54 protein-coding genes and 1 pseudogene (1 of these 55 running past the window's edge) are annotated in these 55,262 nt (G+C 74.6%); 21 read left to right on the top strand and 34 right to left on the bottom strand.

Going from position 1 to position 55,262, the window contains the following annotated elements; all coding sequences use genetic code 11:
• Positions 1-437: the final stretch of a M14 family metallopeptidase gene (locus ACFVUH_RS35065; RefSeq protein ID WP_387917583.1), read on the top strand. Its footprint begins 922 nt before the window's first position; 437 of the gene's 1,359 nt are visible here — the last part of the coding sequence; its start codon lies off the left edge, out of view; its stop codon occupies positions 435-437.
• Positions 438-566: 129 nt separating this feature from the next.
• A complete protein-coding gene (locus tag ACFVUH_RS35060; protein ID WP_387917581.1) occupies positions 567-1,301 on the top strand; it encodes a hypothetical protein in 735 nt (244 codons plus the stop codon).
• On the opposite strand, the gene ACFVUH_RS35055 is transcribed toward ACFVUH_RS35060, so the two are convergent.
• A complete protein-coding gene (locus ACFVUH_RS35055) occupies positions 1,298-1,954 on the bottom strand; it encodes a TetR/AcrR family transcriptional regulator (RefSeq protein ID WP_387917580.1) in 657 nt (218 codons plus the stop codon). The two genes, ACFVUH_RS35060 and ACFVUH_RS35055, sit on opposite strands and share 4 nt — an antisense overlap.
• A gap of 101 nt (positions 1,955-2,055) precedes the next feature.
• Between ACFVUH_RS35055 and ACFVUH_RS35050 the strand changes: the two genes are divergently transcribed.
• Positions 2,056-2,799, top strand: a complete 744-nt coding sequence (locus ACFVUH_RS35050) for an SDR family oxidoreductase (RefSeq protein ID WP_355374847.1) — start codon at positions 2,056-2,058, stop codon at positions 2,797-2,799.
• Between the two features lie 307 nt (positions 2,800-3,106).
• Here ACFVUH_RS35050 and ACFVUH_RS35045 read toward each other — a convergent pair whose 3' ends face one another.
• From ACFVUH_RS35045 to ACFVUH_RS35035, 3 genes are all read right to left on the bottom strand, one after another.
• Entirely contained in the window at positions 3,107-4,015 is a 909-nt protein-coding gene (locus ACFVUH_RS35045; protein WP_387917588.1) for a Gfo/Idh/MocA family protein, read from the bottom strand.
• Between the two features lie 140 nt (positions 4,016-4,155).
• Positions 4,156-4,713 carry a hypothetical protein gene (locus ACFVUH_RS35040; RefSeq protein ID WP_387917578.1) on the bottom strand — a complete coding sequence of 186 codons (558 nt, stop codon included), beginning with the start codon at positions 4,711-4,713 and terminating at the stop codon, positions 4,156-4,158.
• Between the two features lie 143 nt (positions 4,714-4,856).
• Complete coding sequence (locus ACFVUH_RS35035; protein WP_387917586.1) at positions 4,857-5,984, bottom strand: MFS transporter; 1,128 nt, start codon at positions 5,982-5,984, stop codon at positions 4,857-4,859.
• A gap of 132 nt (positions 5,985-6,116) precedes the next feature.
• Between ACFVUH_RS35035 and ACFVUH_RS35030 the strand changes: the two are divergent.
• Positions 6,117-6,317 (top strand): annotated as a pseudogene (locus tag ACFVUH_RS35030) (hypothetical protein); the annotation flags it as partial.
• 167 nt (positions 6,318-6,484) lie between these two features.
• Here the strand turns inward: ACFVUH_RS35030 and ACFVUH_RS35025 are convergent.
• The 12 genes from ACFVUH_RS35025 to ACFVUH_RS34970 form a co-directional block, all read right to left on the bottom strand.
• The gene (locus ACFVUH_RS35025) at positions 6,485-7,522 is read right to left on the bottom strand and encodes a RimK family alpha-L-glutamate ligase (RefSeq protein WP_387917576.1); all 1,038 of its coding nucleotides are present in this window, start codon (positions 7,520-7,522) and stop codon (positions 6,485-6,487) included.
• On the bottom strand, positions 7,515-8,162 hold the full coding sequence (locus ACFVUH_RS35020; RefSeq protein WP_355374839.1) for a GAF domain-containing protein: 648 nt from the start codon (positions 8,160-8,162) through the stop codon (positions 7,515-7,517). Before ACFVUH_RS35020 ends, ACFVUH_RS35025 begins: the two co-directional genes overlap by 8 nt.
• Complete coding sequence (locus ACFVUH_RS35015) at positions 8,152-9,036, bottom strand: S8 family serine peptidase (RefSeq protein WP_387917574.1); 885 nt, start codon at positions 9,034-9,036, stop codon at positions 8,152-8,154. Before ACFVUH_RS35015 ends, ACFVUH_RS35020 begins: the two co-directional genes overlap by 11 nt.
• Positions 9,033-12,362, bottom strand: coding sequence for an AAA family ATPase (locus ACFVUH_RS35010; RefSeq protein ID WP_387917573.1), 3,330 nt, complete (start codon positions 12,360-12,362; stop codon positions 9,033-9,035). Before ACFVUH_RS35010 ends, ACFVUH_RS35015 begins: the two co-directional genes overlap by 4 nt.
• On the bottom strand, positions 12,359-13,735 hold the full coding sequence (locus ACFVUH_RS35005; RefSeq protein ID WP_387917571.1) for an MFS transporter: 1,377 nt from the start codon (positions 13,733-13,735) through the stop codon (positions 12,359-12,361). Before ACFVUH_RS35005 ends, ACFVUH_RS35010 begins: the two co-directional genes overlap by 4 nt.
• Positions 13,732-14,751 (bottom strand): DUF6895 family protein, encoded by a 1,020-nt coding sequence (locus ACFVUH_RS35000; RefSeq protein WP_387917570.1) that lies wholly within the window; start codon positions 14,749-14,751, stop codon positions 13,732-13,734. Before ACFVUH_RS35000 ends, ACFVUH_RS35005 begins: the two co-directional genes overlap by 4 nt.
• Entirely contained in the window at positions 14,748-15,962 is a 1,215-nt protein-coding gene (locus ACFVUH_RS34995) for a radical SAM protein (protein ID WP_387917569.1), read from the bottom strand. The genes ACFVUH_RS35000 and ACFVUH_RS34995 overlap by 4 nt, the downstream gene beginning before the upstream one ends.
• A complete protein-coding gene (locus ACFVUH_RS34990; protein ID WP_387917568.1) occupies positions 15,959-16,912 on the bottom strand; it encodes a DUF6895 family protein in 954 nt (317 codons plus the stop codon). Before ACFVUH_RS34990 ends, ACFVUH_RS34995 begins: the two co-directional genes overlap by 4 nt.
• Complete coding sequence (locus tag ACFVUH_RS34985; RefSeq protein WP_387917566.1) at positions 16,818-18,098, bottom strand: glycosyltransferase; 1,281 nt, start codon at positions 18,096-18,098, stop codon at positions 16,818-16,820. The genes ACFVUH_RS34990 and ACFVUH_RS34985 overlap by 95 nt, the downstream gene beginning before the upstream one ends.
• A 147-nt stretch (positions 18,099-18,245) precedes the next feature.
• Complete coding sequence (locus ACFVUH_RS34980) at positions 18,246-18,377, bottom strand: hypothetical protein (RefSeq protein ID WP_355374817.1); 132 nt, start codon at positions 18,375-18,377, stop codon at positions 18,246-18,248.
• Positions 18,378-18,497: 120 nt separating this feature from the next.
• Complete coding sequence (locus tag ACFVUH_RS34975; RefSeq protein WP_387917564.1) at positions 18,498-20,381, bottom strand: BTAD domain-containing putative transcriptional regulator; 1,884 nt, start codon at positions 20,379-20,381, stop codon at positions 18,498-18,500.
• A gap of 1 nt (position 20,382) precedes the next feature.
• Entirely contained in the window at positions 20,383-20,913 is a 531-nt protein-coding gene (locus ACFVUH_RS34970) for a helix-turn-helix transcriptional regulator (protein WP_387917562.1), read from the bottom strand.
• 211 nt (positions 20,914-21,124) lie between these two features.
• Here ACFVUH_RS34970 and ACFVUH_RS34965 point away from each other — a divergent pair, with 211 nt between their 5' ends.
• A complete protein-coding gene (locus ACFVUH_RS34965; RefSeq protein ID WP_387917560.1) occupies positions 21,125-21,661 on the top strand; it encodes a hypothetical protein in 537 nt (178 codons plus the stop codon).
• Positions 21,662-21,724: 63 nt separating this feature from the next.
• Here ACFVUH_RS34965 and ACFVUH_RS34960 read toward each other — a convergent pair whose 3' ends face one another.
• The 5 genes from ACFVUH_RS34960 to ACFVUH_RS34940 all read right to left on the bottom strand — a co-directional run bounded on the left by ACFVUH_RS34960 (position 21,725) and on the right by ACFVUH_RS34940 (position 27,161).
• The gene (locus tag ACFVUH_RS34960) at positions 21,725-22,642 is read right to left on the bottom strand and encodes a LysR family transcriptional regulator (protein WP_355374807.1); all 918 of its coding nucleotides are present in this window, start codon (positions 22,640-22,642) and stop codon (positions 21,725-21,727) included.
• Between the two features lie 274 nt (positions 22,643-22,916).
• Positions 22,917-24,110: a glycine C-acetyltransferase gene (locus ACFVUH_RS34955; protein ID WP_355374804.1), complete on the bottom strand. Its 1,194-nt coding sequence runs from the start codon at positions 24,108-24,110 to the stop codon at positions 22,917-22,919.
• A 79-nt stretch (positions 24,111-24,189) separates the two neighbouring features.
• Positions 24,190-25,218 (bottom strand): L-threonine 3-dehydrogenase, encoded by a 1,029-nt coding sequence (tdh, locus tag ACFVUH_RS34950; RefSeq protein WP_355374801.1) that lies wholly within the window; start codon positions 25,216-25,218, stop codon positions 24,190-24,192.
• A 342-nt stretch (positions 25,219-25,560) separates the two neighbouring features.
• Positions 25,561-26,217: a hypothetical protein gene (locus tag ACFVUH_RS34945; protein ID WP_387917559.1), complete on the bottom strand. Its 657-nt coding sequence runs from the start codon at positions 26,215-26,217 to the stop codon at positions 25,561-25,563.
• Positions 26,214-27,161, bottom strand: a complete 948-nt coding sequence (locus ACFVUH_RS34940; protein ID WP_387917557.1) for an ATP-binding cassette domain-containing protein — start codon at positions 27,159-27,161, stop codon at positions 26,214-26,216. Before ACFVUH_RS34940 ends, ACFVUH_RS34945 begins: the two co-directional genes overlap by 4 nt.
• A gap of 264 nt (positions 27,162-27,425) precedes the next feature.
• Here ACFVUH_RS34940 and ACFVUH_RS34935 point away from each other — a divergent pair, with 264 nt between their 5' ends.
• The gene (locus ACFVUH_RS34935) at positions 27,426-28,853 is read left to right on the top strand and encodes a serine hydrolase domain-containing protein (protein ID WP_387917555.1); all 1,428 of its coding nucleotides are present in this window, start codon (positions 27,426-27,428) and stop codon (positions 28,851-28,853) included.
• A gap of 20 nt (positions 28,854-28,873) precedes the next feature.
• On the opposite strand, the gene ACFVUH_RS34930 is transcribed toward ACFVUH_RS34935, so the two are convergent.
• Entirely contained in the window at positions 28,874-29,935 is a 1,062-nt protein-coding gene (locus ACFVUH_RS34930) for an ATP-dependent DNA ligase (protein ID WP_355374868.1), read from the bottom strand.
• A gap of 123 nt (positions 29,936-30,058) precedes the next feature.
• Between ACFVUH_RS34930 and ligD the strand changes: the two genes are divergently transcribed.
• From ligD to ACFVUH_RS34915, 3 genes are all read left to right on the top strand, one after another.
• Positions 30,059-31,057 carry a non-homologous end-joining DNA ligase gene (gene ligD, locus ACFVUH_RS34925; RefSeq protein WP_355374865.1) on the top strand — a complete coding sequence of 333 codons (999 nt, stop codon included), beginning with the start codon at positions 30,059-30,061 and terminating at the stop codon, positions 31,055-31,057.
• A 130-nt stretch (positions 31,058-31,187) separates the two neighbouring features.
• A complete protein-coding gene (locus tag ACFVUH_RS34920; protein WP_355374862.1) occupies positions 31,188-31,814 on the top strand; it encodes a GNAT family N-acetyltransferase in 627 nt (208 codons plus the stop codon).
• Entirely contained in the window at positions 31,811-32,677 is an 867-nt protein-coding gene (locus ACFVUH_RS34915; protein ID WP_387917554.1) for an aminoglycoside phosphotransferase family protein, read from the top strand. The genes ACFVUH_RS34920 and ACFVUH_RS34915 overlap by 4 nt, the downstream gene beginning before the upstream one ends.
• On the opposite strand, the gene ACFVUH_RS34910 is transcribed toward ACFVUH_RS34915, so the two are convergent.
• Together ACFVUH_RS34910 and ACFVUH_RS34905 are read right to left on the bottom strand one after the other, a co-directional pair.
• On the bottom strand, positions 32,674-33,213 hold the full coding sequence (locus ACFVUH_RS34910; protein WP_387917553.1) for a hypothetical protein: 540 nt from the start codon (positions 33,211-33,213) through the stop codon (positions 32,674-32,676). The genes ACFVUH_RS34915 and ACFVUH_RS34910 overlap by 4 nt on opposite strands.
• Positions 33,210-34,424, bottom strand: coding sequence for an 8-amino-7-oxononanoate synthase (locus ACFVUH_RS34905; protein WP_387917551.1), 1,215 nt, complete (start codon positions 34,422-34,424; stop codon positions 33,210-33,212). The genes ACFVUH_RS34910 and ACFVUH_RS34905 overlap by 4 nt, the downstream gene beginning before the upstream one ends.
• 401 nt (positions 34,425-34,825) lie before the next feature.
• Here ACFVUH_RS34905 and ACFVUH_RS34900 point away from each other — a divergent pair, with 401 nt between their 5' ends.
• The 5 genes from ACFVUH_RS34900 (at position 34,826) to ACFVUH_RS34880 (ending at position 39,845) form a co-directional block, all read left to right on the top strand.
• Positions 34,826-35,014, top strand: coding sequence for a hypothetical protein (locus ACFVUH_RS34900; protein ID WP_387917550.1), 189 nt, complete (start codon positions 34,826-34,828; stop codon positions 35,012-35,014).
• Positions 35,015-35,317: 303 nt separating this feature from the next.
• The gene (locus ACFVUH_RS34895) at positions 35,318-36,439 is read left to right on the top strand and encodes a hypothetical protein (protein ID WP_387917549.1); all 1,122 of its coding nucleotides are present in this window, start codon (positions 35,318-35,320) and stop codon (positions 36,437-36,439) included.
• Positions 36,409-36,666 carry a hypothetical protein gene (locus tag ACFVUH_RS34890; RefSeq protein WP_387917548.1) on the top strand — a complete coding sequence of 86 codons (258 nt, stop codon included), beginning with the start codon at positions 36,409-36,411 and terminating at the stop codon, positions 36,664-36,666. The genes ACFVUH_RS34895 and ACFVUH_RS34890 overlap by 31 nt, the downstream gene beginning before the upstream one ends.
• 4 nt (positions 36,667-36,670) lie before the next feature.
• Complete coding sequence (locus ACFVUH_RS34885) at positions 36,671-37,285, top strand: hypothetical protein (protein WP_387917546.1); 615 nt, start codon at positions 36,671-36,673, stop codon at positions 37,283-37,285.
• 67 nt (positions 37,286-37,352) lie between these two features.
• Entirely contained in the window at positions 37,353-39,845 is a 2,493-nt protein-coding gene (locus ACFVUH_RS34880; RefSeq protein ID WP_355372691.1) for a DUF3516 domain-containing protein, read from the top strand.
• 62 nt (positions 39,846-39,907) lie between these two features.
• Here the strand turns inward: ACFVUH_RS34880 and ACFVUH_RS34875 are convergent, their stop codons facing one another.
• Positions 39,908-40,672, bottom strand: coding sequence for a hypothetical protein (locus tag ACFVUH_RS34875; RefSeq protein WP_387917544.1), 765 nt, complete (start codon positions 40,670-40,672; stop codon positions 39,908-39,910).
• Between the two features lie 320 nt (positions 40,673-40,992).
• Between ACFVUH_RS34875 and bioB the strand changes: the two genes are divergently transcribed.
• The 5 genes from bioB (at position 40,993) to ACFVUH_RS34850 (ending at position 45,737) form a co-directional block, all read left to right on the top strand.
• Positions 40,993-42,258, top strand: a complete 1,266-nt coding sequence (bioB, locus tag ACFVUH_RS34870; protein WP_387917542.1) for a biotin synthase BioB — start codon at positions 40,993-40,995, stop codon at positions 42,256-42,258.
• A gap of 123 nt (positions 42,259-42,381) precedes the next feature.
• Positions 42,382-43,686: an adenosylmethionine--8-amino-7-oxononanoate transaminase gene (locus tag ACFVUH_RS34865; protein WP_387917541.1), complete on the top strand. Its 1,305-nt coding sequence runs from the start codon at positions 42,382-42,384 to the stop codon at positions 43,684-43,686.
• Positions 43,683-44,474: a dethiobiotin synthase gene (bioD, locus tag ACFVUH_RS34860; RefSeq protein ID WP_387917539.1), complete on the top strand. Its 792-nt coding sequence runs from the start codon at positions 43,683-43,685 to the stop codon at positions 44,472-44,474. The genes ACFVUH_RS34865 and bioD overlap by 4 nt, the downstream gene beginning before the upstream one ends.
• Positions 44,475-44,603: 129 nt before the next feature.
• On the top strand, positions 44,604-45,050 hold the full coding sequence (locus ACFVUH_RS34855; RefSeq protein WP_355372554.1) for a hypothetical protein: 447 nt from the start codon (positions 44,604-44,606) through the stop codon (positions 45,048-45,050).
• 36 nt (positions 45,051-45,086) lie between these two features.
• On the top strand, positions 45,087-45,737 hold the full coding sequence (locus ACFVUH_RS34850) for a hypothetical protein (RefSeq protein ID WP_387917537.1): 651 nt from the start codon (positions 45,087-45,089) through the stop codon (positions 45,735-45,737).
• Positions 45,738-45,759: 22 nt separating this feature from the next.
• Here the strand turns inward: ACFVUH_RS34850 and ACFVUH_RS34845 are convergent, their stop codons facing one another.
• The 4 genes from ACFVUH_RS34845 to ACFVUH_RS34830 all read right to left on the bottom strand — a co-directional run bounded on the left by ACFVUH_RS34845 (position 45,760) and on the right by ACFVUH_RS34830 (position 49,507).
• Positions 45,760-46,698, bottom strand: coding sequence for an aldo/keto reductase (locus tag ACFVUH_RS34845; RefSeq protein WP_387917536.1), 939 nt, complete (start codon positions 46,696-46,698; stop codon positions 45,760-45,762).
• A 73-nt stretch (positions 46,699-46,771) separates the two neighbouring features.
• The gene (locus ACFVUH_RS34840) at positions 46,772-46,963 is read right to left on the bottom strand and encodes a hypothetical protein (protein ID WP_387917534.1); all 192 of its coding nucleotides are present in this window, start codon (positions 46,961-46,963) and stop codon (positions 46,772-46,774) included.
• Positions 46,960-48,006, bottom strand: coding sequence for a hypothetical protein (locus ACFVUH_RS34835; protein ID WP_387917532.1), 1,047 nt, complete (start codon positions 48,004-48,006; stop codon positions 46,960-46,962). The genes ACFVUH_RS34840 and ACFVUH_RS34835 overlap by 4 nt, the downstream gene beginning before the upstream one ends.
• Positions 48,007-48,202: 196 nt before the next feature.
• Complete coding sequence (locus tag ACFVUH_RS34830) at positions 48,203-49,507, bottom strand: MFS transporter (RefSeq protein WP_387917530.1); 1,305 nt, start codon at positions 49,505-49,507, stop codon at positions 48,203-48,205.
• Positions 49,508-49,566: 59 nt separating this feature from the next.
• Between ACFVUH_RS34830 and ACFVUH_RS34825 the strand changes: the two genes are divergently transcribed.
• Positions 49,567-49,959, top strand: a complete 393-nt coding sequence (locus ACFVUH_RS34825) for a MerR family transcriptional regulator (RefSeq protein ID WP_387917528.1) — start codon at positions 49,567-49,569, stop codon at positions 49,957-49,959.
• Positions 49,960-50,007: 48 nt separating this feature from the next.
• Here ACFVUH_RS34825 and ACFVUH_RS34820 read toward each other — a convergent pair whose 3' ends face one another.
• Entirely contained in the window at positions 50,008-50,913 is a 906-nt protein-coding gene (locus tag ACFVUH_RS34820) for a helix-turn-helix domain-containing protein (protein WP_387917526.1), read from the bottom strand.
• Positions 50,914-51,368: 455 nt separating this feature from the next.
• On the opposite strand from ACFVUH_RS34820, the gene ACFVUH_RS34815 reads away from it, so the two are divergent.
• Complete coding sequence (locus tag ACFVUH_RS34815) at positions 51,369-52,178, top strand: thioesterase family protein (RefSeq protein WP_387917525.1); 810 nt, start codon at positions 51,369-51,371, stop codon at positions 52,176-52,178.
• Positions 52,179-52,262: 84 nt separating this feature from the next.
• Here ACFVUH_RS34815 and ACFVUH_RS34810 read toward each other — a convergent pair whose 3' ends face one another.
• The 4 genes from ACFVUH_RS34810 to ACFVUH_RS34795 form a co-directional block, all read right to left on the bottom strand.
• Entirely contained in the window at positions 52,263-53,036 is a 774-nt protein-coding gene (locus ACFVUH_RS34810; RefSeq protein WP_387917523.1) for a maleylpyruvate isomerase N-terminal domain-containing protein, read from the bottom strand.
• A 90-nt stretch (positions 53,037-53,126) separates the two neighbouring features.
• Positions 53,127-53,675 carry a histidine phosphatase family protein gene (locus tag ACFVUH_RS34805; RefSeq protein ID WP_355372580.1) on the bottom strand — a complete coding sequence of 183 codons (549 nt, stop codon included), beginning with the start codon at positions 53,673-53,675 and terminating at the stop codon, positions 53,127-53,129.
• Between the two features lie 125 nt (positions 53,676-53,800).
• Positions 53,801-54,580 (bottom strand): class I SAM-dependent methyltransferase, encoded by a 780-nt coding sequence (locus tag ACFVUH_RS34800; RefSeq protein ID WP_387917521.1) that lies wholly within the window; start codon positions 54,578-54,580, stop codon positions 53,801-53,803.
• 22 nt (positions 54,581-54,602) lie between these two features.
• A complete protein-coding gene (locus ACFVUH_RS34795) occupies positions 54,603-55,124 on the bottom strand; it encodes a hypothetical protein (protein ID WP_387917519.1) in 522 nt (173 codons plus the stop codon).
• Between the last annotated feature and the right edge of the window lie 138 nt (positions 55,125-55,262).

The raw sequence follows: 55,262 nt of genomic DNA, 5'->3' as shown, positions 1-55,262 counted from the left end.
GCAGCCGGGTGGTGGGCGGCAAGCAGCAGATCACCGCGGCCATCGACTTCCACACCTACAGCGAGCTGGTGCTCTGGCCGTTCGGCTGGACCACCGCCGACACCGCCACCGGCATGAGCGCCGACGAGTACAACACCTTCGCCACCCTCGGCCGGTCGATGGCCGCCACCAACGGCTACACGCCCGAGCAGTCGAGCGACCTCTACATCACGGACGGGTCGATCGACGACTGGCTGTGGGGCGCGCAGCGGGTGTTCGCCTACACCTTCGAGATGTACCCCGGACCGAACGGCGCCAGCGGCTTCTACCCGCCCGACGAGGTGATCGGACGCGAGACCTCCCGCAACCGGGAGGCCGTGCTGCGGCTGGTGGAGACGGCCGACTGCGTCTACCGCGCGATCGGCAAGCAGCAGCAGTACTGCGGCATCGCCGACTGACCGCGGGAGGAACGGCCCGCCCGGACCCCGAGGTCCGGGCGGGCCGTTCCCCTGTCGGCGAACGTGCCCACCGGAAGCGTCTGTTTGGGTTAGGAAGGTGGTCCGGGGCGAGTGGAACGAGGGGAATCCATGACCGGTACCGCGAAGATCGGAAGGCTCTACCGGCGGTCGTTCCCGGTGCGGTTCACCACCGTCACCCTCGCCTACCTGTTGGCGATCGTCGCGCTCGCCTGGCTGCTGTCCAGCCGCGACCGCCACTTCCCGTGGTTCCCACCGGGGTTGCTCTACGTCGCGGCGATCCTCGGCTACCCCGTGCTGCTGCTCGTCCCGTGGCAGTGGACGCAGGCGGTCTGCCGCGAGCACCGCACCGGGCCGCTGGCCAGGGCCGGTCTGGTGGCCCTGCTGCTCGGCGGCGGAGCCTTCGCCGCCCTGTCGCTCGGCCGCGCGGAGCAGCAGGCCCTGCACGAGCGGGGCACGGCGGTGGCGGCGGTGGTGGTGCGCCACGAGGAGGATCCGGGCGACCCGGAGCTCGGCGCCTCCGCGTCCTACCGGTACGTGGTGCGGCTGCCGGGCGGCGAGGAGGAGTCCTTCTCCGCCGACAAGGACGAACTGCCGCTGACCGAGCAGCCGGTGACCGTCACGATCGACCCGCTCGGCAAGGTCGACAGCATCGCGGGCACGCCCCCGTCCGCACCCGCCACCGCGCCGTGGGCGGCCTCCTTCGCGCTCGCGTTCGCGGGGGCGCTGGCGGTCGCCGCCGCCACCCGTTTCCGCCCGACGAACGCGGCCACGTCCACCTCGGCACCGTCACGACCGCGGCCCTCGTCGTCCGGCTCCGCACATGATCGACCGGACAAGTCCTAGCCCGCGGCGTTCCCCCTGGTCAGTGAGGAGGCGAGCCGCTCCGCCGTGTCCGCGTCCAGGGCTGCGTGCCCGAGCAGGAAGCGGTACCAGAACACCCCGTAGACCTGGTCCGCGATGAGGTCCAGATCGGCCTCCCCGGCCAGTTCGCCGCGCTCACACCCCCTGGCGAGGAGCTCGCGCAGCGCGCCGCGGCGGGCGGCGGTGAAGCTGCGCATCAGCTCGGCGAGGTGCGGGTCGCGGGCGGCCTCGCGGGCGACGGTGCGCAGGGCGGAGGCGGTGGTGTCGCGCTGGGCGGCCTCGAAGGTGGTGGCGATGAAGGCCTGCAGGTCGGAGCCGAGACTGCCGGTGTCGGGGCCGTGGACGTCCTGGTCGGCGCGGTCGGTGAGGGCGTCCAGCAGCACGGCGCCCTTGGAGGGCCACCACCGATAGACGGTCTGCTTGCCGACGCCGGCCGTGCGGGCGATGGCGTCGATCGTGACGGGCGTGCCGTCGGACTCCGCGAGCAGGCGCAGCGCGGCGTCGAGGATCGCCCGGTGGGCCGCTTCGTTGCGGCGGCGGCCGGTGTGCGGGCGCACGGCCGGGGCGGTCCCGGCCGTGGCGGCCGCGGCGGGCGCCGCGTCGGCCGCGGCTTCGGTGTCCTGGACCTCGCTCATGGTGTTCCTCTTCCTCTCGCCCCCGCTTGACAAGACTAACAGTCTCGGCAAACATCATTGCCAGAACCAACGGTCTCGACAAGTCGGAAGGTCCCACCACCATGAGCACTGCGTCAAACCTCTTCGCCGGACAGCGCGTCGTCGTGATGGGCGGCAGCTCGGGCATCGGAGAGGCGGCGGCCACGGCCTTCGCCGCGGACGGCGCCGAGGTCGTGGTCACCGGCCGCGACCGCGACCGGCTGGACGCCGCCGTCGCCCGGATCGGCGGCAAGAGCACCGGGCAGCGGCTGGACGCCGCCGATCCGGTCGCCCTGGCCGAGTTCTTCGCCGGGGCCGGCACCGTGGACCACCTGGTCGTCGCGGTCAGCGGCGCGGCCGGATCCGGCCCGTTCGCCCACCTCGACCTGGCGGAGCTCGCGACCGGCTTCGACGCCAAGTTCTGGCCGCAGGTGCGCGTCCTCCAGGCGGCGCTGCCGCACCTGCGCGAGGACGGCTCGGTCACCCTGATCACCGCCGCCTCGGCCCGGGCCGCCTTCCCCGGCACCGCGGGACTGGCCGCCATCAACGGCGCCCTGGAGGCGATGGTCCCGCCGCTGGCCGTCGAGCTCGCCCCGTTGCGGGTCAACGCCGTCTCGCCCGGCGTGGTCGACACCCCGTGGTGGGACCGCGTCCCGGCGGAGCAGCGGGCTGTCCTGTTCGAGGGTCTCGCCGCCACCACCCCGGTCGGCCGGGTGGGTCGCGCGGAGGACGTCGCCCGGGCGATCCACATGCTGGCGGCCAACACCTTCGTCACGGGTGTGGTGTTCGACTGCACCGGCGGGGCCAACCTCCCCACCGGTCGTTGAGCCCGACGGCATCGGTCGGCCCGGTGCCGCGTCGGACCGTTGTGACAGGTCGCGCCCGGTACTCCAGCAGGACGTCTCCGTTCCCGCTGGAGTACCGACCCCATCGGTCAGTCGATGCCCTCGATGATTCCGGCGTCGTGGGCGACGGCCCGAACACCGAGGGGGAGGAGCGGCCCGCCCCCGGCTCGCACGGCCGGACCGGCCGGCTCGTCGTAGGCGGCCGGCTTCTCAGGGACTGAAATCGTGCAGCAGGGACTGACCCGGTAGCCCCTGCCCGTGGAACCCTCCAGTGTTTGAGGACGCGACGTCAGAGGCTCTTGATGCTCTCGATGCGCTCCACGATCAGTTCGCAGAGTTCGTGGGTGCGCAGGGCGTCGTGGGCGTCGAGGGTGCGGCCGGCGCGGACGGCGGTGAGGAAGGCGAGGACGACCTGCTCGATGCCGCGCTGGCGGGCGACCGGGACCCAGTCGCCGCGGCGGCGGACGGTGGGCTGGCCGCGGTGGTCGATCACCTCGGCGAGGTTGTGGACCTCGCGCTTGGAGTCGGCGCCGGAGACCTCCAGGATCTCCTCCGTCGATCCGGAGAGGCGGTTCATCAGGCCCAGGGCCGTGAAGCCGTCGCCGGCAAGGGTGAGGACGACGTGCTCCACCAGGCCGTCGCGCACCCGGGCGCGGACGTCCACGTGGTCGATCTCGCCGGGGGCCAGGAAGCGGAGGGTGTCGACGACGTGGATGAAGTCGTCGTAGACGAGGGTGCGGGCGGCCTCGGGCAGGCCCTCGCGGTTCTTCCGGAGGACGATGAGGTCGCGCGGGCGTTCGAGGGCCTGGGCGTAGCCGGGGGCGTGGCGGCGGTTGAAGCCGACCGCCAGGGAGCGGCCGGTGCGGTCGGCGAGGTCGACCAGGCGGCGGGCGCCGTCGAGGGTGTGGTCGAGCGGCTTGTCCACGTAGACGTCGACGCCGGCGGTGAGCAGTTGCTCGACGATCGGCACGTGCTGGTCGGTCGCCGCGTGCACGAAGGCGGCCCGGATGCCGCTGTCGATCAGCCGGCCGAGGTCGGTGAACCGCTGCTCCGGGGCGATCCGGTACGCCTCGCCGAGCCGGTCCAGCTTGGCGCCGTCCCGGGTCATCAGCCGCAGGTCCAGGCCGGGCAGCGCGCCGAGGACCGGCAGGTAGGCCTTCTGCGCGATGTCACCGAGCCCGATCACCCCGACGGGCAGCGGGGCGTCGGGAACAGCGGTCGAACTCATCAGATCTCCACGGGTGCGTGAGCCGGTGTCGCTCCCACCCTATGCACCGGCCCCGACCCGGCCGGACGGGGCCGGACGCGGACCGCCGGGTCCGCGGCCGGCCCCGGGGATCAGGGGCAGAGCTGGTGGGTCGTGGGGGTGCACTCGGGGTCGGGGTCGATCGGGCCGGTGCCGCCGGGGTGGTAGTTGGACCACCAGAGGGGGGTGCTGCCGTAGTAGACGACCAGGTTGCCGCCGTTCTGGATGGCCAGGTAGGCGCCGGGGTGGCGGCCGGTGCGGCTCTCCCAGAGCGGGCGCCAGGCGGCGTCGTACGCGGTGAGGTTGCCGTCGTCCTGGACGTAGAAGTAGGTGCCGACCCCGTAGGTGCCCACGGCGGTCCAGATCGCGACGTTGTTCTTGTAGAGGACGACGTGCCCGTCGTACTGCTGGTACAGGACGGTGCTGCCGTCGGGCGAGGACCAGCTCTGGCCGCGGCTCAGGCCGGCGGTGGCCTGGATGACCGTCTGGTTGGCGTCGGAAGCGGGGGCCGCGGCGACCGTGACGGCGGCGGGGGCGGAGGCGGGGGCGCCGTCGGCGGCCTGGGCGGGGGCGCCCAGCAGCCCGGTCGCCATCAGGACGGCGCCCAGCGCGACGCCGGCGCGGGGGACGAGGGAACGCGCGATGCTCATGACGGACACTCTCCTCAAGTCACTTCTCCGGATGGCCTGCTGTCGGCCTGCCGAGAAGAAGTCTCACCGCACGCGAACCGGGCGGGCAAAGCCCTTCGACCCAGCCCGAATCCGGGCACCGCGCCGAGGTCCCGGGCCCCCGCTCAGGCGGCCGAGAGCCTGGCCCGGCGCAGCAGGTAGAGGCCGGAGGCGGCGGCCAGCACGGCCATGCAGGCGGCGAAGACCAGGCCCGCGTCCGCCAGGCCGAGGGGCTGGGCGAGCAGGCCGACGCCGATGACGGGGATCGAGATGCCGAAGTAGGCGACGACGAACAGCGCCGAGAGCGCGCCGCCGCGGTGTTCGGCGGGGGCGGCGGCGGCGATCTCGCCGACCGCGCCGCGCAGGCCCATGCCCTGGCCGGCGCCGCCCACCAGGGCGGCGAGGATCAGCGGCGCCAGCACGGTCCAGGCGAGCGAGGAGGCCAGCAGGGCGAGCCCGGCGATGAGCACCAGGCAGCCCAGCGGGATGGCCCGGGCGGTGCCCAGCTTCGGCACCAGGAGCTGGCCGAGCGTGGAGCCGAAGAAGGCCAGGAAGACGATCAGGCCGGTGGCCGCGTGGTTGTGGACGCCCAGGCCCTGCGCGAGGAAGGCGGGGCTGACCGAGGTGAAGACGCCCAGCAGCGAGAAGCCCGCGAAGGCGGCGAGGCCGGCCGGCACGAAGACGCCGCGGACCTCCGGCGGCAGCGACGGCCGTCGTGGGCGGGCGGTGCGCAGCGGTCGGGCGCCCACGACGGTCTCCGGCAGGGACCACAGGACGGCGAACGAGGCGGCGAGCAGTACCAGGTGCACGGCGAACGGCAGGATCAGCGGGTGCGGCGCGTACTCGGCGAGCACGCCCGAGAGCAGGGGTCCGCAGCCGAGGCCGCCCATGTTGGCGGCGGTGGCGGCGAACGCGGCCCGGGCCCGGCGGCCGGGCGGGGCGAGTTCCAGGACGTAGGCGGTGGCGGTGCCGGTGAACAGACCGGCCGACAGTCCGGAGAGCAGCCGGCCCAGACAGAGCATCGGCAGGCCGCCCTCGGCGAGGAAGGCGACGGCGCTGGCCGCCGCGCAGGTCAGCCCGCAGAGCAGCACGGGGCGGCGGCCGACGGAGTCGGAGACGTTGCCGACGAGCAGCAGGACGCCGATGACGCCGAAGGCGTAGATGGCGAACACGACCGTGACCATCAGCTCGGAGAAGCCGATCTGCTCCTGGTAGAGGCCGTAGAGCGGGGTGGGCAGGGTGGTGCCCGCCATGCAGACGGCGAAGGCGGCGGCGGCCCCGAGGTAGCCCAGGTGGCGCGCGGTCGGCGGAGGGCCGGTCGGACGATCGGTCACCAGCCCACGGTAGGCGGCCGGGGCCGGGGCCGCGGCGGCGGGCTGCGCCGAATGGCCGCCCGCCCGCCTCGCCCGACGGCGCCGGGACACGACGCCGGATCACGGCGCCCGACCTGCGGCGCTGTCCCGAATCGCGTACGACATGCGGCTGGTGACGTCGGTCGCGGACCGGTGACGGTGCTCAACTTCGGCCGGGTGATCGCCGAGGGGCGGCCGGCCGAGGTACAGCGCGACCCGGCGGTCGTCGAGGCGTACCCGGGCACCGCCGGCGAGGAGGACGAACCCGCCGCACGAGGTGGTCGGCCTCGGCATCGGGCACGCGCCCGAGGGGCGGCGGGTGGGCTGCGGTCCCGGGGTGCGGGCCCGGCACCGGCCGGGGCGCGGCGGGGCGGTGGATCGGGCGGCACCGGCGGCGGACGCTACGGCCGGTGCCCCGGTGCGTCCCGGGCCGCCGTGCGGTGGAGGCCGGCGAGCATCGCGGCGAGGGCGGCCGTGACCGGGGTGCCGCGGGTGCGGCGCTCGGCCCAGCGCCAGTCGCCGTCGGGGTTGACCTCCAGGAAGACCGGGGTCCCGGCGCTGAGCAGGAAGTCGAAGGCGCCGTAGCGCAGGTCCATCGCCGCGGCCAGGGTGCGGGTCGCGGCGGCGACCCGCGCCGGGAGCGACGGCAGGAGGCGGACGTCGAGCCGCTCCGGGGCGGTCCACGGGTCGGCCGGGTCCGCCTTGCCGAGTGCGAAGGCGTGCAGCCGCCCGGCGACGAAGTACACCCGCAGCTCGGCCTCGTGCTCGACGTACTCCTGGACGAGCACCGGCGGGCCGGGGCGCGGGCCGTCCCCGCGACCGGCGGCGAGGTCCGCGCGGTCCAGGACGGTGGGGAAGACGCCGTGCAGGCGGCCCGGCACCGGCTCGACGAAGTGCTGATGGGCCGCCTTCACCACCACCCGTGGCCCGTCGAAGGCGTCGCCGACCAGGTGCGGATCGGTGGTCAGCACGGTGCGCGGGGCGGCGACGCCGTGCCGCCGGGCGAGCCGGAGCTGGGAGAGCACGCCGGGGCGCTCGGGGCGGATCGCCGTGCCGGAGAGTTCCGCCAGCTGCCCGGTGGCCGCCCGCCAGGAGTCGCGCAGGAAGGCGGTACGGGCGGAGTCGGGAGCGCGGGCTTCGCCGACCGCCACCGCGGACGCGGCGAAGTGGCGGATCCAGGTGACGGTGGGTGTCAGCGGGCGCCCGTTCAGGCGCACCGCGCGGTCGTCGGGCCCGACCGTCAGCGAGGTGGCGGCGAGCTCCTCGGCGTTCAGGCGCACGGTGCGGATCCCGGCGCCGATGAGCAGCCGCTCGACCGGGTCGAGGTCGGTGTCACAGGCGCGGCTGAGCAGCAGCACGCACCGCTCCGACGCCGGGTGCACGTCGAACGCCCGGCCCGGGTCGTCGAGTTGGGCGAGGAAGGCGGAAGCGTCAGGCATCGGCGTCGGCGTCGGAGGTGGCGAGCAGGTCGTCGGCCATCGCCAGCAGCTTGACGACGGTCGCGGCCACCTGGTCGGGAGCGGTCGGCAGACGGTCGGCGACGCGCTGCAGCACCGCCAGGTCGAAGGCCGGCGGCTTCGCGGCCACCGGCGCCGGGGCGGCCGGGCCGGGTGCCGACAGGAGTTCCAGCACCGTCGCCATCTCGGTGGCCAGCAGCCCGAGCGAGGCCATGTCGCCCAGGTCGCAGCGCGGCCGGCTGTCACGATCCAGCACCGACAGCACGCCGACGCAGTCGCCGTCGCAGATCAGCGGCGCCGCCATGATGCCGCGCGGCACGTAGCCGGTGGACTCGGCGGCCGAGCGGGCGAACTGCGGGCTCTGCGCCACGTCGTCCACCATCACCGGCTGGCCCGTCATCAGCGCCCAGCCGGCGATGCCGGTACCGGCCGGGAAGCGGCTGCCCAGCAGATGGTGCTCGCCCTCCCCCGCGACCGCCGCGAAGACGAGGTCGCCGTCGCTCTCGTCCACCAGCAGGACGGAGGCCGCGGCGGCGCCGAACACGCTGCGCGCGACCTCCACGATCGACTGGAGCAGTCTGCGCCGGTGGATCTCGGCACTCTCCAACGGGTCAGTCGACACGCGCACCTCCATCGGGTACGGCTACGTTCTCGGCGGCCAGGTAGAGGACGGACTTGAGCTGGAAGGGGGTGAGCGAGCGGTGCTTGCCGAGGATGAGCGCGCAGATGCCCGCGATGTGCGGGGTCGCGAAGCTGTTCCCGGTGCTGAGCAGCTGCCGGCCGCCGGGGCCGGCCACCGGGACGCGCACGCCGCGGGCGTAGAACTCCACCGGCGGCGACGGGTTGTAGTAGTAGGTCATCGGGTTGGGGCTGTCGTGGCTGGCCACCGAGATGACCGAGGCGAACGGCCACGGGTAGCTGCGCACCGGCATGTTGTGCGCGGAGGCGACGATGACGCAGCGGCGGAAGTAGGCGGAGTCGGCGAGGTCGCGCAGGGCGTCGCAGAACTCGGCCTTGGTGGTGGACAGGCTCAGGTTGATGACGTCGTAGCCCTCCTCGATCGCCCAGGTCAGCCCGGTGAGCAGGGCGGCGCCGCTGCCGTGCCGGCCGCCGGACAGGACGCGCACCGAGGTGAGCGCGACACCGGGGGCGATGGAGCGGATGACGCCGGCGCAGGCGGTGCCGTGGCCGGCGGTGTCGGCGGGCTCGGTGGGGACGACGGCCAGGGTGCCGTCCTCGGCCCGGACCACGTCCATCGCCCGCTCCAGGCCGCCGACGAGCGGGTGCGCGGCGTCGATGCCGCTGTCGAGGACGCAGACCCGCACCCCGGAGCCGTCCGCGCCGCCCCAGGCCCACTCCCGGGTGAGCCGGCCGCCGAGCGGGCTGACGTCGAAGGGCTCCTGCGGCACGGTCGAGACGGGCAGGCTCCAGGCGGGCACGCCCGGGAAGTGGTCACGGGCGGGGCGGCGCCAGGGCGGCAGGTGGCGGGCGGTCATCGGCCGTCGCCCCCGTCCGTCCGCCGCGCCGGGCCGGCCGTCCCGGCGGCGAGCCAGGCCCGGACCCGTCCGGCGGGCAGGGTGGCGCCCTTGGCCTCGAACATCCGCAACGCCTCGGTCCCTTCTGCCGCCGCCCGCCCGGCCCGGCCGGCCGCCCGGAGCACGACCGCCCGGTCGAGGAGCGTCTCCCCGATCAGGCAGGGGTCGTCGGAGCCCGCGCTGAGCGCCCGCGCCGCCTCGGCCGCGGCCAGCGCCTCGGGGTGGCGGCCCCGGGCGGAGGCGATCCGGCCGCGCAGGGCGACGGCGCCCAGCCGGGCGCGCGGGTTGCCGCCGTCCGCGGCGCCGTCCGCGCCGCCGGTCGGGTCCGGGTCCGGACCGATCAGGTCCAGGGCCGCGGCGGCGGCGTCCGTACGGCCCTGGGCGAACAGCTCGCGGGCGATGGCGACCTCGGTGGTCCGGGTGTCCGGGGCGTGCTCGGCGGCCCGCAGCACGCCGAGGCTCTGCCGGTAGCGGGCCTCGGCGACGTCATGGGCGCCGGCCAGCGACTCGACGAAGCCCGCGGCGTCCAGCAGCACCGCGTCCGCGAGGTCGGCGTGCACGTCGTGGGAGTAGCCGAGCGCCTCGGCGAGGGTGCGCCGGGCGCCGGTCACGTCGCCGCCCAGGGCCTCCAGGTGGGCGCGGGCGACGAGCACCGGGATCAGCAGCGAGCGGTTGGCGGCGAAGCGCCGGCCGAGCAGTGCGCACAGCTCCAGCGAGGCGGCCACCGGGGTGGGCGTCCACTGCGTCAACTCGCAGACCGCGCAGAGCAGTCGGTCCTCCTCGTAGCCGTCGGCCAGGGCCCGGGCGCGGGCCAGCGCGAGGCGGAAGGAGCGCTCGGCGGAGGCGGTGCGCTCGGCGGCGAGTTCGAGGTGGGCGTGCAGCTGGTGCAGCCGGCACCAGCTGAGGTCGTCGCCCGGGTCGCGCTCCAGCCGCTCGGTGAGGCGCCGCGCGTCGGCGGCGACGTCGGCGGGTGCGGCGAGGCCCAGCCGCAGGGCGACGATGCCGTGCTGGATCGCCCGGGTGGCCGCGGCGCGCGGGTCCTCGGGCAGCGCGGCCTCGGCGGCGGCGAGCGCGGCGCGGCAGCGGGCCTCGTCCTGCAGCCAGATCCCGGCGTCGCAGACGTGCAGCGCGAGGGCGGTGTGCGCCGGATCGCCGACCGGCAGCAACGCCCGTCCGCGCTCCAGGAGTTGGACGGCGGCGGGGAGGTCCTTGCGGGCCAGCGCCCGCATGCCCTCGGCGATCAGGGTGCCGGCCGCCGGACCGGCCAGGGCGGGCAACCGCGGGTCACCGGGGCGCAGTTGGCGGCGCAGCAGGCTGGTGGCCTCGACGTGGTAGGCGACGGCCAGCGGGTCGGGCGGACGCTCGCGGGAGAGCCGGTCGGCGAGGAAGTCGTGCCAGCGCTCGCGGCGGGTCTTCGGGGTGAACTCGTAGGCGGTGTCGCGCAGCAGGGCCTGGGCGAAGCGGTAGGTGCCGGCCGGTCCGGGTTCGAAGACCCGGCGGCGGGCGAGCCGGGCGGTCGCCGCCTCGGCGGCGGGCGGGGCGGTGCCGTCGGCCTCGGCCATCGCGCGCAGCTGGGCGCGGGTGAACTCGCGCCCGACGACGGCGGCGAGCTCCAGCAGGCCGCGTTCGGTGGCCGGGAGCCGGTCGAGCCGGGCGCCGAGCAGGGCCTGCACGGTGGGCGGCACCTGGGTGCCGGGGGCGGTCTCGGCGAAGACGTCCATCAGCTGCTCGGCGAAGAGCGGGTTGCCGTCGCACAGCGCGAGGACCCGGCCGGTCAGCTCCCGGTGGTCGTGGACGCGGTCGTCCTGGGGGTGGACGTCGCCGCGCAGGGCCAGGCCGCCGACCAGGGCGGCGGTCTGCTCCCCGGTCATCGGCCCGAGGTCGACGGTGAGGGCGCACGGCGTTCCGGCGGACCAGCCCGGGCGCAGCTCGAACAGCTCGGGGCGGGCGAGGCAGAGCAGCAGCACGGGGACGTCGCGCAGCCGGCCGGCGATCTCCTCGACGAGGTCGAGCAGGGTCGACTCGGCCCAGTGCAGGTCCTCCCAGACCAGGACCACCGGGCGGCGGCGGCCGAGCAGCGCCAGGAGGTGACGCACGGCCCAGGCGATGTCCGCGACGCCGACCGGCTCCGGGGCGGCGGCGGGAGCGGCGGCGGGAGCAACGGAGGACGTGGCGGCGAGGACGGGGGCGGGGGCCGACTCGGCGACGGCGGCCAGGGTGCGGGCGACCAGGCTCCGGGTACGGGCGCCCTCGTCGTCCTGCGCACCGTCCCGCAAACCGTCCCGCGCACCGTCCTGCCCGCCGTTCACCCCGCCGCCCTCCCCCGCCAGCAGCCGGTCCAGGGCGGGCCGGCCGCCGGGCAGCGAGCCGAGCATCTCGGCGAGCGGCCGGTAGGTGATGCCCCGGCCGTAGGCGGAGCAGCGGCCGGACAGCACCACGGCCTCGCCGTCCGGCAGTCCGGCGAGGAACTCGCGGACCAGCCGCGACTTGCCGATGCCGGGTGCGCCGACGACGGTGGCGAGGCAGACCCGCCGCCCCTCCCGGGCCTGCCGGTAGCCGTCGGCGAGCCGCGCCAGCTCCCCGGTGCGGCCGATGAACGGGGTGAGCGGGCCGGGCCGGTCGGCCGCCTCCTCGGGGGCGGTGATCCGCCAGGCGGGCACCGGGCGGGACTTGCCCTTCAGCTCCAGCGGTTCGACGGGTTCGGTGCCGACCCGCGCGCGCACCATGGCGGCGGTGTCCGCGCAGACCAGCACCTCGCCCGGCCGGGCGGCCGTCTGGAGCCGGGCGGCGGTGTTGACGGAGTCGCCGACGACCCGGAAGTCGTCGCCGGGCCGGGTGATCACCACGACATTGCCGGTGCAGATGCCGGCCCGGGCCTCCAGCCGGACCTGGTACGCGGCGGCGAGTTCGGCGGTCAGTGCGGCCAGCGCGGCGAGCGCGTCGGTGGCGGCGCGCACGGCGCGCAGCGCGTCGTCCTCGTGCGCGACGGTGGCGCCGAACGCGGCGAGGATCGCGTCCCCGATGAACTTCTCGACCACGCCGCCGTGTTCGGCGATGCAGGCGCCGCAGCTGGCGAAGTAGCGGTCCATGACGCGGCGCAGCGGTTCGGGGTCGAGGCGTTCGGCGAGCGTGGTGGAGCCGACGATGTCGAGGAAGAGCATGGACACCTTGCGGCGGGACTCGCGCGGCTCGGGCGGCGGTTCGGCGACGGCCGCGAGGGGTGCGCCGCAGCCGGCGCAGAACCGGTCCGCCTCGGCGGTGCGGCGTCCGCACGCGGCGCAGCTCACGGCCGGCCCTCCAGGGTCGGTTCGGCCGGTTCGGCCGTGTCCGCGGCAGGCTTCGGAGCCGGAGCCGGAGCCGGCAGCGCGAGCCGCGCGTAGACGCCGGCGAGCACCACGAGCAGCCCGGCCACGGCGAAGACGGTGTCGATCGGCCCGAACCTCAGCCCGGCCAGCGAGCCCGAGAAGCCCCGCAGCCCGCTGCCGACGAGCCAGCCGGAGAGCACCGCCGTCAGCATCGCCGCCAGCCGGGTGACCGGGTAGAACACGGCGACCACCCGGCCCCGGAACTCCTGCGGGGTGGCGGCCAGCAGCAGCGGCGCCATGGCGGTGTTCAGCATGGTGATCGGCACGATGAAGACGAACAGCAGCGCCACCGCGCCCGGGAACGCGGTCTGCCGCGAGTACAGCACCAGCAGGACGCCGCTGGCCATCAGCCCGATCCAGGTGGTGCGCCGCGCGCCGATCCACTGCACGACGCGGCCGGCGGCGAGCGCGCCGGCGATCCCGCCGATGCCCATCGCCATGCCCAGGTAGCCGTACAGCTCGGCGGAGGCGTGCAGGTTGCGGGTGGCGAAGAAGACGTTGAGGGTGCTGAGCGCCCCCGTGCCGAGCTGGCCGATCACGGTGAGCAGCAGCAGCGCGACCAGGAAGCGGTTGCGGGCGAAGAAGCGCAGTCCGGCGGTGAAGTCCTGGAACAGGCCGCGCCGTTCGGCCGCCTGTGCGCGCTGCTTCGCGGCGGCGGCCGACGCGGCGGGCGTCAGGTCCGCCCCGCGGATGGCGAAGTAGGACACCAGGTAGGAGAGGGCGTTGAACAGCAGCGCCCACTGCAGGCCGACCGTGAACAGCAGCGGCGCGGCGAGCGGCGGGCCGATGATCCAGGCGGTCTGCCCGGTCGCCTGGGCCAGGCCGGCCGCCCGGGCGCGGTCGGCCTCGTCGGTGACCAGGTCGGCGATGACCGCGAACCGGGCGGGGGTGAAGAACTGGCTCGCCGCGTTGAGGGCCAGCACGGTGGCGTAGATGAGGGCGAGCCAGACGCCGGCCGGCAGGTCCTCGGTGGGCACGAAGGAGACGGCGGTCAGCACCGCCACCAGGACGCCGCGCAGCACCTCGGTGCCGAGCATGGTGGCGCGCTTGTCCCAGCGGTCGACGAAGACGCCCGCGAGGGGGCCGACGAACATCACGGCCGCGCTGGTCGCGAGGACGACGCCGCTGACCGCCTGCGGGCCCCAGGACCTGCCCTCGGCCAGCACGGTGGCCACCCACAGGACGAGCGTGGTGCTGAACACCGCGTCGCCGACGGAGGAGACGGCCTGGCCGAACCAGAGCCGGGTGTAGGTGGGGCTGATCAGGGTCGGCCGGAGCCTGGCGAGGGCGCTCATGCGGTGCCCTCCGCTCCGAGCAGCAGCGTCATCAGGGCGGTCACCAGGGTGGTGTGGTAGGCCTTGGCGAAGTGGTCGGCGGGCGGGTCGGCGGCGCCCGCCCGGGTGGCGGCGGAGCGTCCGGGGACGGAGCCGTCGGGGCGCTGGGCGCGGGCCAGGCAGTCGACGGCGGCGGCGCCCTCGGGGGTGCCGGGGGCGTCCAGGCCGAGGCAGACCTGGGTCATCACGAGTTCGGCGGCGAGGTCCCACCAGTCGTGCCGCACGCAGTGGTCCAGCAGCCGGGCGACCAGGGCGGCGGCAGCGGCCACCGCGCCCTCGGGCAGGCCGGGCCCGGTGCGGGCGAAGTCGCTGAGGTAGAAGCTGGAGTGGGTGAGCGCGTAGGCCTCGGGGACGGTGACGGGCGGCTCCTCGGGGCGGCCCGCCGCTCCTCGCGCGTCGCGGCGGTCGCGGCGCGCCGCGCGGGCCAGGGCGGTGGCGGGGAGCTCGACGAGGACGTTGCGCTCGGCGAGGTCCGCGTACGGCTCCACGGTGTGCGCCACCCCGGCCTTGTCCGCGTAGTAGCGCAGTTCCAGCCGCTGGTAGGCCGAGCGCCCGACCGGGGAGAGGTCGGCCGGGGTGAGCCGGGCGAGTTCGGCCCGGCAGGGCGCGTCGTCCGTCCCGGCCGGGGCGAGGGCGGCGCAGGCGAGCCGGTACTGGGCGGCGGCGCGCGGGTCGGCGGCCAGCAGGCGCGGGAAGCCGGGGTGGCGCCAGATCGCCCGGACCCGGGCGGTGGCCTCGGTGCGGCGCGGATCGGCGCCCTCGTCGAGCCGGCTCCAGCAGTGGGTGAGCAGGGCGAGTTCCAGCGCGGCCTTGGCCGGGCGGTGCGCGCCGCCGCACTCGCCGGGGCCGCGTTCGGACGCCGGGCGGCGGGTCGCGAACGGGTCGAAGTGGTCGAGGTGGCGGCCGAGCCAGCCGAGCGTGCCGGCGGAGAGCCGCCGCAGGTCGCCGCCGACGCCGAGACCGGATGCCGTGGTCACAGGCGCCCCGTCTCGTCCAGGTAGTCGAGCAGCGCGGCGTCCACCGTGTCGTGGAAGTCGGCGAGGGTGCGCCGGTCGTCCTCGCGCCGGTAGAGGTCCTCGCAGGCGACCCAGCGGTCCCGGGTGCGGGCGGCGGGCAGGTAGCCGCCGGTGACGGTGCCGACCTCCCAGTCCGGTTTGCCCGCCGTCTCCCAGCAGCTGGCCAGCGTGCCGTCGGCGCTCACCACGGCGCCGTAGCGGCCGTCGCCGTGGCCGCAGGTGGCGCACGGCCGGTGGGCCTGCGGACGGCTGACGGTGAAGCCGAGGTCGAGCGCCCGGCGCTGCCAGCGGGTGAACCGGTCGGAGAGGTCGCGGGTGTGCCGCAGGTCGTTGCCGTAGCCGACGCCGACGTCGCCGACCTGGGCGAAGTACAGGGTGCAGCGGGCCGGGTCGAGCGCGACGGCGAGCCGGTCGATCAGCGCGTCCACGCCCCGGTGGGTCTCCTGGGAGACGTTGACCCGCAGCAGCCAGCGCAGCGGGGAGGCCTCGGAGGCCCCGGCGAGGTTGCCGACGATGGTGTCGAAGGTCCCGCCGCCCTCGGTGCGCCGGATCCGGATCCGGTCGTGGTCGGGGCGGTCACCGTCGAAGGTGACCTGGACGGAGCGCAGTCCGCGCTCGGCGAGTCCGGCGGCGAGCGCGGGGGTGAGCAGGGTGGCGTTGGAGATCATCCAGGCGGAGGCGAGGCCGTGGCCGGCGGCCCGCTCCAGCAGTTCCAGGCAGCCGCGCGGGTTGAGCAGCGGCTCGCCGCCGAACAGCAGGATGCGCAGCTCCGCCAGGCCGGCGGCGGCCATCCGCCGGTCGGCGAAGTCGAGGATGTCGGTGATGGTGCGCGAGGTCAGGCGCTTGCGGGCGATCCGGGGCGGGCGGCTGCCGCCGTCGCCGTCCTGGCCGGTGTTCTGGAAGCAGTAGCCGCAGCCGAGGTTGCAGTGGGTGCTGGTGAGCACGGTCAGCGCGTAGCTGCGCGGGGCCGGGGCGGTCAGCAGGCCGTGTTCGCGCAGCCGGCGTTCGGTGCCGGGGCGCAGGGTGCCGTCGGCCGCCAACTGGCCCGGGCGCAGCCGGGCGAGGCCGCCGCCGGGGCCGAGGAACCACCAGTTGCGCTCGCCCCGGAGGAGCCGGGCGCCGCCCTCGGCGGCGGCGGTCGTCGCCGGGCTCACCGGGCTCGCGGGGCTCATCGGGCACCTCCCAGTGCCGGTACGGCCTGCCTGCGGTGCAGCAGGACCACCGCCGCCAGCGCCACCACCAGGGTGGACTGGTAGGACGCGCGGAAGTACTCGACGGGGCTCGCGCCGGCGGGCGCCCGGTCGGCGGCGGAGCGGCCGGGGACGGCGCCGTCGGGAGCCTGGACCTCGGCGAGCATCCGCAGACCGGCCGCCCCGGACGGGGTGCCCAGTGGGTCGAGGCCCAGGCAGTACTGGGCGAGCACCAGCTTGCCGGTGAGGTCCCACTCGCCGCGCCGGACGCACCGCTCGGTCAGGCGGACGACCCGGTCGCGGGCGTGCGCGAGGTCGGCGGCGCCCAGGCCCGGGTCGCGGAAGCCGAAGTCGGCGAGGTGGAAGACGGTGTGGGTCACGTTGCACACGTCCAGGTCGGCGAGCGGCCGCTCGTCGGTGTGGAGGGCCAGCCGGCTGATCCGGTAGAGCTCCGGGTAGCCGCCCAGGCGGTGCGGCACAGCGGCGAGTTCGGCGTAGTAGCGGGTCTCCAGGCGCAGGTAGGGCGACTTGCGGCGCGGCGTCAGGAAGTCGCCCGCCACCGCCTCGGCGAGGGCCGTGCGGTGCGGGCCGTCGGCGGCGAGGCCGGCCGGGGCGAGCGCGCCGTACATCAGCTGGAACTGCCGGGCGTAGCGGGGGTCGGCGGTGAGCAGGGGCGGGTGGCCGGGGTGACGCCAGACCCGGTCGACGGTCGCGGCGACCCCGGCCAGCTCCGGGTCCGCCGGGTCGGCCTTCGCCCAGGCCCGGTGCAGCAGGGCGAGCTGGAGCAGCGCCTTGACCCGGGGGGTCACCGGCAGCTCGGCCCGTCCTGACGGTCCGTCAAGATAGCCGCAGTGCCGTCCGATCCAGCTCCGCGCTCCCGCCGAGAGGCTCGCGACGGCCGCGAGGTCCGGGCCGGCTGGTCGAGTACCCATGGTTCTCCCTTGAGGTTGCGGGCTGCCGGGCGGTCTGCTCGACGAGGTCGGCGGCACGCCGGGCGCTGCCGGTCTCGGCCTCGGCGAGGCGGTGGCCGAGGCCGCGGGCGCGGGCGCGCAGGCTCCGGTCGCGCCAGGCCGCGTCGAGCAGCCCGGCCGGGTCCGGTCGCGGTGCGCGCGGCAGGTGGACGGCGGCGCCTTCGCGCAGCAGGGCACCGGCGAGCACCGGCTGCTCGGAGCCATTGGGCGTGACGCCGAGGGGGCGCCCGCGCAGCAGGGCGCCGAGGGCGGGGGCGGAGGTGCCGGCGGTCAGCACCAGGCCGGCGCGGTCGACCAGCGGCCCCAGCCAGGGCTTGCGGACGAGCAGGACGTCGGCCTCCGGCGCGGGCCGCGGGTCCGCGGTGCGGCCCTGTTCCACCACGGCCTGGTAGCGGCCGCCGGTGAAGGTGGCGTTGAGGCGCGGCCACGGGGAGCCGCCGCCGAAGAAGCGGCCGAGGTGGACGTAGACGAGGGGCTTGCCGGTGCGGGCCAACGCATCGTCGAGGGTGGCGAGTTCGGCCGGGTCGGCGGCGGGCTCCCAGGCGAGCGGGCCGACGTGGTGCACCCGGGGCGGCAACTCGGCGCCCGGGTGTTCGAGTTCGGGCAGCCCGCGGAGCAGCAGGGCGTCACCGAGGAGCGGGGAGTCGTCGAGCACGCCGCCGGGGGCCGCGCGACCGGCGAGACCGGCCTGCTCGCGGGTGGCGGCGTACAGGGCCAGGGTCTCGCGGGTCCGGTTCTCCCGGGTGCGGCCGTACTGCGGCTCGTCGGTGCCGCCGGAGCGGTAGGTCCACAGGTGGATGGAGAGCCCGATCACCACCACCGGGAGGTCCAGCGCCTCGGCGGCGAGCAGCGCGCCGTTGCACAGCACCGAGGTGATCAGCAGGTCCGCGCGGGCCTGCCGGGCGGCGCGCACGGTGGCCCGGTACTGCGCGAGTCCGGTGACGCCCCAGCGGGCCGCGTCGAAGGCCCGCGCGCCGCCGAACTCCTCCGCCGCCGCGAACGGCAGACCGGCCTCGGCCGCGAACGGTGCGGCGGCGGCGCGCCCGAGCACGGAGACCCGGTGGCCGCGGCGTTGCAGTTCGCGCCCGGCGGCGAGCGCCGGGTAGAGGTAGCCGCCGTCGCTGAGCGGGCAGAGCAGGATGTTCACGGGGCCTCCGGGGCGGGTCGGGCGGCGGGCCGGGCGGGAGGCGAGCGGGCCGTCCGGCCGCCGGCGGCTCGGGCCGGGGCCGGACGGCCCGCTCAGGCGTCAGGCGTCAGGCGTCGGGCGTCCGGACACCTCGCCGTACGGACCGCGTCAGAGCGCCGAGCTGTTGTTGATGATGCAGACGTCCTCGACGAGGCCGTCCTCCTCCTCGATGCCGTGCGCGACGACGTCGACGTCCTCGTCCTCGGCCTCGGTCGGCTCCGGGTTGATGGAGTCGGACATGCTGTCCTCCCTCTGCTGTGCGGCGTCCGCTACGCCGGCCCGGGGACACCGTAGGCAGGCCCGGTATGGCGGCGGTTGGCCGGCGGTTCGATTTCGGTATGACGGTCGGTCAGCCGCCGTTCAGCGATGCCGCACCGGCACCCGTTCGGCGGCCCGGGCGGCCCGCTCCCGGGCGTAGGCGTAGAGCAGCGCCGGCATCGCGAACCGCACGGCGCCGCCGGGGCCGTGCGTACCGGCGACGGTGAGCTGGCTGGCCTCCAGGAGGTCCTCCAGGGTCCGCGCCGCCGTCCCCGGGTCGCAGTCCAGCACCGCCGCCGCCTCGTCGAGCGTGAACACCGGGCGGGCGAGCAGCCCGAGCCGAAGCACCGCCCGGTGCCCGTCCCGCGGCAGCTCCCCCACCGACCCGGCCAGCCGCACCCGTACCAGCGGGTCTCCCCCGCACAGCTCGTCCAGCAGGGCGCGCCCGCCGGTCAGCCGGGCGCCGTACTCGTGCAGCGGCACGTGCCGCAGGAAGGCCAGGCGGTCGGCGACCAGCCGCACCCCGAGCGGCAGCAGCCCGGCGGCGCGCACGATCCGGGCGGCGGAGTCGCGGTCCGCGCCGACCCGGTCCGCGCCGATCGTCCGCCCGAGGAACTCCACCGCCTCGTCCACCGTGAACGGCGGCAGCCAGAACCGGTGGGCGCCCTCCAGGCCGATCAGTCCGGGCCGGGCGGTGACCACCACCGCGCTCTGCCCGGCCTCCGGCAGCAGCGGCCGGACCTCCGACTCGCGCCGGGCGTCGTCGACGACCACCAGGGCACGCCGGCCGGTCAGCCACAGCTGCCAGGCCCAGCGCGGATCGGACCGGGCCGCCGGGCCGGGCGGAGCTCCGCCTCGCCGGGTGGGAGCGGCGGCGGCCAGCAGCCGGCGCAGCACGTCCTCCAGCGGGCGCGGCCGGCCGTCCTCCCCGCGCAGCCGCACGAACAGCCGGCCGTCCGGGAACTGCTCGCCGAGCCGGTGCGCGGTGTGCACGGCGAGCGCGGTCTTCCCGGCGCCGAGCGGTCCGGTCAGCACGGCGAGCCGGCCGGCGCCGCCGGTGAGCACCTCGCTCAGCCGGTGCACGGCGGCCGCGCGGCCGGTGAACGCGGGCGGGTCGGTGGGCAGCAGGTGCGGCGCCGCCGGGCCCGGGTCGACCGGGGCGACGACGGCCGTGGGGACCGTGGGGACTGTGGGGACCGCCGGGCCCGTGGGGCCGACGGCGGGGCGTGGCAGGACCGGGCCCGGGTCGCAGAGCAGCGCGCGGTAGCAGCGGGCCAGCGCCGGGCTGGGCGGCAGGCCGAGCTCGTGGGCGAGCAGCTGGCGCAGCTCGTCGTAGACGGCGAGCGCCTCGGAGCGGCGGCCGGCCTGGCACAGCGCGGTCATCTGCAGCATCCGCAGCCGCTCGCGCAGCGGGTGGCGCTGGGCGGTCTCGGTGACCCGCTCGATCGCCTCCGCCCCGCGGCCGGCGGCGAGTTCGGCGTCCAGCCAGTCTTCGAACACCCCGAGGAAGCGGCGGTCCAGGCGCTGCCCGGCGGCGTCGATCAGCGGGACGTCGCGGAACCCGTCCAGGGCCGGGCCGCGCCACAGGCCCAGCGCCTCGGCGAGCGCTCCGGCCCGGGCGCGCTGCTCGAAGCGCAGGGCGTCGAGGCCGTCCTCGGTGGTGTGCAGGACGTAGCCGCCGGCCTGGTGGCTGATCCGGAGGACCGGCACGGCCGGCTCCGGGCCGCTCCCCGGCTCCGGGGCGGCTCCCGGTTCCGCGCCGAGCAGCCGGCGCAGCCCCGAGACGTACACCTGGAGGTTCTTGCGGGCGGTGCGCGGCGGCGCGTCGTCCCACAGTGCCTCGACGAGCGCATCGGCCGAAATCCGGGTATTCGCGTGGGACAGCAGTGCCGCCAGGAGAATCTGTTGTTTCCGGGATCCCGCATCGAGTTCGCGACCGTTCTCCAGCACGCGGAGCGGGCCGAGAATCCCGAATCCCACCGCCATCTCACGCCAACTTGATGACGAAGGAATGCCCTTCCACCTCGGCGTCCGAAACGGCGTCCAGCCGTTGTTTCACGGAATTGAGGACGGCCACCTCGTCCTCGGTGAGCCGGGACAGCACGTCCCGCTGTTCCAGGGTCAGCAGGTCGACCGGGTTGCCCGCCTGCCGGAGGGCGGCGAGGGCGTCGAAGGTCATGGTCCCCTCCTTCTCGGATTCCAGATCATCATCACCGCCCTCCGGGGGTCCGTCCATGAGACCTTTGGGCCAGGAATCGCAGCTGGCGGCCGGCGCGGGGGCGGACTCCGCGAGAATCAGCGCGAGCAGTCCGGCCTGCAGTCTTGACCGGAGTCCCAGTTTCGCCAGAATGGCGGTGACGAACCGTTTGACGGTGCGTTCGCTGATATGGAGTTCGTAGGCTATCGAGCGGTTGTCGTATCCGAGGCCCAGCAGGTGCAGTACGGCGCGCTCGCGCGGCGTCAGCGCACCGGTCGGCGGCAGCCCGGCCGCCGTCGGCCGCGGGGGCGGCCCCGGCACGCGGGGCGCACCGCACTCCGGACACACCGGATCCCCACCACCCATCGACAGGATCCCCCCTCCAGCGGCACATGACAGCGGTGCCCTCATGCTGACGCTCGCGCCGGACACCGGCAAGAGGGCGGACACGCCCGCCGACCGGGGCGCCCGCACCGGGCCCGCACCGCCCCACCGCCGGTCCGCCGTCGGTCCCGATGGCTAGGGTGCCCCCATGTCATCACTGATCACCGCCATCACCGAACACACCGAGGCCGCCGACTTCCTCGCCTGGCCGGGCGACTTCGACCTCGACCGCGGCGACCACGTCGAGGAGGTCCACCTCGCCTCGGGGGCGGCGCTGGAGGGGTTCGCCGGGGACGGCGCCGGGGGCACGTTCTTCTTCTGCGGCGAGGGCGGCGAGGAGCGTCCGGTCCTGTACGCCGACTCGGAAGGCCGGGCGGGCCTGATCGCGGTCGGGCTGCCGGAGCTGCTGCGACTGCTGCTGGTCGTGCCCTGGTGGCGGGACTGCCCGGCCTTCTCCGCGACGGAGAGCGCCGAGGCAGCCGCCGAGTACCTCGCGGACCTGCCCGACCTGGCGGCTACCCGGGACGCCGCCGCGGCGGCGCTCGGGCTCGTCCTCCCGCCCGAGACGGAGGTCCTGGCCCGCCTCCGCGAGGTCGCCACGGGCACCGGCCGCGGCGCCGACGAGGAGTACGTCCTGGTCTTCACCCCGGAGAACTCGCCCTACGAACCGCTCTTCACCGGCTGACGGCCCGCCGCCCCTCCCCTCAACAGCGCCGGTCGGCCACGGACACCGACCGGCGCACCGGCGTCAGCGCCGGTCGGACTCGGGCGCGGCATCGGCCAGCGCGTCCAGGACCGGGCGGATGAGCGGGTGGCCGTCGGCGCCGGCGCGGACGGCCGCGAACACCCGGCGGGTGGCGAGCGCGCTGTCGACGGGGCGCACCGCGACCCGGGCGAGGTCGACGCCGAGCAGCGCCGAACGCGGCACCAGCGCCACCCCCGCACCGGCCGACGCGAGGGCGACGACGGCGCGGAAGTCGTCGGAGGAGTGCAGCAGACGCGGCTGGAACCCGGCGTGCTCGCAGGCCAGCAGCACCACGTCGTGGCACGGGTTGCCCGGGTAGGGCCCGATCCACGGCTCGTCGGCGAGGTCGGCCACCGCGATCGGGCCCTCGCCGGCGGCCAGCGGGTGGGCCAGCGGCAGCACCGCCTCGAACGGTTCCGCGTAGAGCGGGACCCGGGTGAGGCGGGCGTCGTCGGCGCGCGGGGCGCCCCGGTACTCGACCGCCACCGCGAGGTCGGCGCGGCCGTCGAGCACCATCGGCAGGCTGGCGTCGCCCTCGGCGTCGAGCACCTTGAGCCGGACGCCGGGGGCGCGGGCGGCGAGGGTGCCGATGGCCGGGGCGAGGACGAGCGAGATGCCGGTGGCGAAGGAGGCGACGGTGACCTCGCCGGCCACGCCCGCGCTGTAGGCGGCGAGGTCGGCCTCGGCGCGTTCGAGCTGGGCCAGCACCGCGTCGGCGTGGCCGAGCAGGATCTCCCCGGCGGCGGTGAGCCGGACGCCCCGGCCCTCGCGGGCCAGCAGGTGGTGGCCGGTCTCCTGCTCCAGCGCGGCGAGCTGCTGCGAGACGGCGGAGGGGGTGAGGTAGAGCGCGGCCGCCGCGGCCGTCACCGTCCGGTGGTCCGCCACCGCTCGCAGGGTCCGCAGCCGTCTCGCGTCGATCACAGGCCAATTCTGCCAGCGTCCGCGGGACTCCCGGGGCGGGGGTGACGAACCGGTGAACGGGAGGCGGCGGGGCGGGCGGCTCCGGAAGCCGCGGAACGGGAGTGGAGAGTCGGACGGGCCGACTTCCCACTCCCGTTTCACGGGAGGGTGGGGCAGGTGGTCCTGGGTGCCGTGCGGCGGGGGCGGGCCGGTCCGGCCCCCGCCGCACGGCGGTCGTTGAGCCCGTGGCGCGTCCGGTTCCGAGCGGACGCGCCACGGGCGATCAGGGGGGCGGCTACTCGCCCAGCGCGGCGCGCGCGTCGACGAAGGCGGCCACGGCGCGCTCGACGTCCTCGGTGGTGTGCGCGGCGGAGAGCTGCACCCGGATCCGGGCCTGGCCGTGCGGCACGACCGGGTAGGAGAAGCCGATCACGTAGACGCCGCGCTCCAGCAGCAGTTCGGCGAGGCGGCCGGCCTTGGCGGCGTCGCCGATCATCACCGGGGCGATCGGGTGGTCGCCGGGCAGGATCTCGAAGCCCGCCTCGGTCATCTTCGAGCGGAACAGCGCCGTGTTGGCCGCCAGCCGCTCGCGCAGCTCGTTGGACTGCTCGACGAGGTCCAGCACCTTCAGCGAGGCGGCGGCGATCACCGGCGCCAGCGAGTTGGAGAACAGGTACGGGCGCGAGCGCTGGCGCAGCAGCGCGACGATCTCGCGCCGCGCGGCGACGTAGCCGCCGGAGGCGCCGCCGAGCGCCTTGCCCAGGGTGCCGGTGATGATGTCGACGCGGTCCATGACGCCGTGCAGCTCCGGCGTGCCGCGCCCGTGCGCGCCGACGAAGCCGACGGCGTGCGAGTCGTCGACCATGACCATGGCGTTGTAGCGGTCGGCGAGGTCGCAGATCTCGCGCAGCGGGGCGACGTAGCCGTCCATGGAGAAGACGCCGTCGGTGACGATCAGGCGGCGGCGGGCGTCCTGGCTCTCCTTGAGCTGCTGCTCCAGGTCGGCGAGGTCGCGGTTGGCGTAGCGGTGGCGGCGGGCCTTGCACAGGCGGATGCCGTCGATGATGCTCGCGTGGTTGAGGGCGTCGGAGATGACGGCGTCGCGCTCGTCGAGCAGGGTCTCGAAGACGCCGCCGTTGGCGTCGAAGCAGGAGGAGTAGAGGATCGTGTCCTCCTGGCCGAGGAACGTGGACAGCCGCTCCTCCAGCTCCTTGTGCACGTCCTGGGTGCCGCAGATGAAGCGGACCGAGGCCATGCCGTAGCCCCAGCGGTCCAGGGCGTCCTTGGCGGCGGCGAGGATCTCGGGGTGGTCGGCGAGGCCGAGGTAGTTGTTGGCGCAGAAGTTGAGCACCTCGCCGGGGGTGCCGCCGGCGGTGACGGTGACGGCGGCGCTCTGCGGGCTGCCGATGACCCGCTCCGGCTTGAAGAGGCCGGCCTCGCGGATCTCGTCGAGGGTGGCGGCGACATCGTCGCGCACGGTGTCGAACACAGCTGCTCCTAAGCGGGGTGGCAACGGGGATGGCGAGGGTGCCGGGCGAGGGGGGTGGGCGGAGCGGTGATCGCGGGGATCAGGCGGTCCAGTCGAGGATGACCTTGCCGCAGCGGCCGCTCGCCGCCTCGTCGAAGGCGGCCTCGAAGTCGGCGGCGGGGTAGCGGCCGGTGATCACGGGGCTGAGGTCGAGGCCGCCCTCCAGCAGGACGGACATCGCGTACCAGGTCTCGAACATCTCGCGGCCGTAGATGCCCTTGATGGTGAGCATCGAGGTGACGACGGAGGCCCAGTCGATCGGGAACTGCTCGGCGGGCAGGCCGAGCATGGCGATCTTTCCGCCGTGGGTCATGTTGGCGATCATCGACTGGAGCGCCTCGGGGCGGCCGGACATCTCCAGGCCGACGTCGAAGCCCTCGCGCAGGCCGAGCTTCTGCTGGCCCTCCTCGATGGTGTGCTCGGAGACGTCCAGCGCCAGCGAGACGCCGACCCTGCGGGCGAGGTCGAGGCGGTAGGGCGAGACGTCGGTGATCATCACGTTGCGGGCACCGGCGTGCTTGGCGACGGCGGCGGCCATGATGCCGATCGGGCCGGCGCCGGTGACCAGCACGTCCTCACCGACCAGCGGGAAGGACAGCGCGGTGTGCACGGCGTTGCCGAAGGGGTCGAAGATCGCGGCGACGTCGAGGTCGACGGGGACGCGGTGCACCCAGACGTTGGAGGCGGGCAGGGCCACGTACTCGGCGAACGCGCCGTCGCGGTTGACGCCGAGGCCCACGGTGTTGCGGCACAGGTGGCGGCGGCCGGCCAGGCAGTTGCGGCACTTGCCGCAGACCAGGTGGCCCTCGCCGCTGACCAGGTCGCCGACGGTGATGTCCGCGACGCCGGCGCCGATCTCGGCGACCTCGCCGACGAACTCGTGGCCGAGGACGAGCGGGGTCCTGATGGTCTGCTGGGCCCAGCCGTCCCACTTGCGGATGTGCAGGTCGGTGCCGCAGATGCCGGTGCGCAGCACCTTGATGAGGACCTCGCCGGGGCCGATCACCGGGGTGGGGACGTCCATCAGCGAGAGTCCGGGTTCGGCCTTCTGCTTGACGAGTGCCTTCACGGCGGTGGCTCCTGACGCGCGGTGGGGGCGGCCTGGTGTGGCAGGCCGACGGGGCCCGGTGGGTGGCGGCCCGAGGACCGACGGGTCCTGGCGGGGCCAGGGCCTGCGGAACCGGTTCCGGTGTCCGCATTCCGGGCAGGCAGAAATCTGCCTGGTGGGAGGGGGTGCGGTCCATCGAGGAATTCTTAAGGGCCGCGACAGCTCGGCTAAACGATCGTGCCCGAGCTGGGGTCGGGGGCCACTGCGGCGTGCCGGTCGGCACTCCGACGGCGCAGCGCGCGAGGCATGTCCGGGGCGCGCGGGGCGCTGCGCCGAGGCCGGTGCTCCCCCGGTGCGACCGGGTCAGTCGCGGCGGGTGGTGACGGCGTGCACGAGGGCCGCCGCGGCGGCGAGGAGGGCGGCGGCGAGCGCGAGCAGCAGGGCGGTGGAGGCCAGCAGCTCCGCCGAGCGGTTGTGGGTGGAGAGCCGGGTGAGCAGCAGGTTGACCGGGGGCAGGCCCTTGCTCACGGTGAGCACGAGCAGCAGGCCGAGGGCGAGCAGCAGGCCGAACCCCGGCCGGCGGACCAGTGGCCGGGAGGCGAGCAGGCCGACGGCGGTGCCGGTGAGGGCGCAGGTGAGCTGGGTTTCGGTGCCGAGCAGCAGGTCGGCGGCGGTGGGGGTGTGGGTGCCGACGAGCAGCGGCAGGGCGAGGCCGAGGGCGGTGAGCGGCAGACAGCCGAGCAGGGCGGTGAGCACGGTGCCGGTGAGCAGACGTCGGCGGCTGCCGGTGGCTGCGGTGAGGAGCGCGCGGTGGGGCCGGTCCTCCAGGCCGGTGAGCGCCATGGTGAGCCAGGTGGCGGCGAGCAGCATCGCGGCGGACGCGGCTCCGTGGGCGGCGGTGAGCGGGCCGCTGTCGTCGCTGGTGAGGACGGCGACGAGGCCGGTGAACAGGATCAGCGGGGCGAGGTAGCGCTGGGAGAGCAGCAGGGTGGCGAGCTGGTAGCGGACGAGGGCGGTCATCGGCTGGTGGTCCTCGTGGGGGCGGGGGCGAGGGCGGGGCGGGTGACGGCGCGCACCGACCACCGGTGGCGCAGCGCGGTGAGCAGGACGGCGTCGGCGTGCGTCTGCTCGACCCGCAGGTGGAGTTCGGGGCCGCGGCGCTCCAGCGTGAGGACGCCGGGCAGGGCCTGCCAGTCGGGGCCGTCCGGGCCGGGGCCGGTGAGCACGAGCTCGGCGGGCGGCACGGCGGCGGACCCTAGGGACGCGGGCGCGGACGGCGCGGACGGGGCCCCGGTCACCCGGCCGTCGGCGAGGGTGCGGACGGTGGTGGCGTGCGCCTCGGCGACGGCTTCGCGGTGGTCGGTGAAGACCACGGCCCCGCCCTCGGCGGCGGTCTCGGCGATGAGTTCGGCGAGCACGGTGTGCGCGGAGGCGTCGAGGCCGGACCAGGGTTCGTCGAGCACCAGCAGATCGGGCGGGACGAGCAGGGCCTGGGCGAGCGCGACCTTCTGGGCGTTGCCCTTGGACAGGGTGCGCAGGGCGGCGTGGGAGCCGCCGACGAGGGCGAGCCGGTCGAGGAGCTCCGCGGCCCGGCGGCGGGCGGCTGCGGTGGGCAGGCCCCGGACGCGGCCGAGGTGGGTGAGGTAGCCGGTGGCGGTGTGGCGCTCGTGGGCCGTGAACCGGTCGGGGACGTAGCCGACGGCGGCCCGGCGGCCGGCGGTGGCGGGGCGGGTGACGGCACCGGTGAGGCGGCCGGTGGTGGGGCGGGTGAGGCCGGCGAGGATCCGCAGCAGGGTGGACTTGCCGGAGCCGTTGGCGCCGAGCACGGCGAGGACGTCGCCGTGGGCGAGGCGCAGCTCGACGTCGCGCAGGATCCAGGGCCCCCGTCCGTAGCGCTTTCCGACGCCGACGGCTTCGGCGACGGCTTCGGTTCCGGTTCCGGCAACGGCTTCGCTGTGCAGCACCTCGGTGTTCCCCTCCCGTCGGCTCCGGCGGTGCGCACCCTACTCGGGCGCGGATAGGGGGCGGGTAACGGTGCTGGTGGGCGTACGTCGGGGGCGCGCGAGCGGGGTTGCGGCGGGTGGCTGACGCGTGGGTCCGTTCGGTCCAGCGGGCCGCCGGTGGGCGCGCGGGGCGCCGCGGGCGCGCATACGGTGGCGATCGCTCCCCCTTTGCGGGCCCGTCGAGCGCTGCTCCGGGTCCGTCCGGCCCAGAGAGGCGCCCCGAAGATGACGAACCGTGTGTCGACCCGAGCCACCGCCCCCCGGTGGCGGCCCCTCGCCCGGCCGGCGCCGGTGGCGCTGCTGCTGGCGCTGGCCGGACTGCTGGCCGCCGGGTGCTCGGGCGGCTCGCCGTCCGAACACCCGGCGGCGGCCGGGGCGGTGACGGCCGCACCGGCTGCGCTGAGCCCGACCCCCACCCCGAGTCCGACGGGGACCACGAGTCCGACCGGAACCGCGAGTCCCACCGCGACGCCCAGCCCCACCCAGGCGCCGAGCGGCACCACGGTGCCGCTGACGTCGGACGTCACCTCCCGGCTGGACGCCGCGATCGGGCGGGTGCTGACGGAGGCCTCGGTGCCGGGCGTGATCGTCGACGTGGCGACGCCGCAGGGCGAGTACCTCAAGGCGTTCGGGGTGTCCGAGCGGGTGCCGGGCACCGCGATGGTGACCGGGCTCAACATGCGGATCGGCAGCGTGACCAAGACCTTCACGGTCACCGGTGTGCTCCGGCTGGTGGACCAGGGCAAGGTGGGGCTGGACGACCCGGTCGGCAAGTACCTGGCCGGCGTGCCGAACGGCGAGCAGATCACCCTGCGCCAGCTGGCGGGCATGCGCAGCGGCCTGTTCTCGTACACCAAGGACGAGGACTTCGTGCGCGCGTTCCAGGCGGATCCGCAGCGCCCCTTCACGCCCGACCAGTTGACCGCGTACGCGTTCCGGCATCCGGTGAACTTCCCGCCGGGAACGGAGTTCGAGTACTCCAACACCAACACGGTGCTGCTGGGCCAGGTGATCGAGAAGGTCGACGGGCGCCCGCTCGGGGACTTCCTGAAGAAGGAGGTGTTCGAGCCGGCGGACCTGGGCCGCACGGTCTTCCCGACGGACAACGCGTTCCCGCAGCCGCACGCGCGCGGCTACACCAACCAGACGGCGGACGGGACGATCCAGGACGCCACCGACTGGAACCCGTCGTGGGGCTGGGCGGCGGGGGCGGCCATCTCGGACCGGGCGGACATGAAGAAGTGGGCGAAGGTGCTGGCCACCGGCTCGCTGCTGAAGCCGCAGACCCAGGCGCAGCGCCTGGAGCCGCAGCCGTCGACGGCGCCGGGCACCTCGTACGGGCTGGGGATCTTCGACAACCACGGGTGGATCGGGCACAACGGTTCGCTGCCGGGCTACCAGGCCGTGGTGGTGTACCTGCCGTCGGCCCAGGCGTCGCTGGTGGTGCTGCTGAACACCGATGTGGCGTACCGGGGTTCGGAGCCGTCGACGCTGTTCGCGAAGGCGATCACGGAGATCGTCTCGCCGGCGAACGTCTACGACCTGCCGGCCACTCCGTCGCAGTCGGACGAGCCGTCCGGGTCGGAGTCCGGGTCCGGGTCACCGTCGCCGAAGGTGTCCTCGTCGGTGACGCCGCCCGGGCAACCGGCCTGACGGCGCGCCCGGCCGCCGGCTCAGCCGCCGAGCACCCGGGCCAGGTCGTAGGAGACCGGTTCCTCCAGCTGCGCGTAGGTGCAGCTGTCGGGCGTGCGGTCGGGGCGCCAGCGGCGGAACTGGGCGGTGTGCCGGAAGCGGGTGCCCTCCATGTGGTCGTAGGCGACCTCGACGACGCGTTCGGGGCGCAGCGGGATCCAGGAGAGGTCCTTGCCGCCGGTCCAGCGGCTGGTGGCGCCGGGCAGCCGGGCGTCGGCGTGCGCGGCTTCGTCGGCCCAGGCGCCCCAGGGGTGGGCGGCGAGGTCGGTGGTGCGCAGCGGGGCGAGTTCCTCGGCGAGTTCGCGGCGGCGGGCCATCGGGAAGGCGGCGCAGACGCCGACGTGCTGGAGGCGGCCGTCGGCGTCGTGGAGGCCGAGCAGGAGGGAGCCGACGACGGGGCCGCTCTTGTGTTCGCGGTAGCCGGCGACGACGCAGTCGGCGGTGCGCTCGTGCTTGATCTTGTACATGGCGCGTTCGCCGGGCCGGTAGGGCTGGTCGAGGGGTTTGGCGACGATGCCGTCGAGTCCGGCGCCCTCGTACTGGGCGAACCAGGTCTCGGCGAGTTCACGGTCGGTGGTGGTGGGGGCGGTGAAGACGGGGTCGGCGGCGTCGGCGAGGGCGCTCTCCAGGGCGCGGCGGCGGGCTTCGAGGGGCCGGTCCAGGAGGGGTTCGTCGCCGAGGGCGAGCAGGTCGAAGGCGACGAAGGAGGCGGGGGTGCGCTCGGCGAGGAGCCTGACCCGGCTGGCGGCGGGGTGGATGCGTTCGAGGAGTTCCTCGAAGCGCAGCCGGCCGTCACGGGCGATGACGATCTCGCCGTCGAGCACGCAGCGCCCGGGGGTCTCGCGGCGCAGGGCCTCGACGAGTTCGGGGAAGTAGCGGGTGAGGGGCTTGCCGGTGCGGCTGCCGAGCTCGACCTCGTCGCCGTCGCGGAAGACGATGGTGCGGAAGCCGTCCCACTTGGCCTCGTACTGCATGCCGGGCGGGATCTTCGCGACGGACTTGGCGAGCATCGGGGCGAGCGGCGGCATGACGGGCAGGTCCATGGTCCCGATCCTCGCGCCGAACGCTCCGGGGCGCGCGGCGGGCGGGGCGAGCACGGCGGGCGGAGCGGACACGGCGGGCGGAGCGGACACGGCGCGCTTAGCGTGAGAGGCATGGGCTCTGCCGTGGAACTGGATGTCGCCGGGCGCACCGTCCGGCTGTCGAACCCGGACAAGGTGTACTTCCCGGAGCGCGGGTTCACCAAGCTGGACGTCGCGGAGTACTACCTGGCGGTGGCGCAGGGGGTGCTGCGCGGCCTGCGGGACCGGCCGACGACGCTGCAGCGATTCCCGGACGGGGTGGAGGGCGAGTTCTTCTACCAGAAGCGGGCCCCGAAGGGCCTGCCGGAGTGGCTGCCGACGGCCCGGATCGCCTTTCCGAGCGGCCGGTCGGCGGACGAGATCTGCCCGACGGAACCGGCCGCGGTGCTGTGGGCGGCGAACCTGGGGTGTCTGACCTTCCACCCGTGGCCGGTGCGGCGCTCGGACACCGAGCACGTGGACGAGCTGCGGATCGACCTGGATCCGCAGCCGGGCACGGACTTCAAGGACGCGGTGCGGGCCGCGCACGAGTTGCGGGCGGTGCTGGAGGAGCAGGGGCTGCGGGGGTGGCCGAAGACCTCGGGCGGCCGGGGGCTGCACGTGTACGTGCCGCTGGTACCGCAGTGGTCGTTCACGGACGGGCGGCACGCGGTGATCGCGCTGGGCCGGGAGCTGGAGCGACGGCTGCCGGGGCGGGTGACGACGGCGTGGTGGAAGGAGGAGCGCGGCGAGCGGATCTTCGTCGACTACAACCAGATGGCGCGGGACCGGACGATCGCCTCGGCCTACTCGCTGCGGGCGCGGCCACGGGCGACGGCCTCGGCACCGCTGCGCTGGGAGGAACTGGACGACGCCCTGCCGCAGGACTTCGACCTGCGGACCCTGCCGGCCCGGTTCGCGGAACTGGGGGACGTGCACGCGGCGATGGAGGACGAGCGGTTCCGGCTGGAGGGGCTGCTGGAGCTGTACGAGCGGCAGGTCGCGGAGGGGGCCCACGGCGAGCTGCCGTACCCGCCGGACCACCCGAAGGCGGCGGGCGAGCCGACCCGGGTGCAGCCGAGCCGGGCGCGCAGGAAGTCCTGACGGCGGACCGCTTCAACGGACTGCTTCGACGGACCGCTTCGGCGGACCGCTTCGGCGGACTACTAGGCTGGGCGCCCACGAAGGATCACGGAGGGGCGGGCGCGGAGTGGGTGCACGGGGACTGCGGGAGATGCTGGCGGACGCGGCGGGCGGGGTGTTCCCGCCGGCGGACGGGTCGGTGACGGTGGTGCCGCAGCCGTCGCCGCGCGAGGCGGGGGTGGTGGCGTTCTCCGCGCACTCGGTGGTGTTCACCGACGAGGATCCGGCCTGGGTGCGGGCCGCGCTGGCGGCGGCGCCGGGCGATCCGCTGGCCGCGCCGCTCTGTCCGCCGTTCCTGAGCGCGCTCGCCGAGCGCACGGGGCGGGTGAACGGCACCATCGACCTGCTGACGGTGGCGGACCGGCTGCCGGGTGCGCCCGCGCTGGAGCTGGCGGAGGTCGAGGACCGGGAGCATCCGCGGGTGGTGCGGGCGCTGTGCTACCGCGAGGACGTCCGGGTGTTCGACGCGGACGGCGGGCGCGGCGTGCTGATCCTGGGCCGCGGGGTGGCCGGTCGTTGGGAGTGCGCGATCGAGGTGGACGAGGCGGCGCGCGGACGCGGCCTGGGGCGGGCGCTGGCGCTGGCGGCCCGGCACCTGCTGCCGGAGGGCGAGGTGGTGTGGTCGCAGCAGGCGCCGGGGAACGCGACGAGCGTGCGGGCCTTCCAGGCGGCGGGCTACCGGCCGATGGGGGCGGAGTCGCTGCTGGTGCTGTCGTGAGCGCGCTCGCCACCGTGCCCGAGGAGGTGCGGGCACGGCTCACCGTACGGTTCGGTCCTGCGGCCGAGGCGTGGTGCGAGGAACTGCCGTCGCTGGTGGACGCGCTGGCCGCCCGCTGGGGGCTGACGGTGCGGGCGGCCGGCGGGGGAGGCACGGCGCGGGTGTTCCGCTGCGAGCGGCACGCGGACGGCGCGGCGGTGTGGCTGAAGCTGACGCCGGACCCGGCGGTGGCCGCGCAGGAGGCGACGGCGCTGAGCGCGTGGCAGGGCGTGCCGTCGCTGGTGCGGCTGCTGGAGCACGACGCCGGCTCGGGCGCGCTGCTGCTCGCGGACGTCGCCCCGGGCACGTCCCTGCGCGAGCGCGGCTGGCGGCCGTCCGAGATCGCCGGGCTGCTGGGCGCGCTGCGGTCGGTGCCGGTGGACGGGGTGGCGCTGCCGCCCCTGGCCGAGCGACTGGACTTCCTGTTCGAGCTGACCGGCCGCCGGGCCCCCGGGGTGCCGACCGTGCACGCGCGGGCCCTGGCCCGGGAGCTGACCGCGGACGGCGCCCCGGTCGCCCTGGTGCACGGCGACCTGCACCCGGCCAACGTGCTGCTCGGCCCGGACGGCCCGGTGGCGATCGACCCGCGGGCGTGCCTGGGCGACCCCGACTTCGACCTGGTCGACTGGGTGCTCGACGGCGTCACCGCCCCGGCCGCCCTGTCGGCCCGCATCGGCGAGCTGACGGCCCTGGTCCCGGGCGCGGACGCCGACCGCGTGCTGGCCTGGTGCCGCGCGACGGCCGTCGTGGTCGCCGCCCCACGGCTGACCGCAGGCCGCCGCGACGCCGGGACCCTGTTCCTGAAGGAGCTGGCGGGCCTCTAACGCGCGGCCAGGGCACCCGCGAAGGTGGCGAACGCGCCGACCAGCAGGACGGCCGCGGTCACGCCGAGCACCACCCGCTTGCGCTGGGAGGGGTCCCGGTGGCGCAGCAGTCCCTGGACGGCGGCGAACCCGGCGACGGGGAAGGCGGCGAGCGCGAGCTGCAGCAGGCTCAGCCAGTACAGGACTCCGCCGGTACCGGCGAGGCGGCACTCGCCGTCGGCGGCGCAGGAGACGGCGACGCGCTGGTGGGTGTCGATCCGCCAGTCCGTCCAGGCGTACTCGTTCGCCGGTCCGCCGTCGTCGGGGAAGAAGGTGCCGCGGCAGTCGCCGGTCGGGCCGAGCGCTGGCCGGTCGGCGTTGGCGCGCAGGCACTGGTCGGCGACCAGGGCGCCGCGGGTCCCGGCGAACCCGGCGGCGTAGGCGAGCCCCTCCCCCGCGTGGGCCGTGCCACGGCCGCCGACCGCCAGCAGCGCCAGCACCGCCGCGACCGGGACCAGCGCCCGGGCCGCCGCGCGAAGCCCATCGGACCCGCTCACGCCGGGGCGGTGGCGGCGATGATCCGCACGGCGTCGGCGATCTGCGTGTCCGTCAGATCACCCCGGGCGGTCAGCCGCAGCCGCGAGACGCCGTCGGGGACGGACGGGGGGCGGAAGCAGCCGACGGCGAGGCCGGCCCGGCGGCAGTCGGCGGCCCAGGAGACGGCGGCCTCGGGGCCGGGGGCGCGCACGGAGACGACGGCGGCGTCGGGACTGGAGGCGTGCAGACCGGCGGCGGCGAGGCGGGCGGCGAGACTGCGGGCCACCTCACGGGCGCGTTCGGCGCGGTGGGGTTCGGCCCGCAGCAGGCGAAGGGCCCCCAGCGCGGCGCCGGCGGCGGCGGGGGCGAGGCCGGTGTCGAAGATGAAGGTGCGGGCGGTCTCGGTGAGGTGCCGGATGACGCGCCGCGGGCCGAGGACGGCGCCGCCCTGGGAGCCGAGGGACTTGGAGAGGGTGACGGTGGTGACGATGTCGGGCGCGCCGGCGAGCCCCGCGGCGGCGGTGGCGCCGGTGCCGCCGGGGCCGAGCACGCCGAGGCCGTGGGCGTCGTCGACGAGCAGCGCCGCGCCGAACCTCCGTGCGGCGTCGGCGAGTTCGGCGAGCGGGGCGGCGTTGCCGTCGACCGAGAACACCGAGTCGGTGACCACCAGGGCGCGCCGGTGGGAGCGCCCGGCGAGCACCTCGGCGACGGCGCCCGGGTCGCTGTGCGGGGCGCGGTGGACATCGGCGCGGGCCAGGCGGCAGCCGTCGATCAGCGAGGCGTGGTTGTAGGCGTCGGAGACGATCAGCGTGTCGGGGTCGGTGAGCGCGGTGAGCACGGCGAGGTTGGCGGTGTACCCGGAGGAGAACACCAGCGCCGCCTCGGCCCCGCAGAAGGCGGCCAGCTCCTCCTCCAGCTCGGTGTGCAGCGCCGTGGTGCCGGTGACCAGCCGCGACCCGGTCGCACCGCCGCCCCACCGCAGCGCGGCCTCGGCGGCGGCCCGGGTGACGGCGGGGTGCCGGGTGAGCCCGAGGTAGTCGTTGCCCGCGAGGTCCAGCACGGCGTCGTCGGCGGCCCGGCTGCGCAGGGTACGGGTCAGCCCGGCCCGGGCCCGCTGCCCGGCGCTCTCGTCGAGCCAGTCGAAGACGGCGCCGGGATCGGCGCCGGCGGAGCCATCGGCCTGGGACGCCTCAGACGCCTCGGACGTCTCGAACACGCTGCGGTTGACCATGCCCGGCACTCTGGCACGCCCCGCCCGACCCGGGCAATGTGCGCCGGGGCACACCGCCGGACGCAGGAGCCACCTCGCCAGAACCATAGGTTTACCTAGAATCAACCTCGCATTTCACATGGATTCATTCATTCGATCATCGTCCTCCGATTCCCGCGAACTCAACCGATTGTTCGTCCTCCCCCGGTAGTGTCCCCACAAGTCGAACAGTCCTGGGGGGACTTGGTGGCAGACCTCGAATTCGAGCGACGGATGAACCCGTGGCTCTTCGACAGTTCCGGAAACCTCACCGCGGAGGCGAAGAAGCAGTTTCCCGACCTCGCGGCGGCCGCCGCCGGGGCCCGCCACCCGTCACGCTCCCGCCGGCCGCCGGCGGCCCGTCCGTCAAGGCGAACCCCGGGATGATCCGCCAGGCCGGCACCAACGCCACGGCCCTGCGCGAGTCCGTCCGCACCGCGTGCGCACAGCCCGCGGGGCACGTCACCGGCGCGGTCGCCGCGCTGATGGGCTGGAACCTGCACGCCACCGCCCAGAACTACGACAACACCGAGAGCGCGATCCACAGCCAGTTCGCGCAGCAGCACGGCTGAGGCGGGGGCCCGGCATGGTGACGTACACCCAGCTCCAGACCGTCGACCTCACCGGCCTCAACGCAGCGGCCGGCGACTTCGAGAAGATGGTCCGCGCCTGGGACCTCTCGACCAGGATCCAGAACGAGGTGATCGGCCCGGCCCAGCAGTCCGGCTGGACCGGGCCGAGCTCCGAGTCCGCCGCCACCGCCCTCACCCAGGCGCGCGACCAGATCCGCGCCGCCTTCGAGGAGGCCTCGGCGAATCGCGCGCACGCTGCGCGACGCGCACGACGAGTTCGTCGCCGCGAGGAAGGACCTCCAGGTGGCCGTCCAGCACGCCAGCGAGCAGGGCCTGACCGTCGCCGCCGACGGCAGCGTGCACTGGCCGCCGGCCACCGACCCGGCCGACAAGCACGACCCCGACTACGCCAGGACCCAGCGGGAGACCGCCCAGGTCGCCGCCCAGGAGATCGGCAAGGCGCTGGACCGCGCCACCGAAGCCGATTCCGCGGCCGCCCTGGCCCTCGCGATGGACACCGGCAACGACACCACGAGCTTCAACAGCACCCCGCTGGGCAGCGTCGCCGACGCCGAGGCCAAGCAGGCCGCCCAGATCCTCAGCCTCGGCAGCGCCGCCACCGACGCCCAGCTCACGCAGTTGCAGGCCCTGCTCCAGCACCACTCCGGCGACCCCCGGTTCGCCACCGCCTTCTACGGCGGCCAGGACCCGGGGACCTTCCTCGCCTCCTACGGCGCGCTGGCGCAGAGCGGCGACTTCGCCGGCAGCCCCGTCCGCGCGGCCGCCGTCAGGGGGATCCAGGAAGGGCTCGGCCTCACCCTGGCCACCGCCACCAACAGCGGCGGTCAACCCCACCTGCCCCCGGACTGGGGCGAGCGACTGCGCCGGGCCGGCAGCCGGCACATCCAGCTCGGGCCCGGCGCCGACTACGAGTCCAGCCCCTACGGCTACCAGATCCTGGGCAACGTCCTGCGGTACGGCAACTACGACGCGGCGTTCCTGAAGCCGATCGCCGAGCACGTCACCCAGCTCACCCAGGAGAACCCGGCCCGCTGGGACGCGGTGGCGATGAAGGGCGGCGCGCCGTTCCAGGACTTCTGGTTCACCGGCACCCCGGACGAGAAGGGCAACTACCACGGGTTCAACCCGATGGGCTCGGTGCTGAACGCGCTCGGGCGCAGCCCGGACGCCGCCACCAGGTTCTTCACCGACCCGCCGACGACGTACTGGCCGGACGGCTCGGTGAGGAGCACCGGCGGGACGAACACCTCAACTCGGCCGTCAGGACCACCCGCGACTGGGCGGGCACCATCTGGGACGCGACGCTCGGATCGGTCCTGGAGACCAGGGCGCCGATCGTCGGCCCGTACGCGAACGACGCGGTCGGCAGGATCATGGACGGCATCGCCGAGAGCTACCAGGTGAACACCGACGCGCAGACCACCAACAAGGCGCAAGCGGCGCAGAACCACGCGTTGGCGGGCGCCCAGGGGTCCGTCCAGGACGCGATCCGTGACGCGGCGGGCCGGACCGGCCTCGAACGGAAGTACCTCAACGATCTGGCCCCCGCCGTGGAAGGCCAGATCGGGGGCGCGTTCGCCGGCGCCACGGGTACCGCTTGGCAAGTCACCCATCCGAAGAAGGAGGACTGAAACGGTGCGGCGCGATAACGGGCGACTTGCGGTCACAGCCCTGGTCACGGCGTTGGTTCTCATCGGGGGCGGGCTGTGGGCGTGGAAGCCGTGGCAGTCGGTGGAACTGCCGGCGAGTGCTTGCTGGGGGCTGATCGAACGGGAGGAGGTCCGGCCGCTGGTGGGTGATGAGGGGAAGGGAATCGAGCGCGAGGTCTTCGGCGACCTGTCCGGAAGGAGTACCCGGGCGGATTGCGGCATCTCGTGGCTGCCCGGCGCGACCGTCGTGGTCGCCCGGATATTCCAGATCGACGAGAGTTCGTACCGCTCATATCGCGAGCAGTACGAGGCGGACCAACGCGATCTGCCGATCGACTTCGGTGCCGGTGTCGTGGGCTGGCTGGATGACGGTCTCCAGCCGATACTGATGTTCCCCTGCGACAGCGGCCGACAGCCCCTGGCCCGGAACGCGTACCGGCAGCTCTCGGTCGCCGGCGACTTCTACCTGTCCGACCTGTCCGCGACGAAGCGGACACAGGTCTTCGTCGACGTGGCCCACCGCATCGCCCAGGAGATCGTCCGCCAGGAAGGCTGCCCCGACGTGCGGATCGCCGAGCGGGCGCCCGTGGTGGCGGGCTGATGGGCGCCGGGCTTTGCCGGGGGTGGCGGCGAGCAGGCAAGATAGCCGGGTGACCCTCCTTGATCTGATGCCGAAGCCCGCCACGCCCGACGCGCTGTACGAGACGTTCGCCGCCTGGACGGAAGAGCGCGGGATCTCGCTGTACCCGGCGCAGGAGGAGGCGCTGATCGAGCTGGTGTCGGGGAACAACGTGATCCTGGCGACGCCGACCGGCTCGGGCAAGAGCCTGGTCGCCGCCGGCGCGCACTTCGCGGCACTGGCGGAGGGGAAGCGGACCTTCTACACGGCGCCGATCAAGGCGCTGGTGTCGGAGAAGTTCTTCGACCTGGTCAAGATGTTCGGGACCGAGCAGGTCGGCATGATGACCGGCGACGCCTCGGTGAACCCGACCGCGCCGATCATCTGCTGCACCGCGGAGGTGCTGGCGCAGATCGCGCTGCACGACGGCGCCCGGGCCGACATCGGCCAGGTGGTCATGGACGAGTTCCACTTCTACGCCGAGCCGGACCGCGGCTGGGCGTGGCAGATCCCGCTGCTGGAGCTGCCGCAGGCGCAGTTCCTGCTGATGTCGGCGACGCTGGGCGACGTGCGGCGGTTCGAGGAGGACCTGACCCGCCGCACCGGCCGCCCGACCACCGTCGTGCGCAACGCGACGCGTCCGGTGCCGCTGTTCTACGAGTACCGGCGCACGACCATGCACGACACCCTGGAGGAGTTGCTGCAGACCGGCCAGGCGCCGGTGTACGTGGTGCACTTCACCCAGAAGGAGGCGGTGGAGCGGGCGCAGTCGCTGATGAGCATCAACATGTGCTCGAAGGCGGAGAAGGACGCCATCGCCGACCTGATCGGCAACTTCCGCTTCACCACCAAGTTCGGCCGCAACCTGTCGCGTTACGTCCGCCACGGGATCGGCGTGCACCACGCGGGCATGCTGCCGAAGTACCGGCGCCTGGTCGAACGGCTCGCCCAGGCGGGCCTGTTGAAGGTGATCTGCGGGACGGACACGCTGGGCGTGGGCGTCAACGTGCCGATCCGCACGGTGCTGTTCACCGCGCTGTCGAAGTACGACGGGCAGCGGGTGCGGATCCTGCGCGCCCGTGAGTTCCACCAGATCGCCGGCCGCGCCGGACGGGCCGGGTTCGACACCGTCGGCCAGGTGGTGGCGCAGGCGCCCGAGCACGTCATCGAGAACGAGAAGGCCGTCGCCAAGGCGGGCGACGACCCGAAGAAGAAGCGCAAGATCGTCCGCAAGAAGGCGCCGGAGGGCTTCGTCGGCTGGTCCGAGGAGACCTTCAACAAGCTGATCGCCGCCGACCCGGAGCCGCTGGTCTCCCGGTTCAAGGTGAGCCACGCGATGCTGCTGTCGGTGATCGGCCGGCCCGGCAACGCCTTCGAGGCGATGCGCAAGCTGCTCACCGACAACCACGAGGACCGCCCCGCGCAGCGCCGGCACATCCGCACCGCGATCGCCATCTACCGCTCGCTGCTGGAGGGCGGCGTGGTGGAGCGGCTGCCGGAGCCGGACGCCGAGGGCCGGATCGTGCGCCTGACCCTGGACCTCCAGGAGAACTTCGCGCTCAACCAGCCGCTGTCCACCTTCGCGCTGGCCGCCTTCGAGCTGCTGGACCCGACCTCGCCGTCGTTCTCGATGGACGTGGTGTCGGTGGTCGAGGCCACCCTGGACGACCCGCGCCAGATCCTCGCCTCGCAGCAGAACAAGGCGCGCGGCGAGGCCGTCGGCGAGATGAAGCGCGACGGCATCGAGTACGAGGAGCGGATGGAGCGGCTCCAGGAGATCACCTATCCGAAGCCGCTGGAGGAACTGCTCACCCACGCCTACGAGGTGTACCGGCGGGCGCACCCGTGGATCGGCGACCACCAGCTGCAGCCGAAGTCCGTGGTGCGCGACCTGTACGAGCGGGCGATGACCTTCTCGGACTACGTCGGCCACTACGAGCTGGCCCGCACCGAGGGCATCGTGCTGCGCTACCTGGCGGGCGCGTACAAGGCGCTGGAGCAGACCGTCCCCGAGGACGTCAAGACCGACGACCTCAAGGACGTCATCGCCTGGCTCGGCGAGCTGGTCCGCCAGGTCGACTCCAGCCTGCTGGACGAGTGGGAGCAGCTGGCCAACCCGACCGAGCCGCAGGCCGCCGAGGTGACCCTGGACGACAAGCCGGCGCCGGTGACGGCGAACGCGCGGGCGTTCCGGGTGCTGGTGCGCAACGAGATGTTCCGCCGGCTCGAGCTGTGCGCGCTGGAGCACTACGACGAGCTCGGCGCGCTGGACGGCGAGTACGGCTGGGACGCGGACCGCTGGGCGGACGCCATGGACGGGTACTGGGAGGAGTACGACGACCTGGGCACCGGTCCGGACGCGCGCGGCCCGAAGATGCTGATCATCGAGGAGGAGGACTCCGCCTGGCGGGTCCGGCAGATCTTCGACGACCCGGAGGGCGACCACGACTGGGGCATCAGCGCCGAGGTCGACCTGTACGGCTCGGACGAGGAGGGCCGCGCGGTGCTGCGGGTCACCGCCGTGGACCGCCTCGGCGGCTGACGCGAGATCGGCCCGGCCCGGCGGAGCGCCCGAAGGCGGCTCCGCCGGAGCCACGGGGCCCGCTACATCCAGACGAACGGCGCGCCGGCGGTGAACGAGATGGCCCGGGTGGCCTCGTCGAGCAGCTGGTCGAGGTTGGCCGCGCTCATCGAGGGCACCGGCAGCGGGCTCACCGGGGAGCCGGACGGGCTCGGCGAGCCGGTGCCGGAGGCGGTGGCGGTGCCGAAGCCGGGGTGCGCGTCGGCGGGCCGCGAGCTGGTCACCGTCACGTAGTGGCCGACGAGTTCGACCCGCGCCTCGGTGGCGGGCCGGGCCGCGGCGGCCGGCAGGGCGGGGGCGGTGGAGGCGTCCGGGAGGATGAAGGCGACCGAACCCGGCTTGGCCCGCAGCGACTCGGCGGCGCGGGCCGCGGCCGGGGCGTCGGCGAAGCGCAGCAGGGTGATGCTGCTGAGCACCGGCTTCTCCTGGGCGGTGAAGCTGACGCCCAGGTAGCCCTTGCAGCCGGCCTCCCGCAGCAGCTCCAGGGTGCGGTCCTGGAGCACCTCGGTGCAGTTCTCGCCGCGCCGCACCCCGGAGCGCTTGCCCTTGTACCCGCCGGACTCGACGACCCGTTGGGCCGGGAAGTAGACGTCGACGTCGAGCGCCTCGGGGTCGGCGACGGTGCGCGGCGGCGGGTCGCCCACGATCGGCGGGGTCTTGGAGGCCTCTTTGCTGGAGGGCCCGAGCCCCGGTATGTAGTCGCCGGGCGTGGGGCGGGTGACGATCCAGCCGCCGGCCGCCACCACGCCGGCGACGGTGATCCAGCCGACGACCCGTCGGGTGGTCACGCGTCTGGCCCGGAAGGCCCCCGCCCCCACCCCCGCCGGATGCTGTGACGTGTGTTCTGCCGATGGTCCGTCCGGTCGCTCTGCCGGCGACGGGGCGCGCTCCCCCTGCGTGGTCATGCGGCAGATTGTATGCAGGTCACGAGTGGTGGAGATCACGGGGGCGCGGACCCGGCGGGAGCCCGTCCGGACGGCCCGGCGCCCGACGTGACCTGCACCACTACGGTGAGCTTCGACACTGTGACAACTCGCACAGCTTCCCCGGGATCTTCTGGTGGGTTTCCTCTGGCGTCCGTCGCGGGGCAACAGGCAGGATCAGCCCCATGGATCTGCTCGATACCCTCACCGCCAAGGGCCTGCGTGGGGAGACCCCCACCCGCGAGGAGGCGCTCGCCCTCCTCGCCACCACCGACGACGAGCTGCTCGACGTGGTCGCGGCCGCCGGGCGGGTACGTCGGCGGTGGTTCGGCCGCCGGGTGAAGCTCAACTACCTGGTGAACCTGAAGAGCGGACTGTGCCCCGAGGACTGCTCGTACTGTTCGCAGCGGCTGGGCTCCAAGGCCGAGATCCTGAAGTACACCTGGCTCAAGCCGGACCAGGCCGCCGAGGCGGCGAAGGCGGGCGTGTCGGGCGGCGCCAAGCGGGTCTGCCTGGTGGCGAGCGGCCGCGGCCCGACGGACCGTGACATCGACCGGGTCACCGACACGGTGGCGGCGATCCGGGAGGCCGACCCGGCGGTCGAGGTCTGCGCCTGCCTGGGCCTGCTCTCCGACAACCAGGCGGAGCGGCTGAAGGCGGCCGGCGTCGACGCCTACAACCACAACCTCAACACCTCCGAGGGCACCTACGGCGACATCGCCACCACCCACACCTACGCGGACCGGGTGGACACCGTGCAGAAGGCGCACGGCGCGGGCCTGTCGGCCTGCTCGGGCCTGATCGCGGGCATGGGCGAGAGCGACGAGGACCTGGTCGACGTGGTGTTCGCGCTGCGCGAGCTGGGCTCGGACTCGGTCCCGGTGAACTTCCTCATCCCGTTCGAGGGCACCCCGCTGGCCAAGGAGTGGAACCTCACCCCGCAGCGCTGCCTGCGGATCCTGGCGATGGTGCGGTTCGTCAACCCGGACACCGAGGTGCGGATCGCCGGCGGGCGCGAGGTGCACCTGCGCAGCCTGCAGCCGCTGGGCCTGCACATCGCCAACTCCATCTTCCTGGGCGACTACCTGACCAGCGAGGGCCAGGCCGGGCAGGCCGACCTCGACATGATCCGGGACGCCGGGTTCGAGGTCGAGGGCATGGGCGAGAGCACCCTGCCGCGGCACCGCGCGGACGTCGCGGCCGACGCGGCGCAGGCGCCGGCGGCGGGCGGCTGCGGGACGGCCCCGGCGGCGGGCGGGTGCGGGACGGGCGGCGGCTGCGGCCCGTGCGGCGGTCACGCCCCCGGCCACGCCCACGGCGACGCTGCCACCGAGGCCGGTCACGCAGACGCCGGTCACGACACCCCGGAGACGGCCGCCGACGAGGCGCGCACCGACCTGGTGCGGGTGCGCCGTCGCGGCGCGGGCACCGAGCTGGCGCCCAACGCCTGAGCCCCGTCCGCACCGACCCCGGCCCGGGCCCGCACCCAGCACGGCCTCCCAGCCCGACGGCCCGGGCCCGGCCGCCGGCCCGGCCGCCCGGGCCCGACGAACACCCCGGAAAGACCCTCACCCATGACCCAGCTGTCCACGGACACCCTGCTCGCCCTCGACCGGGCGCACGTCTGGCACCCGTACGGGCCGATGCCCGGCACCTCCACCCCGTACGTGGTGGAGTCCGCCTCCGGCGTGCGGCTGAAGCTGGCCGCCCCGGCGCCCGGCGGACACCGCGAACTCGTCGACGGCATGTCGTCCTGGTGGGCGGCGATCCACGGCTACGGTCACCCGGTGCTCGACGAGGCGGTGCGCGGGCAGGTGGACCGGATGAGCCATGTGATGTTCGGCGGGCTCACCCACGAGCCCGCCGTCCGGCTCGCCACCACCCTGGTGGAGATCACCCCGGAGCCGCTGCGGCACGTCTTCCTCGCCGACTCGGGCTCGGTGTCCGTCGAGGTCGCCATGAAGATGTGCCTGCAGTACTGGCAGTCGGTGGGCCGGCCGCGGAAGCGGCGGCTGCTGACCTGGCGCGGCGGCTACCACGGTGACACCTTCCACCCGATGTCGGTGTGCGACCCGCAGGGCGGCATGCACCACCTGTGGGGCGGGGTGCTGCCCGAGCAGCTGTTCGCGCCGGAGCCTCCGGCCGGCTTCGACGCCCCGCTCGACGAGGAATACGCCCGCGCCTTCGACCAGTTGATGGAGCGTCACGCCGACGAGCTGGCGGCGGTGATCGTCGAGCCGGTGGTGCAGGGCGCCGGCGGGATGCGCTTCCACTCCCCCGCGTACCTGCGGATGCTGCGCGAACTGTGCGACCGGCACGGGGTGCTGCTGGTCTTCGACGAGATCGCCACCGGCTTCGGCCGCAGCGGCGCGCTGTTCGCGGCCGACCACGCGGGCGTCGCGCCGGACGTGATGTGCCTGGGCAAGGCGCTCACCGGCGGCTACCTCACGCTGGCGGCGACGCTGTGCACGGCGGAGGTCGCCGAGGGCATCAGCCGCGGCGAGATGCCCGTCCTCGCCCACGGGCCGACGTTCATGGGCAACCCGCTGGCGACGGCGGTCGCCAACGCCTCGATCGGCCTGCTGCTCGCGCAGGACTGGCACACCGAGGTCAAACGGATCGAGACCGGCCTGCGCACCGGCCTGGCGGAGGCCGCCGAACTGCCCGGCGTCAAGGACGTCCGGGTGCTCGGCGCGATCGGCGTCGTCCAGTTGGACCACCCGGTGGACATGGCGGCGGCGACCGCGGCCGCCGCCCGGGAGGGCGTCTGGCTGCGCCCGTTCCGGGACCTCGTCTACACGATGCCGCCGTACGTGACCGGCGACGAGGACGTGGCGCGGATCGCCGCGGGCGTGACGGCGGCGGCGGTGGTCGGATGAGCGGGTCGGCGGAGGAGCGGACGGAGGCGGCAGCGGTGGGACGGGTCCTCTTCGTGACCGGGACGGGCACCGAGGTCGGCAAGACCGTGACCACGGCCGCCGTCGCCGCGAGCGCGCTGCGCGCCGGGCTGCGGGTCGCGGTGCTCAAGCCCGGGCAGACCGGCGTCGGCCCGGACGAGCCGGGGGACGCCGAGGAGGTCGGCCGGCTCGCCGGGCCCGCCTCCCCGGCCCCGGACCGGCTCACGCTGCGTGAACTGGCCCGCTACCCCGAGCCCTTGGCGCCCGACACGGCGGCCCGCCGGTCCGGGCTGCCGTACCTGGCGGCGGAGGACGTGGCCAAGGAGGTGGGCGGCCTCGCCGAGCGGCACGACCTGGTCCTGATCGAGGGCGCGGGCGGCCTGCTGGTCCGCTACGACGAGCAGGGCCGCACGCTTGCCGACCAGGCCCGCGCGACACGCGAACTCGGCCTGCCCGCCGAGGTGTTGCTGGTCGCCTCGGCCGGGCTCGGCACGCTGAACACCACCGCGCTGACGGCGGAGGCGCTGGCCGCGCGCGGACTGCCGCTGCTGGGTGTGGTGGTCGGCGCCTGGCCGCACTCCCCCGGCCTCGCGGACCGCTGCAACCTGGCCGACCTGCCGCGCGCGGCGGGCGCCCCGCTGCTCGGCGCGCTGCCCGAACACGCCGGCCGGGCCGGGGGCTTCCCCGCACTCGCCGCCGCCGCGCTCGCGCCCGCCCTGCACGGCCACTGGGACGCCGCCGCCTTCACCACCGCCCACGGGGCCGGCTGAGGCCTTCGGGAACCCACCGACGCAGCCTCCCCGCGCCCGCGCGGCCGAACCCGCCGGTTATCGCTCGAACGGGTGAGATCCGGGCCCGTCCCGGCCCGCGGCGCGGGAGGGCTCAATACGGTTCTCCGCATGACGGATGGCCTGATGGTGGACGAGGCCCTGCGGGCCCTCGCCGCGCTCGAAGCGGCGTGGAAGGACGACGACGAGGCCCTGGCCGCGCTGGCCGCACGGGGACCGGCCGAGCAGCCGCTCGCCGCCCTGGTCGCGACCTACGGCGAGCACGCCGTGGACACGCTGATGGCGCTGGCCTTCGGGCTGCGCTCCAGCATGACCGACGAGGAACTCGCCGAACTCACCGACGCGGTGAGCTCCAACATCGGCGCCCGGATGAGCGCCCTGCTCACCCGGACGCTGTGCGCCTGGGGCGAGACCGCCGGGGACGACCTCGCCGTGGTGAAGGTGATCGCGCACGCGGTGATCGACGCCATGCGGGCCGTCACCGAGGAGCCGAACAAGACCGACGTGCTGCCGCTGCTGGCCACCTTCCGCACCTACGCGCTGAGCAACACCCCGTGACGGCCGACTGTCAGTGCCGCCTGCTTCACTTCAGGCATGCACGACAGCCACGACACCTCTGACCTGCGCGGACTCCTCACCCGCCTGCCCGACACCGCCACGCTGCGGGAACGGTGCCGGGGCCTGGCCATGCTCGAAGCGATCCTCGGCCCCGACTGGGCGGACCGGTACTACTCCTTCGACTCCCGCTGGAGCGAGGACGCGGACCTGGCGTCGATGCGCGACGGTCAGGGCGACGACTGGTTCGTGGTCTTCTCCCCCGCCGGAGCGTACGCGCGTGGCTTCGACCACACCGCGCCCAACGCGGGGGCGCGGCTGCTCGCGGAGGTCCCGGCGGCGTTCCGCTCCTGTGTGACGGAGCCGGCGTTCGGCGAGGAGGACGGCGCCCCGCTCGCGACCGTCTGCTTCTGGCGCGAGCCCGGGGACGCCGCGTGGCGGGCGCCGTCGGCCCCGCCCACCGGCGGGGTGGCCCTCTTCGACCTGCTCGCCGCCGAGGACCTGGTGGAGGCGTACCGGGCGTGGGCCGAGGAGTACTACGAGCTGGAGGACGGCCTCGACCCCGCGCCGATCGCCCACGTCCTGGCGCTGCGCCCGCTCACCGAGGCCGTCGTGTCCGCCCTCAACCCGGAGCTCGACCTGGACGAACTCGCCGACGACATGGCCGAGATCGGCTACCCGGTGGCCTGACCCGACGGCCCGGGGGACAGGCCTACAGCGCGGCCTCGTCCAGCGTCCGCCGCTGCTCGGCCGTGAGCGTCAGGTCGAGGGCGCCGAGCGCCTCGTCGAGCTGGGCGACCTTGCTCACGCCGACCAGCGGCAGGATCCGCGCCTCGTGGTCGAGCAGCCAGCTGAGCGCCACCTGGTTGACGCTCGCGCCGGTCTCCTCGGCCACCGCGCGCAGGGCGGCGAGCCGCTTGGGCGTGCCGGGGTGGTCGTAGGCGGCGCCGATCTCGACGTCCTCGCGAGTGAGGCCGCCGGAGAGGATCGGGCTGTACACCCAGAGCCGCAGGTCCCCCTCGGAGCGCACGTAGTCGAGGAGTTCGGGCGTCGCGTGCACGTGCGCGGAGGACGGCAGCGGCACGTCGAAACGCGGCTGCAGGTAGGAGTACCGGTACTGCAGGTGCGCGTAGCGCGGACCGTCCCCGGCGAGCGCCCGGGCCCGCTCGACCCGCCACACGGCGTGGTTGCTGGCCCCGACCTCGCCCGCCTTCCCCGAGGTCACCAGGTCGGCCAGGGTCTCCACGGTCTCGGCGAGCGGTACCGAGCGGTCCTCGATGTGCGCCCAGTACACGTCGACGTGGTCCGTGCCGAGGCGCCGCAGACTGCCCTCGACGGCGGCCCGGACCGCCTTCTCCGACAGCCCCTCCGCCGCCTCCAGCCCCGCCCCGGGCACCGCGGGCCGGGCGCCCACCTTGGTGCTGATGACGACCCGGTCCCGCGCCTTGCGGCTGGCGAGCCAGCGCCCGATGACGGCCTCGCTCTCGTCCCCGGTCGCGCCGTCGAGCCAGAACGCGTAGTTGTCGGCGGTGTCCAGGACCGTCCCGCCGCTCTCGACGAAGTGGTCGAGGAGACGGAACGAGGTCTCCTCGTCGACGATCGTGCCGAAGCCCAAGGTCCCGAGGACGACGGTGCGCTGAGGAACAGTCATGGCTGTGCATCCCTCCCGTTGTGGTCTGGACCATTCAAGTCTCATTCACCATCACCCGCAACAACGTCCCCGTTCACCCCGCCACGAACACCAGCGCCCCCAGCGCCACCACCATGCTCCCCCCGAACGCCGACCCCGCCCACAACGCCGCCTCCGCCGCCCGTGCCCCGAGCCGCGCCCGAAGGACGAACGTCACCAGCCCGGCCACGGTCGACACCAGGACCGCCACCAGCAACCACACCACCCGGGCACCCGTACCGTTCACCGGTGCCCCCCGACCGGGGCGCGGCGGAAGGCTTCGCGGGCAATCTCGATCATGGTCAGTCCACGAGGCGGCAAGCCCGAGAAGTCACTCGCCACTCGATCCGTCAAAGCGCTGGCCACCCCCTCCGCGTAGGCCCTCTCGTGGCCTGTGAGCCAGTACTCGGGATCGTCCTTGTCCTCCCCCATCGCGATCCACAGTCCATTCAGGCACCCCATAGCGGCACTCTGCACCCTCGGCATCGGCCTGCCGCTTCTCCCCGCTCTGCGCTGACCCCAGAACTCCTCGTCCAGCATGGCCAGCAGGGTGAAGACCTTCACCTCGTACGAGTCGGCCTGTAGAAGGGCGTCCGGCCAAGCCGCCGTCAACTGGCCGATGAAATACCAACTCGGGCCCCTCTCCGGCTCCCGCAGGCCGAGCAGTCCGCTCAAGTAGTCCCGGTCGTCCTCGGCCGGCATGGTCGCCCTCGGCCTTTGCTGAAAGAGATGCTGGTACCGCGCCAGGGTGTCCTCGTCGAACACCTCCGCATGCACGCCTGCGAGCAACTGCAGGAGCCGGCCCAGTTCGTCCATGGAATCGACCATGGGACGCAGGCACCCACTGAGCCAGAGCGAGTTCCGGAGCTTCACGCTTCGACGCAGCACCACAGGAAGACGCACCATGACGTATGCGAGACTGCTGCGAACCTCATGGGCGACCCAGTCCGGCATCCGATGAAGGTCGCGACTCCCACGCCGCTGGCCACCGATCCGAATGGGTCGCGCGCTGCGAAGACACTCCCGGTCGGTGCGCAAGAGCCCACGAATCATCTCGCCGTTCGAGTCGTTGTCGGCCATATGAGCTGCGATAGCACCGACAAAGTGACCGATCTCGTCCATCGCGTCGCTCGCCCGGTACATGCACATGCGCGCCCAGCCGTGATCCGCCATCTCGGGCGCGGAATACTGGAGCACATCCTGCAGATATCCGACGACTTCCAGTGTGGATCGAATGGCCGCCGCCTGAAGGTGCGGCGGCATGGCGTTGCCATAGGTGTGTCGCGGCATCGTGCTTCCCTCTGGCATGCGCCGCCCGTGCCCCGGCACATGCTCGTGAGCACGGTGAACCGAGGGTGATCGCGATGACTCAACTTCCGGCCGTCTCGGGCATCATGGGCACGGGCATGACGCACAGCCGCGGCCGTCGCCACGGCCGTGGCGCCACTCTAGCGCCGATCCGCGGAAGCTCGCCGAGGAATGGCAGTCAGACGGGACGATCGGCTGAAGTTGCGCCCGGGGCCGGGTCCGCGAGCGTGATGTCCCGCCGACGCCGTCGAAGTGCGTGGCAGCCGTGGACGACGGCGGCGAGGGCCGCTGTGAGGATCATGGCGAGGCCGCAGCCGCTCAGCAGGGCCGGCGCGGCCACCCGGTTCAGCAGGAGCGCGCCGAGTGCGGCCCCCAAGGGTGCGGCCGTGATGAGCACCGCGCTGCGGGCGGCGAGCACCGTGGTGAGCGAGCCGCTCGGCGTCCTGTTCTGGAGCAACGCGAGGGACAGCGCGGAGTACGGTCCGTAGATGGCTCCCGCCGCGGCGAAGCCGATCAGTGACGGTACGGCGGTGTGGGCGACCGCGAAGGGCAGCAGGCCCAGGCCGTGGCCCGCGACGATCGCGATCACGGTCGGCCACAGTGGCAGCCGCCCGGCCGCTGCGGCACCGAGGGCCCCGACGACGGCTCCGAGCCCGAACACGGCCCAGTAGACGCCGAGCAGACCCGCGCCGTCGTTCAGGGAGTGCAGGACGAACAGCGGCAGCGCGACCTCGACCGGCCCGTAGGCCAGGTTGAACAGCCACGTCAGCACCAGTAGTCCGAGCAGTTCCGGGTGGTGCCGCAGTACCCTCAGCCCCTGCCGGGCACCATCGGCACCGGCCGCCTCGGTCGGCCCGGTCGCCGCCGCCGGCAGTGCGACCCGGCCGGCCTGCACCGCGAGCACGGCGAAGGTGACCGCGTCCAGGCCGATGATCCACGCCGGTGACACCGTGCCCGCCAGCAGGCCCGCCAGCGCGGGGCCGAGCACGGTGGCACTCGACAGACTGGCGCTCAGCAGACTGTTCGCGGCCAGCCGCAGACCGTCGTCCAGAAACGGTGCGAACAACGCGTACTTCCCGGCCCTGCCCCAGGCGTGGAACAGCGAGGAGGCGCCCAGCAGCAGGACGTAGCCGGTCGGGCCGAGCACGCCGGCCAGGTACGCGATCGGGATCGCGCCCAGCAGCAGGGCCCGCAGGGCGGCGTCCGCGACCAGCAGCCGCTGCGCCGGCAACGGCCGCAGCCAGCGGCCCAGCGCCAGTGCGCCGAACGCGCCCGGCAGCGTGTACGCGGCGACGCTGATCCCGACCAGCGCGCCCTCCCGACCGTCCGGGGCCAGCGAGAGCGCCAGCCAGGCCACGGCGACGGCGCTCATGCCGTCCCCCAGGTCCGACAGGGCGAAGACGGGCAGCAGTCGGCGGAACGGGCGGACGGCGAACAGCGGGCGCCAGGCCTCGGGCAGCACGCGCCCCGGAGATGAGAACATGCACGTCACACTCGTGCTTCAAGCTCGCGTGAAGTCAACCCGGCCCGGGGAGCGTTGGCGTGCGGTATCTGGGGATCGGCGAACTGGCCCGGACGGCGCGGGTGCGGGCGTCCGCGCTGCGCTACTGGGAGGAGCGCGGGCTGCTGCCGGGCTCCCATCGCGAGGCGGGCCGACGGGTCTGGCCGGTCAGCACGGTCCGGCGGGTCGCGCTGATCCGGATGGCGCAGCGGGCCGGCTTCACCCTCGCCGAGATCGCCCTCCTGTTGAACGGCGACACCTCGCCCGGCGCCACCCGCCAGTGGCGCGAACTCGCGGCTCGCAAACTCCCCGAACTCGACGACCACATCACCCGGACCCAGGCGCTGCGCCGGGCGGTCGCGGACTGCATGGCGTGCGGCTGCATGAACTTCGACCAGTGCGTGCTCCTGGCGACCCCCGGTGACGCGTTCTAGCCGATCACCACCCCTCCACCAACGTCCGCGGATCAGCCGTCAACGGTGCTACCAGTCGGCGTCGTCGAGTTCGAAGAAGTCGCTGAAGCAGCCGACCTCCCGCGCCGCCGCGGCCGCGTCGGGGGCGGACAGCCGGTCGGCGATGCCCCGCAGTTCGCCGGGCGTCCGGCCGGACAGGGCACGAAAGTCGCGGTTCATGTGGGCCTGGTCGTGGTAACCGCTCATCGCCGCGACGTCGGTGAGGGAGAGGCGGCCGAGGCCGGAGAGGGCGAGCGCGCGTTGGAAGCGCAGGATCCGGGCGAGGGTCTGCGGCGGGACGCCGACGTGGTCCCGGAAGAGGAGCTGGATCCGGCGTTCGCCCCGGCCCGTCGCGTCGGCGAGTTGCCGTGCGCTCAGGCCGCCGTGCGCGTCGCGCAGCCGCTGCCAGGCCTCGACGGCGAGACCCGGGGTGGCCGGGGCGGCGGCGAGCCGTGGGGCGAGGGCGGCGTCGACGACGGCCCAGCGGGCGGGCCAGTCCGGTGCCTCCGCGAGCCGTTCGGTGAGCCTCGCGGTCCAGCCGGGGCCCATCGCCTCGTCCGGGTGGGCGGCGGCGTTGGCGAGCAGGTGCAGCGGCAGGCCGAGGAAGCGCGACGCCCCGACGGCCGTGAACTCGACCTCCACGGCGTGGCCCGACCCCCGGTAGCCCGCCAGCACCGGGGCCGTCTGCAGGCCCGCGATCATCGCGTGCCGCGTCTGCTCGCGCTCCGCGCCGCCCAGCCCCCGCCGGATGTGCAACGGCCCGCCCCAGCCGACCAGCAGGGTCACGCCCGCGCTGGGCAGGGTGATCCTCGGGTGCTGGAGGCCGACCGACCGGTAGCCGCGGCATCTGACCACGTCACCGCGCATCCACTCCGGCGGGCGCCGCACGACGCTCTCGCCCCGGTCGTCCACCGTCGTGACGTCCTCCGGGCCCACGGCTTCTCCCCTCGCCCACGGAGTTCGCTTTCGTACAAGGATCCACCGGCGTTGTGGCCCCATCCTGGACGGGCGCCGCTCGGTGCCGGCCCCGCGCGGGGGGGCGGGGCCGCCACCGAGCGGGACGTCAGGAGCAGGAAGTCGGATCGGCCGACTTCCTGTGCGGCGTGCTGCGCCTCGTCGCGCGTTCCGCCGGAGCCCCCGCGGTGCTCGCCGGGCCGCCACCGGCGCCGTTCCTCGCTCTCCCATCCGTGGCGCTGCTTGTAGGAGGCCCGGCAGGGGAGGCAGACGTACGAGGTCCTGGTGCAGCCCATGCGCGCCGGCCTAGGGGGCGACCGCCGTCCCCTTCACCTCCCTTTTCGACCCACTGTGCGGCAGATCACGGCGACCGCCGACGCCCCTGCCGCCTACGATTCGGGAACGATGCACCTGCCCCGGTCGAGGAGACGCCACCCGTGACCACCAGCACGATCGAGCGCGAGAGCTACTACCACCGAACGGGCGAGCACACGTTCAAGCCCACCGCGCACGCGGGTGGTGCGTGGAGCGTCGACGAGCAGCACTTCAGCCCGCTGGCCGGCCTCGTCGTGCACGCCCTCGACCAGCACCTCGCCGGGCGTGCCGGGGGCCTGGCGCTCTCCCGGATCAGCTATGACATCCTCGGCCGGATCGCGCTCGACGAGTGCGAGATCACCGTGGAGACCGTCCGCCCCGGCCGCACCATCGAGCTCCTCGAGGCGACGGTGACGATCGGCGGGCGCGCCGTCGTGCGGGCCCGCGCCTGGCTGCTGGCCACCCTGGACACCTCGGCCGTCGCCGACAGCCCGCGCGAGCCGCTGCCCGCGCCCGATTCGCTCCCGCTGTGGACGATGGGCGAGGCGTGGGACGGCGGCTACATCGCCTCCATCGACGTGCGCCGCGTGCCGCCGGCCCGCCGGGGCCGGACGACGGCGTGGCTGACCTCGCGTGTCGACCTGGTCGCGGGCGAGCCGAGCAGCCCGCTGGCGACCTTCGTCGCGCTGGTGGACACCGCCAACGGCATCGCCCCGCAGCAGGATCCGACGGAGTGGATGTTCCCCAACGTCGACCTGACGATCCACCTGCACCGCGCGCCGACCGGTCCCTGGACCGGCCTGGACACCACGGTCACCTTCGGCCCGACCGGCCAGGGCCTGACCAGCACCGTCCTGCACGACGTGGACGGGCCGGTCGGCCAGGCCGAACAGATCCTCACCGTCCGCCCGCAGCCCCGTCCGCTGGGCTGACCGCCGCCCCGGTGGCGCTCGCCTCCGGCAGTCCCGTCCGCACCAGCTCGTGACCCGGGCAAGGGCCGCCGTCGACGTGCGCGTTTACGCGTTCGGGTCCCACTCTGCGAGCTGCTCCATCGGCTCGGTGTTCCCGGTGTTGTCCAGGCCGTCGAGCGGGACGCGCGCGTAGAAGTAGAGGACCAGTTCGCTCGCTGCGCCTCGCATCACCAGGTCGCCCGGCTCCGCGTCGGCGGCGAGGTCGTCACAGCGGACCCCGTCGGCGTCGAGGGTCAGGCGCCAGGAACGGCCCTCGGTCGCGTGCAGGTCGATGGTCGCCGGCTTGAACGGCCAGGGGACGGTCGTCGCCGAGACGGTCGTCAGGAACTCGTCGACACCCTCGACCGCGACGTCCGTCGGCAGCGGTTGTGCGGCGCCCTGGATGAGCTGGACGTCGTAGGTGTGGACGGCGATCTCCTGGATCTGGTGCCGGGCCACCGCTCCACTGGTCTCCGGGGCCTGCGAGCGGCCCCACCAGGTCCAGCAGCCGCGGTCCGGGCCGGCCTCGCGCAGCGCGTCGAGCATGAGCTCGGTCGACTCGGCGAGCCAGGCGTCCAGGGCTTCGCGGTCGCGCGGCACGGTCGGGGCGCCCTTCGGGTCCGTCCTCGCCGGGGGCTCGGCGCCCGGGCCCGCCGCGACGATGGCGGCCTGGCGGCGCCGGCCGTCACCGAGGTGCTGCGCCAGTTCGCGCAGCGTCCAGTCCGGACAGGTCGGGACCTGGACGTCAAGGTCGGGGGCGGACGCGATCGCGGCGCGGAACGCGGCCGAGCGGTCTTCGATCAGCCGCAGGACCTCGGGGAGCTCCAAGATTTTTTGCACGCCGGTTGTGTATCACGGCGCTCCGGCCGCCGGGTAGCGAATTTGTCGGCCGAGGGCGTCGACGGCCGGGCGGGGCGCCGCCGCGGGGCCTCAGCCTTGCGGCGGCGTCCAGAACGCGGTGAGCCTCGCGACGCCGGGTCCGAGCGCCTGCCAGGAACCGTCGAACTCCAGGACGGCCACGGACGCGGTCGGGAAGCCGGACTCCGCCGCCCGCTGCGCGAGGTCACCGTCGGCCGCCCCGGCCAGGAGCGCGACCAGCTCGTGCAGGCTCGGATTGTGTCCGACGACGACCAGGTCGCGCACGCCGTCCGAGGTGTCCCGCACCATCGCGACCAGCTCGGCGATCCCTCCCTCCCCCCGGTGGATCTCCACACTCAGGTCGTAGAGCCGCTCCTCGTGGATCGTCTCGGGAACCTGCGGCAACGCGGCGGCCACGCGTTCCCAGGTCTCCCCGGTCCGGCGGGCGCCGGACACCCGCGCGAGATCCGGCGCGATGCCGGAATCCGCGAGCCATCGCCCGGCACCGGACGCCTCCGCCCGCCCCCGCTCGTCGAGACGCCGCTCCTTGTCGACCGGCGTCTCCCGCTCGGCCTGCGCATGCCGGATCAGGACGACCCTCCGGCCGGTACCCGTGGTCACGTTGTCCTCCCCTGGTCCGCCGAGCGCGCCACGGCCGACGGAATCGTTGATCCTTTGCACGCGAACGCTACCCCAGCCGGGCTCGGGCCCAACTCGCCGCCACCGCCCCGTCGGCAGCGGTGCCGTCAGAGCCGCTTGGCGCGCAGCACCCCGGTCAGCATGGGGAGGGTGAACTCGCCGTCGGCGAGCTCGGGCCGGCCGGCGAGGTAGGCCCGGATCGCGCTGCGCCTGGCCTCGCGCTCCTGTTCCGGCATGACGAGCATGCCCGCGCGCGTCGCCAGGGTGTCGACGAGGGAGCCGGCGGTGCGGCGCTGCCCGTGCGGGAAGACGGACTGCTCCGGCGAGCCGAAGCGGGCGGCGTCACCGTTCCCCGGAAGGTGCATGCCCGCCGTCACCGCGCGCCAACTGGCGGGCGTGTCACGCTCGCCGATCGCCTCGGTCCCGCCGACCCGCGCGAGCCCGGCGACCCAGTCCACCTCGTCGTCCAGCAGGTTCCACAGCCCGGCCAGCACACCGCCGGGTGCGAGGACGCGGGCGATCTCCGGTCCCGCGACGGCCATGTCGAACCAGTGCATGGCGTTTCCGGCGACGACGGCGTCGACGGAGGCGTCCGGCAGCGGGATCCGCTCGGCGCTGCCCGGCAGGGCGCGGACGGCGGGCAGCGCGCGGCGCAGCTCGCCCAGCATCGCCGCGTCCGGCTCGACGGCGACGACGTCGGCCCCCAGGGCCACCAGCGTTCCCGTCAACTTCCCGGTCCCGGCGCCGAGATCGAGCACCCGCGGCCCGGGCGCCGCTTCCAGCGCCCACCGCACCGCGGCCCGGGCGTAGTCCGGCCGGTGCTCGGCGTAGGCGACGGCCGCGGAGCCGAAGGACGACGCGTGCAGTGACTGTTCGTCATGATCCATATCTGCACGCTACCTCGGCCCGCTACTCGACGGGGCCGGCCAGGGTCTCGACCGGCCACAGCGGCGAGGTGGGCTTCTTGCGCGTGAGGGCCGCCAGCTCCTCCGGAGGCTCGGCGCCGTCCCGGACGGCCGCGAGGTAGGCCTTGGCCTCCCGCGGACCCAACCCCGGCGCCTGCTTGCGCAGATGCCTCATCGCGGCCACGACCCCGGCGGACCGCACCAGTTCACGGACGGCGGCGGCCAGCGGATCGGGGCGGCGGACACCCTTGGTCTGGAGCAGGTAGTGGTCCTCCCACCCCTCGGTCGGCCACCAGGCGTCGGGGACGTGGTGCAGGCTTCCGTCGTACCGGTCCACGAGCACATGACTGTTCCCGCCGACAGGCCTGCCGACCCCGTCCCCGGCCCGGGCCGACGCGGCCGGGCCCCAGAACACGAGCCACCCGACCTCGTACTCCTCCACGGCGTGGACAACCCGCTCGAAGGCCGGCCCGTCGCCCGCCAGGTAGCACTCGACGAGCTCGATGGCGCGTTCCTTGTCGATCACGCTCTCATCGTCCAGCACGGGTCAAGCGGTCGTGGGGGGGGGGGGGGGGCGGGGCGGGGGGGGGGGCCGGGGGGGGGGGCGGGGAGGGGGGGGCGCGGCGGGGGGGGGGGGGGGGGCCCGAGGGGGGGGGGCACGGAG

This window comes from Kitasatospora sp. NPDC058032 (genome assembly GCF_042885845.1).
In the GTDB taxonomy this organism is placed as follows: domain Bacteria; phylum Actinomycetota; class Actinomycetes; order Streptomycetales; family Streptomycetaceae; genus Kitasatospora.
This window is presented reverse-complemented; position numbering and strand designations above follow the sequence as displayed.

Bases quoted from the DNA above. Each gene is read 5' to 3' on its own strand.
- ACFVUH_RS35055 (WP_387917580.1), bottom strand. From the start codon at position 1,954: ATGAGCGAGGTCCAGGACACCGAAGCCGCGGCCGACGCGGCGCCCGCC.
- ACFVUH_RS34930 (WP_355374868.1), bottom strand. From the start codon at position 29,935: ATGGACCTGCCCGTCATGCCGCCGCTCGCCCCGATGCTCGCCAAGTCC.
- ACFVUH_RS34830 (WP_387917530.1), bottom strand. From the start codon at position 49,507: ATGTTCTCATCTCCGGGGCGCGTGCTGCCCGAGGCCTGGCGCCCGCTG.
- ACFVUH_RS35035 (WP_387917586.1), bottom strand. From the start codon at position 5,984: ATGGCGGGCACCACCCTGCCCACCCCGCTCTACGGCCTCTACCAGGAG.
- ACFVUH_RS34865 (WP_387917541.1), top strand. From the start codon at position 42,382: ATGACCCAGCTGTCCACGGACACCCTGCTCGCCCTCGACCGGGCGCAC.
- ACFVUH_RS34890 (WP_387917548.1), top strand. From the start codon at position 36,409: ATGGACGGCATCGCCGAGAGCTACCAGGTGAACACCGACGCGCAGACC.
- ACFVUH_RS34935 (WP_387917555.1), top strand. From the start codon at position 27,426: ATGACGAACCGTGTGTCGACCCGAGCCACCGCCCCCCGGTGGCGGCCC.
- ACFVUH_RS34980 (WP_355374817.1), bottom strand. From the start codon at position 18,377: ATGTCCGACTCCATCAACCCGGAGCCGACCGAGGCCGAGGACGAGGAC.
- ACFVUH_RS35060 (WP_387917581.1), top strand. From the start codon at position 567: ATGACCGGTACCGCGAAGATCGGAAGGCTCTACCGGCGGTCGTTCCCG.
- ACFVUH_RS34835 (WP_387917532.1), bottom strand. From the start codon at position 48,006: ATGCCGCGACACACCTATGGCAACGCCATGCCGCCGCACCTTCAGGCG.
- ACFVUH_RS35040 (WP_387917578.1), bottom strand. From the start codon at position 4,713: ATGAGCATCGCGCGTTCCCTCGTCCCCCGCGCCGGCGTCGCGCTGGGC.
- ACFVUH_RS35025 (WP_387917576.1), bottom strand. From the start codon at position 7,522: ATGCCTGACGCTTCCGCCTTCCTCGCCCAACTCGACGACCCGGGCCGG.
- ACFVUH_RS34920 (WP_355374862.1), top strand. From the start codon at position 31,188: ATGCTGGCGGACGCGGCGGGCGGGGTGTTCCCGCCGGCGGACGGGTCG.
- bioD (WP_387917539.1), top strand. From the start codon at position 43,683: ATGAGCGGGTCGGCGGAGGAGCGGACGGAGGCGGCAGCGGTGGGACGG.
- ACFVUH_RS35050 (WP_355374847.1), top strand. From the start codon at position 2,056: ATGAGCACTGCGTCAAACCTCTTCGCCGGACAGCGCGTCGTCGTGATG.
- ACFVUH_RS34975 (WP_387917564.1), bottom strand. From the start codon at position 20,381: ATGGCGGTGGGATTCGGGATTCTCGGCCCGCTCCGCGTGCTGGAGAAC.
- ACFVUH_RS34845 (WP_387917536.1), bottom strand. From the start codon at position 46,698: ATGACTGTTCCTCAGCGCACCGTCGTCCTCGGGACCTTGGGCTTCGGC.
- ACFVUH_RS34945 (WP_387917559.1), bottom strand. From the start codon at position 26,217: ATGACCGCCCTCGTCCGCTACCAGCTCGCCACCCTGCTGCTCTCCCAG.
- ACFVUH_RS35015 (WP_387917574.1), bottom strand. From the start codon at position 9,036: ATGACCGCCCGCCACCTGCCGCCCTGGCGCCGCCCCGCCCGTGACCAC.
- ACFVUH_RS34965 (WP_387917560.1), top strand. From the start codon at position 21,125: ATGTCATCACTGATCACCGCCATCACCGAACACACCGAGGCCGCCGAC.
- ACFVUH_RS34800 (WP_387917521.1), bottom strand. From the start codon at position 54,580: ATGGATCATGACGAACAGTCACTGCACGCGTCGTCCTTCGGCTCCGCG.
- ACFVUH_RS34855 (WP_355372554.1), top strand. From the start codon at position 44,604: ATGACGGATGGCCTGATGGTGGACGAGGCCCTGCGGGCCCTCGCCGCG.
- ACFVUH_RS34990 (WP_387917568.1), bottom strand. From the start codon at position 16,912: ATGGGTACTCGACCAGCCGGCCCGGACCTCGCGGCCGTCGCGAGCCTC.
- ACFVUH_RS34850 (WP_387917537.1), top strand. From the start codon at position 45,087: ATGCACGACAGCCACGACACCTCTGACCTGCGCGGACTCCTCACCCGC.
- ACFVUH_RS35005 (WP_387917571.1), bottom strand. From the start codon at position 13,735: ATGAGCGCCCTCGCCAGGCTCCGGCCGACCCTGATCAGCCCCACCTAC.
- ACFVUH_RS34905 (WP_387917551.1), bottom strand. From the start codon at position 34,424: ATGGTCAACCGCAGCGTGTTCGAGACGTCCGAGGCGTCTGAGGCGTCC.
- ACFVUH_RS34995 (WP_387917569.1), bottom strand. From the start codon at position 15,962: ATGAGCCCCGCGAGCCCGGTGAGCCCGGCGACGACCGCCGCCGCCGAG.
- bioB (WP_387917542.1), top strand. From the start codon at position 40,993: ATGGATCTGCTCGATACCCTCACCGCCAAGGGCCTGCGTGGGGAGACC.
- ACFVUH_RS34880 (WP_355372691.1), top strand. From the start codon at position 37,353: ATGCCGAAGCCCGCCACGCCCGACGCGCTGTACGAGACGTTCGCCGCC.
- ACFVUH_RS34900 (WP_387917550.1), top strand. From the start codon at position 34,826: ATGATCCGCCAGGCCGGCACCAACGCCACGGCCCTGCGCGAGTCCGTC.